32 protein-coding genes, 1 rRNA gene and 1 riboswitch (1 of these 34 running past the window's edge) are annotated in these 40800 nt (G+C 48.8%); of the genes, 8 read left to right on the top strand and 25 right to left on the bottom strand.

The window, feature by feature from the left end:
• A protein-coding gene (locus tag AC0YNZ_RS21195) for a cache domain-containing sensor histidine kinase (protein ID WP_475828487.1) crosses the window boundary here: on the bottom strand, window positions 1-974 show its 5' portion. It extends 814 nt beyond the left edge of the window; the window shows 974 of its 1788 coding nt (coding positions 1-974); its start codon is at window positions 972-974; its stop codon lies off the left edge, out of view.
• Window positions 975-1251: 277 nt separating this feature from the next.
• On the opposite strand from AC0YNZ_RS21195, the gene AC0YNZ_RS21200 reads away from it, so the two are divergent.
• Together AC0YNZ_RS21200 and AC0YNZ_RS21205 are read left to right on the top strand one after the other, a co-directional pair.
• The gene (locus AC0YNZ_RS21200; RefSeq protein WP_475828488.1) at window positions 1252-1806 is read left to right on the top strand and encodes a GerAB/ArcD/ProY family transporter; all 555 of its coding nucleotides are present in this window, start codon (window positions 1252-1254) and stop codon (window positions 1804-1806) included.
• Window positions 1781-2104 carry a Ger(x)C family spore germination C-terminal domain-containing protein gene (locus AC0YNZ_RS21205; protein WP_475828489.1) on the top strand — a complete coding sequence of 108 codons (324 nt, stop codon included), beginning with the start codon at window positions 1781-1783 and terminating at the stop codon, window positions 2102-2104. Before AC0YNZ_RS21200 ends, AC0YNZ_RS21205 begins: the two co-directional genes overlap by 26 nt.
• A gap of 512 nt (window positions 2105-2616) precedes the next feature.
• Here the strand turns inward: AC0YNZ_RS21205 and AC0YNZ_RS21210 are convergent.
• The 9 genes from AC0YNZ_RS21210 to AC0YNZ_RS21250 form a co-directional block, all read right to left on the bottom strand.
• Window positions 2617-3495 carry a glycerophosphodiester phosphodiesterase gene (locus AC0YNZ_RS21210; protein WP_475828490.1) on the bottom strand — a complete coding sequence of 293 codons (879 nt, stop codon included), beginning with the start codon at window positions 3493-3495 and terminating at the stop codon, window positions 2617-2619.
• A gap of 28 nt (window positions 3496-3523) precedes the next feature.
• Entirely contained in the window at window positions 3524-4264 is a 741-nt protein-coding gene (locus AC0YNZ_RS21215) for a glycerophosphodiester phosphodiesterase (protein ID WP_475828491.1), read from the bottom strand.
• Between the two features lie 23 nt (window positions 4265-4287).
• Window positions 4288-5118 carry a carbohydrate ABC transporter permease gene (locus tag AC0YNZ_RS21220; protein WP_475828525.1) on the bottom strand — a complete coding sequence of 277 codons (831 nt, stop codon included), beginning with the start codon at window positions 5116-5118 and terminating at the stop codon, window positions 4288-4290.
• A 105-nt stretch (window positions 5119-5223) separates the two neighbouring features.
• Complete coding sequence (locus AC0YNZ_RS21225) at window positions 5224-6096, bottom strand: carbohydrate ABC transporter permease (RefSeq protein WP_475828492.1); 873 nt, start codon at window positions 6094-6096, stop codon at window positions 5224-5226.
• Between the two features lies 1 nt (window position 6097).
• Entirely contained in the window at window positions 6098-7168 is a 1071-nt protein-coding gene (locus AC0YNZ_RS21230; RefSeq protein WP_475828493.1) for an ABC transporter ATP-binding protein, read from the bottom strand.
• The gene (locus tag AC0YNZ_RS21235; protein WP_475828494.1) at window positions 7122-8033 is read right to left on the bottom strand and encodes an HAD family hydrolase; all 912 of its coding nucleotides are present in this window, start codon (window positions 8031-8033) and stop codon (window positions 7122-7124) included. Before AC0YNZ_RS21235 ends, AC0YNZ_RS21230 begins: the two co-directional genes overlap by 47 nt.
• Window positions 8034-8127: 94 nt before the next feature.
• A complete protein-coding gene (locus AC0YNZ_RS21240) occupies window positions 8128-9456 on the bottom strand; it encodes an ABC transporter substrate-binding protein (protein ID WP_475828495.1) in 1329 nt (442 codons plus the stop codon).
• Between the two features lie 216 nt (window positions 9457-9672).
• Complete coding sequence (locus tag AC0YNZ_RS21245; protein WP_475828496.1) at window positions 9673-10302, bottom strand: glycerol-3-phosphate responsive antiterminator; 630 nt, start codon at window positions 10300-10302, stop codon at window positions 9673-9675.
• 18 nt (window positions 10303-10320) lie between these two features.
• Complete coding sequence (locus AC0YNZ_RS21250; RefSeq protein WP_475828497.1) at window positions 10321-11166, bottom strand: metallophosphoesterase family protein; 846 nt, start codon at window positions 11164-11166, stop codon at window positions 10321-10323.
• A 233-nt stretch (window positions 11167-11399) separates the two neighbouring features.
• On the opposite strand from AC0YNZ_RS21250, the gene AC0YNZ_RS21255 reads away from it, so the two are divergent.
• Window positions 11400-12785, top strand: a complete 1386-nt coding sequence (locus AC0YNZ_RS21255) for a PepSY-associated TM helix domain-containing protein (protein WP_475828498.1) — start codon at window positions 11400-11402, stop codon at window positions 12783-12785.
• Window positions 12786-12817: 32 nt separating this feature from the next.
• Window positions 12818-13285 carry a FixH family protein gene (locus AC0YNZ_RS21260; protein WP_475828499.1) on the top strand — a complete coding sequence of 156 codons (468 nt, stop codon included), beginning with the start codon at window positions 12818-12820 and terminating at the stop codon, window positions 13283-13285.
• 114 nt (window positions 13286-13399) lie between these two features.
• Here AC0YNZ_RS21260 and AC0YNZ_RS21265 read toward each other — a convergent pair whose 3' ends face one another.
• The 13 genes from AC0YNZ_RS21265 to AC0YNZ_RS21325 all read right to left on the bottom strand — a co-directional run bounded on the left by AC0YNZ_RS21265 (window position 13400) and on the right by AC0YNZ_RS21325 (window position 35894).
• Window positions 13400-16843, bottom strand: a complete 3444-nt coding sequence (locus AC0YNZ_RS21265) for a glycoside hydrolase family 2 TIM barrel-domain containing protein (RefSeq protein WP_475828526.1) — start codon at window positions 16841-16843, stop codon at window positions 13400-13402.
• A 132-nt stretch (window positions 16844-16975) separates the two neighbouring features.
• Window positions 16976-19048, bottom strand: coding sequence for an alpha-glucuronidase family glycosyl hydrolase (locus AC0YNZ_RS21270; protein WP_475828500.1), 2073 nt, complete (start codon window positions 19046-19048; stop codon window positions 16976-16978).
• 118 nt (window positions 19049-19166) lie between these two features.
• A complete protein-coding gene (locus tag AC0YNZ_RS21275) occupies window positions 19167-20837 on the bottom strand; it encodes an ABC transporter substrate-binding protein (protein WP_475828501.1) in 1671 nt (556 codons plus the stop codon).
• Window positions 20838-20921: 84 nt separating this feature from the next.
• Window positions 20922-21794 carry a carbohydrate ABC transporter permease gene (locus AC0YNZ_RS21280; RefSeq protein WP_475828502.1) on the bottom strand — a complete coding sequence of 291 codons (873 nt, stop codon included), beginning with the start codon at window positions 21792-21794 and terminating at the stop codon, window positions 20922-20924.
• Window positions 21795-21810: 16 nt separating this feature from the next.
• Window positions 21811-22749: an ABC transporter permease gene (locus tag AC0YNZ_RS21285; RefSeq protein ID WP_475828503.1), complete on the bottom strand. Its 939-nt coding sequence runs from the start codon at window positions 22747-22749 to the stop codon at window positions 21811-21813.
• Between the two features lie 224 nt (window positions 22750-22973).
• Window positions 22974-24596, bottom strand: coding sequence for an extracellular solute-binding protein (locus tag AC0YNZ_RS21290; protein ID WP_475828504.1), 1623 nt, complete (start codon window positions 24594-24596; stop codon window positions 22974-22976).
• 46 nt (window positions 24597-24642) lie between these two features.
• The gene (locus AC0YNZ_RS21295) at window positions 24643-26922 is read right to left on the bottom strand and encodes an AraC family transcriptional regulator (protein WP_475828505.1); all 2280 of its coding nucleotides are present in this window, start codon (window positions 26920-26922) and stop codon (window positions 24643-24645) included.
• A 210-nt stretch (window positions 26923-27132) separates the two neighbouring features.
• The gene (locus AC0YNZ_RS21300) at window positions 27133-27519 is read right to left on the bottom strand and encodes a DUF1259 domain-containing protein (RefSeq protein ID WP_475828506.1); all 387 of its coding nucleotides are present in this window, start codon (window positions 27517-27519) and stop codon (window positions 27133-27135) included.
• A 65-nt stretch (window positions 27520-27584) separates the two neighbouring features.
• Entirely contained in the window at window positions 27585-28514 is a 930-nt protein-coding gene (locus tag AC0YNZ_RS21305) for a patatin-like phospholipase family protein (protein WP_475828507.1), read from the bottom strand.
• Between the two features lie 494 nt (window positions 28515-29008).
• A complete protein-coding gene (locus AC0YNZ_RS21310) occupies window positions 29009-30487 on the bottom strand; it encodes a CoA-acylating methylmalonate-semialdehyde dehydrogenase (protein ID WP_475828508.1) in 1479 nt (492 codons plus the stop codon).
• A gap of 196 nt (window positions 30488-30683) precedes the next feature.
• Entirely contained in the window at window positions 30684-32363 is a 1680-nt protein-coding gene (locus AC0YNZ_RS21315; RefSeq protein WP_475828509.1) for a type 2 periplasmic-binding domain-containing protein, read from the bottom strand.
• 104 nt (window positions 32364-32467) lie between these two features.
• Window positions 32468-34078 (bottom strand): response regulator transcription factor, encoded by a 1611-nt coding sequence (locus tag AC0YNZ_RS21320; protein WP_475828510.1) that lies wholly within the window; start codon window positions 34076-34078, stop codon window positions 32468-32470.
• Window positions 34053-35894: a cache domain-containing sensor histidine kinase gene (locus AC0YNZ_RS21325; RefSeq protein WP_475828511.1), complete on the bottom strand. Its 1842-nt coding sequence runs from the start codon at window positions 35892-35894 to the stop codon at window positions 34053-34055. The genes AC0YNZ_RS21320 and AC0YNZ_RS21325 overlap by 26 nt, the downstream gene beginning before the upstream one ends.
• A gap of 145 nt (window positions 35895-36039) precedes the next feature.
• Between AC0YNZ_RS21325 and AC0YNZ_RS21330 the strand changes: the two genes are divergently transcribed.
• The 4 genes from AC0YNZ_RS21330 (at window position 36040) to AC0YNZ_RS21345 (ending at window position 39733) form a co-directional block, all read left to right on the top strand.
• Window positions 36040-36990, top strand: coding sequence for an ABC transporter permease (locus tag AC0YNZ_RS21330; RefSeq protein ID WP_475828512.1), 951 nt, complete (start codon window positions 36040-36042; stop codon window positions 36988-36990).
• 19 nt (window positions 36991-37009) lie between these two features.
• On the top strand, window positions 37010-37882 hold the full coding sequence (locus tag AC0YNZ_RS21335) for a carbohydrate ABC transporter permease (protein WP_475828513.1): 873 nt from the start codon (window positions 37010-37012) through the stop codon (window positions 37880-37882).
• A gap of 483 nt (window positions 37883-38365) precedes the next feature.
• Complete coding sequence (locus tag AC0YNZ_RS21340; protein WP_475828514.1) at window positions 38366-39163, top strand: VOC family protein; 798 nt, start codon at window positions 38366-38368, stop codon at window positions 39161-39163.
• A gap of 314 nt (window positions 39164-39477) precedes the next feature.
• Window positions 39478-39559: riboswitch (cyclic di-GMP riboswitch) on the top strand.
• Window positions 39560-39577: 18 nt separating this feature from the next.
• Window positions 39578-39733: an anti-repressor SinI family protein gene (locus AC0YNZ_RS21345; protein WP_475828515.1), complete on the top strand. Its 156-nt coding sequence runs from the start codon at window positions 39578-39580 to the stop codon at window positions 39731-39733.
• A gap of 14 nt (window positions 39734-39747) precedes the next feature.
• On the opposite strand, the gene AC0YNZ_RS21350 is transcribed toward AC0YNZ_RS21345, so the two are convergent.
• Both AC0YNZ_RS21350 and AC0YNZ_RS21355 read right to left on the bottom strand, forming a co-directional pair.
• Window positions 39748-40077 carry a helix-turn-helix domain-containing protein gene (locus AC0YNZ_RS21350; RefSeq protein ID WP_475828516.1) on the bottom strand — a complete coding sequence of 110 codons (330 nt, stop codon included), beginning with the start codon at window positions 40075-40077 and terminating at the stop codon, window positions 39748-39750.
• A gap of 623 nt (window positions 40078-40700) precedes the next feature.
• Window positions 40701-40800, bottom strand: a 23S ribosomal RNA gene (locus AC0YNZ_RS21355); the annotation flags it as partial.

Genomic DNA, 40800 nt, shown 5'->3' on the forward strand with positions numbered 1-40800 from the left:
TTATGGCTTAATAACTTAATAGGACGAGAGATCTTATTGGAAATAAAACTGATCATAATAAGGCCCAAGATGAGGACGCCAACACCGAAGAAGGCACTGATATACGCCGTTTGCCGGACATCGCGATATAAGTAATCGCTCGAAGTCACTTTGACCAAATGCCAATCTCCAAACTCATTGGGAAGTGGTTTTGACATCGTAATATCGCCCGATCTTCCATTGGCGGAAGACCTTTCCGAATATGTTTTCAAAGGTTTTCCTATCAGCGTTGGATCGGATGCATATACGACGATGCCATCCTCATTCGTAAACAAAACCAACTCGCCTTCCTTAAGAAAACGACTGCATATTGTGGAAATCCTGCTCAAATCGATATCCATCGTAACGACACCCAGAAATTCGTTCGACAGTATATTTTTAATTTTATAATGAATCGTCATTACCATTGTCCGATCAGACGATGGCATAACGGCGGAACCTTGATAATTTTTGATCAAATGCGGAGGCTCGATTAAATAATTAGAGTCGGATTGAATCAGGTTTTGAATCGGAAGAGTTCCCGCTAAATCAGGGCGCTGCTTACGGGCACTCACCTTGGCATCGTAAACGGTGAAAGTATCATTCCCTTTGGCGATAAAAAACCGGACTTGGCGAATTTCTTTGCGCATCAAATAAAAGGATTGAAATGATTTGTCAACTTCAAGCTGATTCAAGTAAATTTCTTTCTCAAAGCCTCTTTCGAATATTCTAATTAAATTGGAATTGAGGTATAAGATATACGGTAAGTTCGCCATATCCTGCAAATATTGTCCCAATTCATCACTGCCCTTTTTAAGCTGCACCTCGCTATTGCGATATTCGTGCCGCTCTACCTTCTCTTTGGTATATAAATAGATGGCCAATACAGAAAAGAAATAGGGAACAATAATACAAACGAGGAGCATAACCAATAAGCGGTTTCGGATACTTTTCATGACATGGATATTCCTTTCTTTGGTTTCCATCAGTGTCTATTTTATAACATGGATGCGATGACAGAGTCACTGGAAATTGTATATATATTAATGGGATAACGGAATCTGTGCCCGATGAACCCTCATTTTATCGCTCCGGCCCTTTAATAACCTATGTCCATGCTGCTCCCAACTCCCACGCAATGCATAACTTCACCTCCAACGGGAAAATATAGAAACCGTGTATGGACTATTTGATCGGCATTTTCATGTACACTTGCTTGGCAGGGAGACGACAATGAAACTGGAAAAAATAAGCGGTCTTCAGCTCTTTTATATCATGATTGGATTTGAAATCGGGAATACCGTCATTTTCGCGACGGGAGCAGGGGCAAAGCAGGATGCGTGGCTGGCTATTCTAGTCGCTATGTTCGGCGGTCTAATCTTAATGTGGGTTTACACGAAATTATTTGATTATTATCCGAATGATACTTTGGTACAGATGCTCCCGAAAATTATTGGCAGGTATCTATCCTATCCGCTAATTGTGATCTATATTTTGTACTTTACTTATCTTGCCAGTACAGCATGCAGAGATTTCGGCGAGCTTATCGTTTCGACCATTTTAACGGAAACGCCCATGGTTGTCGTAATCGGGTGCTTTATATTGTTTAAGTTAAAGAGCATCGAATCTGTTCTTCTAGCTCTTGGCGCAGTTATTACCCCTTTGTCGATTGTACATGCAACAAGTTTCATTCGGTTTCTAGAAATAGGAAGAACATTTATTGACCCCTATCTGCATACCGCATCTTCAAGGAAACCAACTAATGATGGAAGTGAATTCCCGCTGTGAAGTGACTGTATTGGAGAACGCCTCCAAGATCAATCTCAGTAACTCAAAAGAGCTAGAATTTCTGCAAATCAAACTGGAAGAGGATGTTAAACAGCGGATGCAGATCGCTTTGCATAAAGCGCAAAAGCAATTCCGGTCAGACATATTTGGATTTGGAAGAATAGTATACCAGGCATATCCGAAAGCATGGAATAAGACATATAAGAAGAAGTGGGATATCACGTTTCCGGATTTAAAAGTTACCATTAAGTCTAATGTTGTCGTTAAACGAATCGGTCTTACAAAAGAAACAAGATAACCGGGGGTAAATGATGGGCCAACTTATATTAACCTTTATTATATTCGGAGCAATGATCGCTTGGGAAATCCCAAGGATGCGGAAAAGAAACGATAAAAAAGAATGGACCGTTTTTTTGTTTCTTATGTTTATAGGATTAGCACTGAGTATTGTGTTCGCTTCTCATATATCCGCGTAGTCCAGCGAATGAACCAAATTAGTGCTTCAGCCAGGCTTGAAGGTGCTCATACCGATGAACAAGCTCAGCCGCTTCTCTTCTACATATTTAAATGAAGTACGGGGCACAATGGAATTTGAATTGAAAAAGAGGAGGATAAGATGATGTCTCGAAATAACAACACCCCAACAAAAACAAGCCCTGGAAATAACAAAGACTCCGAGGTCGCTGGTTCGAAAAAAACGAAAAAATAAAATTTCAAGAAAAAGTGAGCCGACAAAAAAAGACTGGCATTTATTTAAAATGCCGGTCTTTTTACTTACAAAGTTTTCTGCCCTTGTACCTTATTTATAATTTAGACACCCGGATAATCCGTTATTATCCCATCTACCCCAAGCCTCTTCACCCGCTCCATATCCCGCTCCTTCCGCAATGTCCATGCCATCACTTTGCGGTTCCGGTCATGGATCTTCTGGACGATCTCCTTATTAAGAAGATCATGGCTGTAGTTAATATATGCCGCGTAAGAAGCTAGTTCATCCAGCGTTTTATCAGTCAGCGGGTGCTGATTCGCATGGATAAGTACGGCGACAGGAATGCCCGGCAGCAAGGCGTGAATACGGCGCGCCGATGCGAAGTCGAAGGATTGAATGATGATGCCTGCGCTGTCTTCAGAAGCTCCGATAGCTTGATTATTTGCAATATTTAGGGTGCCGGCCCTATCTTGATGAATCCCATACCGGCGTACAACCTCAGCTACCTTCTCTTCAATACCCGGATAAGCGCGCGGATCCTTAATCTCGATGAGCATGCCGATTTTTCCGGCAAAACGGTTCATCACTTCGGAAAGCGTTGCGATAGGCTGCTCTGCATATAAGGGGTGGAAGTGACTAGCCGCATCCATGCCTTGGAGCTCCCGCAGCGTAAACTGGCGTACATTACCTGTAAAATTCGTGGTCCGGTCCACCGTTTCGTCGTGGATGATGACGAGCTCTCCGTCCTTGCTCATCCGCACATCGAATTCGATGAAGTCGGCGCCAAGCCGCTCGGCCAGCCCGAAGGCTGCCATCGTATTCTCGGGAGCGTACCCTGATGCCCCGCGATGCGCGATGATCAGAGGTTCTTCCGCCGCATAGCGGCTAAAGGCGGACACGGTTAACGCCGCGCCGCATAGGATCAACAAGAGCATTCCGGCACGAAGCCATACATAAGTTGCTTTTCGGTTTGCCATCATTCCACCCCTTCCTGACTGAATCGCCGACTTAAAAGATTACGCGATCTTGCCTCACAATTCGGAGCACGCGGTCCGGATAGTTCGTCGTAATGCGCATATCGGGATATTGCTCGATGATGCCGGCTAGAATGTCCGGGTCATCGACTGTCCACACGCCCATGTCGATCCCAATCTCAGCCATCTCATTCACCACTTCGCGCGTAACGAAAGCATAATGCATAGATACGCTCGCCGCGCCCGCATACCGCAGCTGTTCAGCGAGCAGCATCGGTTTACCCATGAAGATCAGTCCCGTCCGGATGGACGGATCAATCTCGTTCGCCCGCTTCATAGAATCATGGTCGAAGGAGGAGAGAACGACCTCGTCCTTCATGCCGTGGCGATGAATGATCGCAATTACTTTCTCCTCAATTCCTTCATACTCATCGCCCATCGTCTTCAGCTCCACATGCAGCATGCAGCGTCCCTTCGCGAGCTCCAGCACTTCCTCCAGCGTCGGAATCCTCTCTTCCGCGAATTGCGGAGCGAACCAGCTGCCTGCATCCAATCGCCGCAATTCCTGGAGCGTATGCGCTTTGACCGGTCCTGTACCGTTCGTCGTCCGGTCCAGCATATGATCATGGATGACGACAGGAACTCCGTCCTTCGATAGATGCACGTCGAGTTCGATAATGGCAATATCCGGTTCAGTCAAAGCCAGCTCGAAAGCTGCAATTGTATTCTCGGGCGCTTCTCCCGACCATCCGCGGTGAGCAACGATTGTAATCATAGTGTCTCAGTCCTTCCGTTCTTTTATTTAACGCCGTTATACACGAATGCTTTAATAATTTGACGCTGCGACATGAAAAATACGGCAAGAATCGGTGCCACCAGAATCAGGTTGCCGGCCATTAGAATATTCCATGTCGCGACACCTTCCACTTCTCTAATCTTCGCGATGCCAAGCGGCAGCGTTCGCGCCGTTTCATTCGTCGTCATGACGAGCGGCCAGAAGTAGTCATTCCAATGGGCAATGAAGCTGAACAAGGCGAAGGTGACGAGCACCGGCTTCACCATTGGCACCATGATCTGGACGATGATTTTCCACTCCGCCGCCTGATCGAGCCGCGCCGCTTCAAGCAATTCATCCGAGATTTGCATGAACGCCTGCCGCAGCAGGAAGATGCCGAAGGCGCTCGACGCAAAGGGCAGAATGAGGCCGAGATGCGTATTAAGCAGCTTGAAGGCGCTCAGCTCCAGGTAGACGGGAAGAAAGATTAACTGCGCCGGAATCATCAGCGTCACCATAACGATGCCGAACAGAAAACTTGAGCCTTTGAACTTGTATCTTGCAAAAGCATAGGAAGCCGGAATAATCGTCAGCATCTGCAGGATAAGTATGCCGACTGCGATCACGATACTGTTTATGAAATAGCTTAGAAACGGCCCCGTGTTCCAGGCGTCGGCGTAATTTTGCCAAACAGGATTTTTCGGAATCCATTCCGGCGGGAAAATCATCGTCTCCGGCAGCGTCTTGAGCGATGTGGAAATCATCCAGACGAACGGCATGGCGAAGATGATTACCAGCGTAAGCAGACCGGCTGCATTTAATGTGGCGAATGCAATCCTTAGCGCTTTGCGCAAAATCGCCGGTTTACTGCGCGAAATCGTCCACTTGTCTTCGGCAGCAGACCCGATTGGAGTTCCGCCGATCGTATTGTTTGCAGCTTTCAACAGCTTCACCTCTTTCTAACGGTAATGAACGCGATTCGACAGCAATTTGAAGTAAATCATCGTTAATATTCCTACAATGACCAGCAGGATGACACCCGCAGCGGAGGCATAGCCGATCTTGAAGAAACGGAATCCATACTCGTAGATGTAATACACCAGCGTGTTGGTCGAATTGACCGGGCCTCCCTGCGTCATGATCGCGATGGTCTCAAATACTTGGAACGATCCGATCATGTTGATGATCACGAGGAAGAAGATCGTCGGCGAAAGCATCGGCAGAATCAGCTTCATGAAGGTCGTCCAAGGCTTCGACCGGTCCAGCGAAGCCGCTTCGTAAATATCGGCCGGGATGCTCTGCAGGCCGGCGATAAACACAAGGGCGTTGTATCCGAGCCCTTTCCACACGGCGACAACGACCAGCGAAATCAGCGACGTGCTCGGATGGGACAGCCATTCCAGCTTGCCGAAGCCAAGCAGGCCGATCACCCAGTTCAGCAGCCCATACTCGGGATCCATCAGCCAGCTCCACAGCAGCGAGATGGACACGAGGGAAATAATGTGCGGACTGAAGATGGCGCCCTGCACGAAGCCGTGGAAGAAGCTCTTTCTGTTCAGCCACAGCGCAAGCAGTAAAGCAAGCCCCGTCGTTAACGTCACCGTCAATACGGTATAGATCGTCGTATTAGATAACACCTGCCGGAAATCCGGCTCCGTCAGAAGATCTTTAAAATTCTGAAGGCCGACGAACGTTTTGGTCGGGCTGACAAAGTTCCAGTCGAACATGCTTAAATAAATCATGTAAAAGATCGGATAAATAAAGAACAATGAGAAGATGATTATGGCCGGGGCTACCATCCCGTACGGACGCAGCTTCTCCCATCCTGACATATCAGTGCCCTCCGGCTGCGGCAAGGCGCTTCGTGCTTGCCCCGATGCCGCGCAGCCTTTCCCCGCTCAGCCCGAAATAATAGAGTTGGTCATACGGAATCGTAACCTTCACGCGATCGGCGGTCTCTAAAGGCGCAAGAAACGTTTTGACAAAAAACACGCCGGTCCGCGACTGAATCTGATAAATGCTTTCCGCCCCCAGGCTCTCGCGGGTTAGGATGCTGCCTTCTATGGCGTAACCTTCGATATCCGCGCTTGCGTTAATGATCGCTTGCTCCGGACGGAACCCTACGTGACCGATGCCGGCGGCCGTCTGAATATCCAGTCCTTGCACATCCCTCATATTCATCATGTTCATTGCCGGGGTCCCAATAAACTCAGCGGTAAACAAATTTGCCGGATCGTGATAGAGCTTCATCGGGGAATCCGCCTGCTGAATGACTCCCTTATTCATTACGACGATCTCATCCCCCATGGACATGGCTTCCACCTGATCATGCGTCACATAGACAAAGGTCGTTCCCAGCCGCTTGTGAAGCTGAATCAGCTCCGTTCTCATCTGATTCCGCAGTTTGGCGTCCAGATTGGACAAGGGCTCGTCGAGAATGAACACCTTCGGCTGCTTCACCATCGCACGCGCCAGGGCCACCCGTTGACGCTGTCCTCCGGACAGGTTCTGCGGCTTCTTATCCAGATGCGGCGTTAACCCGACAATCTCCGAAATGTCCTTCACCAGCTTCTCGCGCTCGTTTCTCGCAACGCCTCGGTTCTTCAGGCCGAACTCGATATTGCCGCGAACGGTCATCGTCGGATACAGGGCATAGTTCTGAAAAACCATCGCTACGTCCCGCAGCCCGGGCGGCGTATCGTTCACGCATTTGTCGTCGATCCATATTTCTCCGCCAGTCTGCTTCTCAAGCCCGGCTACCATGCGGAGCGTCGTCGATTTGCCGCAGCCCGAAGGTCCGACAAGAACGGTGAACGACCCGTCCTTGATCGTTAAATTCAAGTCTTCAATGACGGTTTCATCTTTGAATTTCTTGCTTATATGCTTCAGCTCGATCTTCGCCATCCGTTATGCTCCTCCTTGTAATGGATTCCTGAATCGCACGCACGAGCTGCTCCAGCTCATCCAGAGTCGTTAGCCGCAAATCCCAAACCTCCGGATCACTGCTTGAATAAGGGGAAATAAAGCAGGTTTTGCCGCCCAGCCGCTTGACCGGATGCAGATCATTCCACGGGTTATCGCCGATCGACAAAATTTCATGCGGCCGATACCCCTGCCCCAGCAGCTTCGTGAAATAATAACGCAAGCCAAGCGGTTTCTCCGCGCCGCAATACACTTCTGCGAACAAATGGCGAATCTGCATGTAATTCAGAAACTCGATTCCCGACTCCAAATACGTATTCGTCATGAGAATCTTCCGGTCAACGGCAGTAAGCTCCTCAATGGCCTGAAACAACTCGCTGCGGAATTCGAAATGATAAGGCGCAGCAACCATCTCTTTGCGGACCCTCTCGAACGCCGATTGCCTTTTCCCTTCAGGAAGCTTGTATTTGTGACTGACGACCGCCGCAATTCCCCACGGATCGCCGATATGAATCAGATGAGCAGCCTCGGACGATAACGGTCCATATGAGCGGACCCTTTCATCGATCGCGTTCCCGTCCCACGAGAAGCCTTGAACGAAGCTTTCCTCATGCCGCACCAGCGCCACATCATCCTGCGTATGATAGAAATGGCCGAATCGGAAGGAATGCTCCCCCGTTAGAATAGCTCTTCCAGTGCTAACGGCAGCCTCGGTCTCTCCCTCGTGCGCCGTTCCCTCCAGCAGGTAACGGATGTACCGCTCCATAAACGAATCTTCCTGGTACAGCGTACCGTCCATGTCGAAAATAATAACTTTAATCGCAGACAACCCATTCACGTTGAACATATGGTTTAACCTCTCAGCTCTTATGATTTAGATGGAGAGGACTCCCGGACCGGAAGCCTTCTCCCGACTGAACAGTTGCCGGTACGAAGCTTTATTACTTGCTAAGAAGCTTGTCGGCTTTCTCCGCCGCTGCATTTAACGCGTCCTGCGGGGTCGTTTTTGGATCGAGAATAGCCTTCTCGATCGCTTCCTTAACGATCTTGGTCACTTCCGGATAAGCGTTCTCCATTGGACGCGGTCTCGCATATTCCAACTGATCCACGGCAACCTTGAACTGCGGGTGCTCTGCAAAATGCGTCTTCAGCTCTTCGCTCTCCACGGCGGATAGACGGGTTGGCAAGTAGCCGACATGCTTGTGCTGGTAGATCGTATTTTCCTTGGAAGTCATCCATTTAATAAACTCCCATGCCGCATCTTTCTCTTCATCCGTGCTTTTGGACGTCATGACTAGCTGGCAGCCGCCGGTTGGAACGCCGTAGCTTACGTTAGCGGGCATGAACGCGGTTGCCAATTCAAAGCCGTTGCCCTTCGCGATTTCCAGACTTCCGGTTACGCCTGCGGTGGAGGCGAACTTAAAGGCCGACATTTGATTCGCCCAGTCTTTATCCGCGGTTGCTCCCGCTTCGTCGCCTACAGGTATTTTGATAAGACCCTCACTGACTAATTTCTTCCAGAACTCTACCGGGGCCACGCCTTCCGGCGTATTGAATGCAGCCGATTTGCCGTCATCGCTCAGCATTTGACCGCCGCTTTGGGCAACCAGCGCTTCATAGAACCAGATGTCGGCAGGCACCGTCATGCCGACCTTCCCTTTCTCCTTCAAAACGCGGGAATACTGTTCCAGCTCATCCCATGTCTTCGGACCTTCCGGATCGAGGCCGGCGTCTTTCAGCATCGTGACATTTTTATATAAAATCGGTGTGCTTCGCATGAAAGGAAGGCCAAACAGCTTATCGTCCACGTAGGCGTTCCCCATTAAGCCGGGATTGAAATCTTCAAGCTGAAGCTGATCCTTGTCCCGCTCCGCGTAAGCCGTCAGCTCTTGCAGCATGCCGGAACGGGCAAATACGCCGGTTGACGCGATTTCCAGGTCGCTTACCGCAGGAGCGTCTCCCGCTGCGAACGCCGCCTGCACTTTGGCATGAAGATCGTCGTAGCCGCCTTGGTGCTCTGCAATCACTTCGATTTTGTCCTGCGATTCGTTGAAGCCCTTGACCATATGCAGCTTCGCTTCCTCAATTTTGTCGCCGAACGCGTACCAGTACTTAATGACGATTTTCTCGGACGGTGCGGAATCCGTGCTCGCCGCATTCGCCCCGCTGTTTGCATTGCCTGTACTGCCATTCGTGCCGTTCGCTCCGCAAGCCGCCAATACCACCACCATGAAAATCGCCAGCGAGAGTGCAGTAAGCTTCTTAACCATTGTCCAATCCTCCACCTTTTCTTTGTTTGGAATAGGCCGGCAGCATAAAAAAGAAACCTTAATCCTGCCGCAGACATAAGCGTCCGCAGCGGATAAGGTTTCTCCAATGCTCCAACCGATTGCTATTTACTTTTCATAATGAATGATACGCCGCGACTATTAACGCTGTGTTATCGGGTTGCAAAGATTATATGAATTTGCCCGCATGCGTCAGACTTATATGATTTGCCGGACTTTCTTCTTGTCCGGGAGCGGCTCCGTGCTTCTCCACAGCTCAGGCCTAGACGATGAGATAGCCGTAGCGCCAAATTTCAAACATTCCTCCGCATGGCTTTGCTCATACAATAAGCCGCCGGTAATAATAGGGATCGAAGTGAATGCTTTCACCTTGCCGATCATGTCTGGAATGCGGGCAGGCATCACTTCGATGATGTCAGGCTCGATCTGGCAAAGGCTCTTGGCGATATTGTCCAGCCCTTCGGTGTCGACGAGGAAGAAGCGTTGTATGGTGATTAAATCCATTTTCTTCGCGGTTTTCACCACATTGGTTTTCGTCGAAATAATGCCGGTCGGCTTGATGACCTTCGCCAAATATTCGAGACCGTAGTTGTCCGTGCTGAGGCCGCCAATCTTATCGAGATGCAGGAAGACAGGCAGCTGATGCTCCTTGAACACGTCGACATAACCCTTTACGACTCCGATGTGGCCCGTTAACAGAAAGATGCCGCTTAGTTGGCTGCGAAGCGATAGAGCGACTTCGATATGTCTCGGATCCTTAATGGAAGCGATCCTTCTGTGCGTGGAGAGCCCTTTGAAAAAGGCGTCATGGTTCATTGGGTTCTTCATCTCTGCCGCCTCCTCCTATTATTTCGGCTGTGCAGCGGTTAGCAATGAGATAACTAGCTCGCGATCCGCGTCTGTCCCCCGGGCATCAGGGTTATGGCTGAAATGCACCATATGATGATGCAGCATAGGGGCGTTCTCCAGAACGTCCGCGTCCGTAAGATCTACGGCAGAAATTCGGATCTCATCTTGGGCGAATTCAACGACCCGGAAGCCGTGCTGATCCAAACAGGCGGATAACTGTACGAAGGTCCAGTTGTTCTGCGCAACGATCGAATCCACATGCGTGTGACCGTTGAAATAGACGCCTACCCCTTTTTTCCGGTTCAAAATGCGCCACATGTCGATGCTCGGATGGATCGAGCCTTTCTCCCGCTCCGATCTTGCCGTTGTGTTATAGACAGGATGGTGGCCGAAGACGAGCAGCGGCTTCGATCCGGATGCCTCGACCATCCCTTCCAGCCACTGCAGCTGTTCGCCGTCGAGCCAGCCGCCCCAGTCTTCGAAGTCCATCTCTTTGGCTGTGTCGAGAAACATAAGCATCGCGGTCTCGGTGTCAACTGCGTGATAACGCTGCTGGCCCGTAATCTCCAGCACTTCCCTTCTTGTCTGCCAATAGAGATCATGGTTGCCCAGCACATGGATAAATGTTCTATCCTCACGCTGCAGCAGCTCGTAAACCTCCTGCAGCTCGATCGACGATCCAAAATTCGTAAGGTCTCCGAGCGATATATGCAAATCGGCATCCATATCCAAAAAACGTCCCAGCAAGGTGTGATAGAAAGCAGTCCGCGCCTCCAGCAATCCCGGAACCGATTTATCGATTTCGTGATAATGCAAATCTCCCATCAGAACTAATCTCATCATTATTCTCCTCCCGGCCTATCCAAATTTGTTCTTCCCTCCTTCATGGTATAGGCCAAGTATTGTGTGTCCGTTAAACGGGGAAGTAGTTTTTGTAAAGGGGGACGAGTCCACGGCATGATAGCCCGAAAGAGTCATTACGTTGCAGGAAAGACGTTGTATAATGAACTGTATTTTTAAAACTATTACCGACTGTAATCAATCGCAGAGCAGGTCAGCAGACAGGAGTTAGCAGAATGATAAATAACAATAAGGACAATGATTTACAAGATAAATCATCGGATTTGAAAGAGAGAAAACCTTCATTTTATCAAGCGGTATGGAGATGGCATTTTTATGCCGGACTTATTTTCGCGCCCTTTATTTTGATTCTAGCTGTTACAGGATCGGTTTATTTATTTAAACCTCAGATTGAAAATTGGATGTATCATGATTATTACCATGTTGAAGCACAAACCGAAAAAATAACTGCTTCCAAACAAATTGAGAACGTATTGCATAAATACCCTGAGGCAAAAGTAACAAAATATCGTCCCGGGGAAGAAGCTTCGCGTTCAGCAGAAGTTAAAATTAATTGGGATGACGAGAGTATAACTATCTTTGTTAACCCTTATACAGGAAATATCATTGGTGAACTCAACGATAAAGACCGTTTGATGGATAAAATTGAAGAATTTCACGGTGAATTGACGTTAGGGAAAACAGGTGACAGAATTGTCGAATTAGCCGCCTGCTGGTCCATCATCTTAATCGTTACAGGCATTTATTTATGGTTTCCGAAAGAAAAAAGAAAGCTCTTTGGAGTCATTATTCCCAGATTGACAGGCGGGAAAAAAACGCTCATTAGAGACCTGCATGCAGTTCCGGCGTTTTGGGTATCGGCAGGCATGCTTTTTTTAGTAATAACAGGCTTGCTTTGGTCCGGGTTTTGGGGGAATAAGGTGCAGCATATCGCTACGAATGCAGGAGTGGGATATCCTCCTTCCATCTGGGTAGGCAGTGCGCCTTCCACCACGGTAAAGACAAAAGAAATTGCCGATGTCCCATGGGCAGCTCAAAATTTGGAAGTCCCTGCTTCGAAAATCCAAGGATACATACCAGTATCCATTGATGATGTTGTATCGATTGCGAACAATCTAAACATTTACCCGAGTTATACGGTAATTTTCCCTAAAAAAGCAGATGGAGTATTTACACTATCTGTGTTTCCGCCCAAAGCAAAAGACGAAGGAACTGTGCACATCGATCAATATACGGGAGCCGTATTAGCCGATTACCGGTATGATAATTATAAGACGATTGGGAAGATGATGGCTTGGGGGATCACCGTGCATAAAGGATTAGAGTACGGATTAGCCAACCAACTCATTAATCTTGTTGTTTGTATAGGAATTATAGGCGTCGTTGTCAGCGGTTTTATATTGTGGTGGAAACGTAAGCCAAGCGATCATTTAGGAGCGCGAAAGGCGCCAGACCTGAAGAAAATGAAGGGCTTGGTCATCATCCTGATCCTATTTGGCGCCTTGTTTCCTTTGGTAGGGATGTCTCTCATCGTCGTTTATTTGCTTGATTTTCTGATTATCCAAAGAGTTCCGGTTATCAAAAAATATTTGAACGCATGATTAAAGAAATGAAGGAAAGGCGGTAAAACCGAGTGAAAAATTATGTACAGCTTCTCTCTATCCTGCTCATCAGCATATGCTTAACCGCATGTTCGGTAGATAAAGAGGCAAGCAGCCTCTATAAGCACGAAAATGCTCTTGAAATCGAAGTGATATTGCCTGAAACCGTTCCATTAAATAAACCTCATTTATTTAAAGCGCGTATCAGCCAAGGCGGTAAAACGGTTGACGCTGCTGACTATGTTCACTTTATGTTTTGGAACAACAGCTCCAATCAAAACGAATCTATTTCCGCAGCTAGTGATGGGAACGGTGTGTACAGTGTAGAAAAAACGTTCGATCAACCAGGGCTTTATTATGTGAAAGTGCATGCCGGTGCCAATGGTTCCAATGTCATGCCAACGAAGCAATTCATCGCAGGCGAAATTTCAAAAGAACAGCTGGACTCCCTTCAAAAGGGTTCTCAAGATAAACAGCAAGATCACAGCCAGCATCATTAAAAGAAGATGCGACTTAAACTTCATAGATAGTTCAACGAGGCTGCCTGCAAATTGGCAGCCTCGTCCTAGTTGTATATGGAGTTATCAATAGTCATCTAAGCGTTCTCTTCCTGCTTATTCACGCATAAAGCGGAACCAGCCGAAATCGAATTTGCTCCCCGGCAGGAAGATGAATGTCACTTTTTGCATCCCCGTTACCTGTTCCAAATCAAATACCCGTTCTTCGTATCCATCGGATTTCTCAAATTCCATGAGTTGATTGTTTTCGCCGTTCTCGCCGGCAAATCGGATATGGATCGTATTCTTGTCGATCGGCGATCTCCCGTTTACGACCAGCTTCGAAGCACCTTCGCCGGTAAACTCCATATGCGCAAATTCCAGTGAGACGTTATTCCCGATGCCTTCCACACGATCATCTGCGAAGGTAAACGTATCCCCATAAATCCGATCGCAGGAAGCCGCCGAATTTCGTTCGAAAGCCCGGTTCTGACGTTCAAAGGAAAATCCTTTGATGTGCACCTTCTGACGAAGCACGAAGCACATCGACGTAATTCCGCGAAGTCTCTTGGTCAGGCGATACGTTTCTTCTTGATATACGTTCCACTTGGACGGCTTCTGATAAATAACGTCGGCAACTAAGGAGCTGGCTTCTTCGCCGGGCATCCCTTCCCAAATTTGGATCGTATATTTTTCGCTGGATAAAGCGAAGATCGGAATCGTGACGGTGTCGGAGCCATACGGACCGAAGTCGATATCGCGAAAGCCTACGTGCGTTTCGCCGTCTCTGCTCGTCGCTGCACCTCTTTCGTTGCCGTTCCCGACATCACCTTTACTGTAATCGTAAAGTCCCGCCGAGATGAATCCATAAGGATCCTTGTAGGCTGTTCCCAGACCTGTTGCCTTAAACTCCAACTGGGAGATAAGCTTCGTCTTATCCGTGCCGTTCTTAGTCGTACAACGCAGACGAAAAGCACCGTCGCCGATGGCGGAGATCTTCGCCTCAAGTCCGTTCGCTTCGACCCTGGCGATATTCGAGTCGATTCCTTCATCCGTTACGACGCGCCACTCGACGTCTCGATACGTTGCGTTTTCCGGCCATACTATGGCTCGAACGGTAATCTCCTTTGTGGATTCATCAAAGTCTTGTCCCGAGTCGCTGACGATTTCGATCTTACGAAGCGGAATTTCACCGCATCCCCCGGTCATGCACTGCAGCTCTTGATTTCTTGCGTTTGCTGAAATCCCTTCCGGAATTCCATCTTTAACGGCTTGCGACTCGAATTCCGCCGCCTCGGTTCGCATACCCTCGGAGGATACTTCGATTCGGATTTTTCCCGGCTCCAGCGTCGCGCCGATGATCGCCATCAACTTACCGCTGAACAATCTTCTGCTTTTTCCCTTATACGGATCAAAATCCGTGCTGTCGCCGTTATCAAGCCCAAGCAATCGGCCTGCCCCCGTCACCTCGACGCGCACGCGATTGTTTGCGTTGTCTACCGGATGACTCTCACCGTCCAACATACCGATTTCTACGAAAATCAAATCAGTACCGTTCGCCGTAAGTACCTTTTTATCCGCTTGGAGACGAATCCTCTTCGCATCCCCGAAGGATTTTCGAACATCGGTCGCTATGACTTTGCCCGTTTCGTCATAGGCGACCGCCTTAATTTCCCCTTCCGCATAAGGAACCTTCCACCAACCAACAAGCTGCGATCCATGCTCGTGATCGATTTCGCGAGTTCCAATTGTAGTCCCATTGAACTGCAGCTCGATCTTGGGGGCGTTCGAGCATACACGGACATCGATGATTTGCCCGTCATTGAAATCCCAGTACGGGAAGACGTGCACCATCGGATTCGTTCTATAATCGGTCCAAGCTGCTTGGTAGATATAATAAGAATCTTTCCTGAACGTAGCCGTATCGATCTGGCCGAAATAGGAATTCTTAGTATGATACGGCGTCGGTTCCCCGATATAGTCGAAGCCGGTCCACAGGAATTGACCAAGAGAAAACGGCGTATCCCTCTCCGCCAAGATACAGGCTTCCGCCGATTTGGCTCCCCAGCTTGTCGAACTGTTCCCGAGGGCGGAGCATTGCTCGTCATCGTCGGCAAGAATCGATTTCTCGAACGGGAAATGATAAATCCCTCTGCTCTGGACGACCGAAGCGGTCTCACTGCCGTAGATGATCCAATCCGGATGCTCTTCATGATGCTTACGGTAATATTTCTCCGCGTAATTGTAGCCGGCGACCTTCACGATATCGGCGCATTTCTGCGCATTCTCCCACGGCATATAATTCGATCCGATCGTAACCCGCGCATTCTGCTTCGGATCGAATTCCAGTACATATGCCATAAGCATTCTGGTGACTTCCTGCCCCCGCTCGTCTGCATGCGTGTCGTAAATCTCGTTCCCGATGCTCCACATCAGCAGGCTCGGATGATTCCGGTCTCGCAGCACCCAGCTTTTCACATCGCGATACGCCCAATCTTTGAAAAATCTTGCGTAATCGTAAGTCGTCTTGGATCGCTCCCACATGTCGAACGCCTCCGTGATGACGAACAGTCCCATCTCATCCGCCAAATCCATGAGCTCCGGAGCCGGCATATTATGCGCCGTGCGGATTGCGTTGACGCCCATTTCCTTCAGAATCACAAATCTTCTTCGCAATGCATAAATGTTAAATGCCGCTCCTAGAGCACCCAAGTCATGATGCTCGCAAACGCCGTTCAATTTCAGCTTCTTCCCGTTCACCTGAAGTCCTTGCTCCGGGTCGAGAACGATGCTCCGGAAGCCCAGAGGCAACGTGACCGTCTCCAGTTCTTCGCAGCGTTGCCCCCCGGGCGATTCGCCCGCTTCCCGATGCATTCGCGTGACGATCCGGTACAGAGTCGGCTCGTCCGTACTCCATAATAAGGGTTTATCCACGGTTAATGTCTGGCGGTTTGTCGTGACCGAGTCGCGTCCTGCTGTTACTCGCTCCGAAACGGCAGCGACCGTCTGATCCTGGTATAGGATATGGTGCGAAATATGAACGTCTTCTTCGATTTGTACGTCCGTGTCGATTTCCACCAGCCAGCTCTCACCCTGCCGCTTGGTTGCGACATACACGCCATCCGTGAGTATGTGATTACTGTCCCGTTCCTTCAACCAGACGTTCCGATAGATGCCTGCTCCCGAATACCAACGGCTGTTCGGACTTTGGTGCACGACTTTCACGATGATTTCATTTTCCCCGCAGGTGCAAGCGTCCGTAATCTCGTGTTCGAAGGAAGAGTATCCGTATTTCCATTCGCCAGCAAGCTGGCCGTTTACGTATACGGATGAATCCATATACACGCCGTCAAAGCATAAGAGCAGCTGCCCGTCGCGCCGTGTCCGGATAAATTTCTTGCGGTACCAGCCGATGCTGTTCTCGTAAAGCGCCAATGTATTATAAATCAACCAATCATGAGGGAGATCCACCGGTTCGAAGGGTAACCCGGCATGATCTGTAACGTCCAGGCCGCTTTTGGCAAATTCCCATCCATCGTTGAAAAGCACTTTCGTATTCATGGTTGAACAGCTCGCTTTCGTAAATATTGGGATAGAGCTCATCATAAGATTACGCCTGCACCCTAAAATTCCAAGATTGAAATGCGGAGCTTCGCACGACCGCGATGCCCCGCATTTCTTGTCCGTGATGCTTCAATAGATCAGGCGATCCTGCAAGTCCGCGATGCCTGACTTCCGATAGAAATACGTATTGATCATGTCTCGCCATTCTTTGGCGTGTTCGCTTTGCTCTGACAGCCTAGAGGCGACAAGCTCAAAATCCCCCTCGTTGACCTTGCCTCTGACCGATCGCCAATCGTCCAGCAAGGCCGCCGCCGCTTCCGCTCCTTCGAAATGCGTGTCGTAAATATGTTGGATCACCGTCTTGCCGCTATGCAAGATATGGGTGTACGGGACATGATGGAAAAACAACAACAATTCATCGGGACAACTTTCCAATGAATTATACATCTCCAGGCGAGGCGAATGGTACTGCGCGGCGTATCCGGTTCCCGTCTTCATCGTTCGATCAACCCCGATTCCGCGGTTATCCGCGAAATGATACGTCCCCCACTTCGAATACTCGTATCCGTCCACATTCGGGCCGTAATGATGATTCGGATTCACCATCCAACCGACGCCGAGCGGAGCGGTGTAGCTTTCGTATATGCCCCATGACCTCATTAAGATGCCCGAGACGGTGTCTTCGACGGCCCTATCGCAGCTGAGACTCAGCCGAATCCATTCCGACGTGATCCGTTCGGCGGATAACGAAGGATTCCAGGTCAGACGACCGTATCCGTATAAGTTGGCTTGAGCCAGCGGATGCCCGGTCCAGCAAGCGTCGTCCCCGATGTTCGACACGGCCGCAATTCCGCCATACGGACGGCCCCACATGGCGCCATTCGCGATCTTGGCGATGGTAGATCCCTCGCCGTCGGCATACGTATCGTTGTCGAGAATTTCCTTCCACTGCGGCACAAGATAGCAGACATGCCTCTGCTGCCCTGTATATTCCTGGGTGATTTGCAGCTCCAGCATTTGGTTCGTTTCGCGGAGTCCTCCGAACAACGGAGATACCGGCTCACGAACCTGAAAGTCCATCGGCCCGTTCTTGATTTGCAGAATGACGTTGTCGGCGAACCGTCCATCGAGCGGCATAAAATGGTCATAGGCCGCCTTGGCCCGGTCCGTCGAACGATCGCGCCAATCCTGAAGACAGTTGTAGACGAAGCAGCGCCAGATGACCAGCCCGCCGTGCGGCGCCAGCGCTTCGGCCAGCATGTTCGCTCCGTCCGCATGATTCCGTCCGTACGAAAAGGGGCCGGGGCGAAATTCGGAGTCGGCCTTCACTAGAAAACCGCCGAAGCCGGGGATCGCACGGTAAAGGGCGGACGCCCGCTCCGCCCACCAGTCTCTGACCGACTGATCCAAGGGATCCGCCGTAGGAAGACCGCCAACCTCGATCGGACTCGCGAAGTTAATACTAAGAAATATTTGAATGGCGTATTCTCCGAATACATCCGCCATCCTCGTTAACGTCTCTTCATACTCCTCCGTAATCAATTTCGTCTCTTCCCGGTGTACGTTGACATTATTGATCGAGATCGCGTTGATCCCGACGGAAGACAGCAGCCGGGCATAGTCCCGGATGCGGGTAAAGTCTTCCACGAAACCGCCGTTCCGGTAGAAGATCGACTTCCCCGCGTAGCCGCGTTCGATCGATCCGTCCATATTGTCCCACTGATTGATCATCCTCAGCACATTAGCTGGCGTCTCGACGATATGCAGCTCGTCGATCGCCTCCCTCATCTGCATCAATCGTATCAAATGAAAGGTTCCATACAGTGCGCCTCGCTCCGACTTCCCGACGATCGCGATTCGGCTCGGCTCATCCTCAAGGCCGTTCAGCGTCCGGATCACGTACCCTTCTTCGCCGATCATCGCTGCTTCGGCTCCGACTTCGCGGTCGATCCCGGCATCCTCGCTGCCTAAGACCCCGATGATCACGCTTGGAGCCTGACGATCCCGAGTCGTAACGATATCCGGCGAGTGCCCGGTCATGGCCTGTAAAGCTTCCGCCAGTTCTTTCTCTGCGGTGCGCAATACCTTGGTTCGCTCCGTGATTGCAATGGCCGAGCAGCGAAACCGGTACACCTCCCGCAGCATTTCGTCCTCGACCGCTTCATAACGAAGCCACGCTTCGTTCCCGATCGTTGTGTTCATCCCCATCACCCTCCATTTAAGTGTAAACGGCTGACGCCATGTAACTTCTTATATTTTCAGAAAAGGGCCAGGTGCATCCTCCTTGGGAAGACCTCACACCTAGCCCCGTTTTTAAGAATTAATAACCCAGCAAGCTCTTGGTCTTCCCGAAAATATCATTGGCCATGTCCGTATACCGTGTGCTGCCGTTCGCTTCAACCTGAGCCTTATAGTCGTCCCACTTCTCGAAGCTTTCTTGACCGGTAATAAATTTTAACGTCATCGTTTTCACGTAATCCATAAGCGGTGTCGAGATGAGATTCATCTGTTCGCTTTCTTCCGGTGAACCCATAATCGGCGGCGCCAGCTTGCGCGGCTCCCGTGTCGACTGGACGCGGTTCACGAAGTCCTTCTCGCCTTCGGTCATCTTGGACATTCTCAACTTGGCAGAGCCACCGTACGCGAATACCCCTCCGGCGAAGCCGAAATCGACGTTCAGCTGCTTAGCAGCACCTTCGTTCATCCCGTTATAATAGATGTCCGGCTTGAGCACGATGTTGCCTTCCGCACCCAGGTCATACGTTTCGCCTTCTACGCCCCACAAGCTGAGCGTTTGACCTTCATTGGAATACCAGAGCCAATCAACGAAACGAAGCATCTTGATAAAGCCTTCCTCGCCCAAATCGTCAAGCGCGTTCTGGCTGATCATGATCCCGTTCTCCAAACGGGAAGTCTCGACCTGAAGCTTTCCTTTTGGTCCGCCGGGTTGCGTGATCATATACAATTCGGCTTTCGGATCTTGCATTTTGCTCTTGAAATCGGCCAGTACCTGATAGATTCCGCTTATCACGTAAGTATCGCCTTTGAAGAACTTGGCTTGTGCCGCATCGTCTTCTTGCGTGAAGGATTCAGGATCCATAATGCCATCGGTAATTAACTTATTGAAATAACCAAGGTAGTTCTTGAAGTCATCCGACGCATCGGCAAATACGAACTGCTGCTTCTCATGGTCGAAGACCAGACCGTTCGCCAATCCCCATCCTCCGGTGACGCCATATTGAACGGCGGTAATGTTGAGCGCCGAATCACCCTTGAATTGATCGGAGAAAACATATTCCGCTCCGGTATGCTCTTTGACCTTCTTCATCGCTGCAGAGAATTCCTCGTACGTCCAGTTCCCTTGTTGGCCCTCGACATCTACTCCCGCCGCTTCGAACACATCCTTGCGGATGATATAGGAATAACCGCCGCCGGCGATCTCCCACATGCCTGGAAGGACGTAATATTTCCCGTCATTCTTCATCTTGGCCTTCAGATCCTCTTCCATTCCCCAATCCTTGACGGCCTTCATGTAGTTGGGCATGTACTGCACCCAATCGCTGACCGGCACGATTTGACCGGACGCAACGAAAGCGGATTCATCGTACGTTTTAGGAATGATATAAGGCGCGTCGCCGCTGTTCACCAGCAGAGATTTTTGATTCTCATATTCCGTTCTTGCTGTAATGGACAGGTCGAAGCTCACATTTGTTTTTTCTTTAATGGCGCTCCAGAGTCTCCAGTCCTCTTTCGTAGGATAATTCTCATGGTCGCTATACATCATGGAATAGGTTACCGGCTCGTTCGCATGAAAGGTCTGATCCTCCCCGAACGTATAATCCTCCGCTGCATCCGCGCCGCCCTTGCCTGCATTGCCCGATGCGGGCGTTTCGTTGTTGGCGCCTTCGTTATTAGACGAACTGCACGCTGCCGCCAATACGACCATCAATGCCAGCATCATCATGAATGCCGCTTTACTGAATTTCTTCATACCGCTGCCTCCCTTTATATGGTTCCTGCGATTTTTATATAACGGAAACGGCTGTAGCCCTTCCGGTTATATCGATTACATCGGTCACCCCTTGACTGCCCCGATCATCATCCCTTGCACAAAATACCTCTGCACGAAAGGATATAGGCAGATAATGGGCAGCGAGGTGAGTACCATAGCCGTCGATTTGATGCTTGCTGCGATTTGGCTGGTCTGATCGGACGCAGCCCCGATTTCGGTCGGACTGACCGCGTTGTCGATAATTTGTTTCAAATACAAGGCGACCGGCCACTTCTCCTTCGACTGCAAGAAGAGCGAAGGTCCGAACCAGTTGTTCCACATGCCGACCATAACGAACAACATAATCGTGACCAGAATCGGCTTCGATAGAGGAATGATAATTCTAGTGAAAATCCCGAACACGTCCAGACCGTCGACGCGTCCCGCTTCTTCCAATTCGTTCGGAATGCCGGCGAAGAACGTCTTCATCAGGATGACATTGAAGGCGCTGATCGCCCCCGGAATGACGATGGCCCAGATCGAATCTCTCATGCCGAGCGTCTTCGCGATCAGGATGTAGTTCGGAATGAGACCGCCGCCGAAATACATCGTAAACAGCACGAACGGAATAAAAAATTTATTGAGGCGCAGCCTCTCTTTTGAAAGCGGATAGGACATGACGGCCGTCGCGGTCACCGCGATGAGCGTGCCTACCACGGAATAAACAATCGTATTCCAGTAATAACGGAAGAAGTCAGGCTTGCTCAGGATGACTTCGTAGGTTTTGGTCGTAAATTCGACCGGAAAGATCGTCACTTTTCCGGCATAGATAGCGGCTTCCGAACTGAAAGACTGCGCTACGAGATAGACAAACGGGTATAACGTGAATAAGACAACCAGAATCATGAAAAAGCCGTTTACAACAGTGAAAGCATTAAAGGAAGAGGTTCGATTCACTTCGTTTGGCTCCTTTCTACCATAAGCTGGATTTCGTCGTTCGCTTCGAAACTTCGTTCGCGATCGTCACCAGAATCAGTCCGATGATGCCTTCGAACAAGCCTACCGCCGTCGCGTAACTAAAGTTGCTGCCGGTGATACCCATCCGGTAGACGTAGGTGGAGATGACGTCCGCCGTTTCATAAGTCAGAGGATTGTACAACAGCAGTATTTTCTCGAAATTCGAGCCCAAGATGCTGCCGATATCCAGGATCAGGAGCACCATGACCGTCGGCAAAATGCCGGGAATCGTAACATGCATCGCGAGCCGGAACCGGTTCGCGCCGTCGATCTTCGCCGCTTCATAGAGAGACGGGTCGATGGCGGTCATCGCAGCTAAATACAGAATCGTTCCCCAGCCAAGGCTTTGCCAGATGCCCGAGGTGACGTAAAGCGTCGGGAACCATTCCGGCAGCGAGATAAACGAAATCTTACCGAATCCAAGCCACACCAATATATTGTTGATCGGTCCCGTTAAGGAAACGATCTCCTTGATCATCCCCGCTACGATAACCATGGAAATGAAATGGGGAAGGTATGACACCGTTTGCACAAACTTCTTCCACTTGACTCGCCGCAATTCGTTCAGCAGCAGCGCGAACAGCAAAGTGATAGGAAATTTGACCACGAGATAGCTTACGCTTAAGGTCAGATCGTTGAAGAACGCTCTCCAGAACGTAGGGTCCTTCATAAACATCTCGAAGTAAGTAAACCCGACCCATTCCGACCCAAAAAAATTCGTTCCGCCCCTATACTTCCGGAAAGCGATAATGTTCCCGAGCATCGGCGCATACTTGAAGATGATGAAATAAATTACGGGCAGGACCAGGAACGAATACAGCTTCCATTCCTTTCTAACGTGTTTCCAAAGCGGACTTGTATCTACAGCCTTGTTGTCTTGCGCATGAGCTGCCATTCCGTCATCACTTCCTTATAAAAATTCACCCTGGCCGGACTTGGGTGGCCTGACGTTCCGTCGCTCCATCAATGTATCGGAAACACCCTCTGCCATCAATGTTCAATAACGAAAAATGATGTACGATAACAAGGAAATGCGATGGACAGCTTGAAACGAAGTGACTGTTTCACGAAATCGGGCGTAATGGCAAAAAAAAAAGACGACCTCCGAGCGTTCGGAGGTCACCTGTTCATATATCTTTCATACGCCGCTTGTTTAATTTCCAAGATCCGTTCGATCCCCATCAGCTTCAGCTGCTTCACCATATGATCGTAAGCTTCAATGGAATCCACTCCCATGATGATTCGAAGCTCCGCGTCCTTTACGTACTCGCCGATCCCGTCCATCAGCGCGGACAGCTCGCCTGCCTCTTCCGTCGTCGGCGTAATCGGCGGCAGCAAATAATCTTCGTGCTTCGTCTTTCGCCATACTTCAACGGCCTGATTCGTTTCTTCGAACTTCCACTCCAGCTGCGAGTCGCGTTGGATCATCGGGAAGTTCGTCTGATGCGCGTATTGAAGCATCACCAGATCGCCGGATAATCCGCCTTTATTCGCAACGACCAGATCCGTATACACCGGTTGGCCGTTCTCCATCATATACGTGACGCCTTCAATACCGTACGTGTTCAACAGGCTGCCTTCTTTCGAATATCCGTAATCCAGCCACCGGACCGCCGCTTCCAGGTTCTTCGTCGTAGCTTTGATCGCCGCCGAGCTCGTTCCCGCATACGCGTTGTCGAGCTGTCCGAATTTCGGGATCTCTCCTTCTCTCAGCGTCGGGTAGGGAGCGGCAACATAACGAGCGGCCATGTCACCCGATTGTGCCGCAAGATTATACTTCTCGATGTAGGAAAACCAGCCGACCGTCGCGCCGCTTGTCCCGGAAGTCATCTTCTTGTCCACGGATTCCAAATCCAGAACGGCAAAGTCTTCATCGAGCAGCCCTTCCCGATACCACTTGCTCATCGTCGTCAAATAGTCCCGGTACCCCGGCTCCAGGTAACCGTATTTTACTTTCCCTTCTTCCACGTAGAAATTCCCCATGACGCCGAACGCTCCCGCGAAGCCTGCTGTCCGATCGCCCATGAATAAGGTTCGGAGCGTTAAGGGCGCTGTCGCCCCTTTCTTCTCCTTGAATGCCTTCAAAGCCGTATACCACTCGTCGATCGTCGTTGGGACAGGGAGTCCCAGCTCGTCAAGCCAATCCTTGCGGATGATCGGTCCGCCGTATACCTTGCCCTCATCCGATCGAATGAACGGGAACGCATAATAGATGCCGCTGTCCGTCTTTACCATTTTATCGATCTCGGGGTTTTCTTCGAGCACCCGCTTGAAATTCGGCGCATACCGGTCGATGACATCGTTCAGAGGCAGAATATACCCCTGCTCGATCGCCTTCTCAGGCCCTCCCGGAAATTGAAGCCAGTTATTCATAAAGATGTCCGGCAGATTTCCGGAGGCAAGGAGATATTTGAATTTATTATCCTGCATCGGGACGCCGCCGAGATGCCGAATCGCGATGCCGGTTCGTTTCTCGTATTCTTCGTCAATCGGTCCCGCGTTCGGCGTCCCCATGTCAGGAAACTCCGTCATTAACGTCAGCTCCGGCGCACCCTTCATCGGATATTCGAACGGCTCTACGGACGCTGCGGGACTGCTGGGTTCAGAAATCGCCGTCTCCGTCTGACTATTCGTCGGCTTTTCTTCCGTGCTATTCCCTCCGAAGCATCCGGATGTGAATAGGGCAATGACGGTGATCGCCATCCAACTCTTCCTTAGAAATCCGAAATTTCGCGCTTTCATTGTAAGCCGTCTCCTTTTTCATTGCGACGTTCCGATTCTTGGGACTTCATTGGATCGTCTTGAATTTACCGGGCGTTATGCCTTCGTATTTCTTGAATACGCGAATAAAAGCATGACTGCTTGCGAATCCTACCCGGGCAGCTGTCTCTTCAATGCCGGCCCCTTCCAGCAGCAGCGCCTTGGCGGCTTCTATGCGGGTCTGGCTAATATAGTCGTGCAGCCCAACCTGCCCCGTCTGTTCGCGGAACAACCGGGACACGTACTGCGGCGTCAGCCGGAAGTGGTCGCCGATCAGCGACACGCTTAAATTTTTGTCGCTGTAGTTCTCCTGCACGAACGCCATCACTTTCTCGCCGATACCAGCGCTTGTCTGCACGTTCTGCTTGCTGCGGAGCACACCGCATACCCGATCGAAAATGTCGAGAAGCTCTTGTTGGAATTCCAGCTTCGTGGAGCATGACAGCAGCCTCTTGAGCGGGCGCCATTCATCCCAAGCGATGCCGGCTTGCTCTTGGCCCGGAATCGTCTTGATCAGTGTCGTCGCTACGTCAAGCAGGACGCACTTCGCGATTTCATGCGACATATCCCGTTGGAACGCTTGCTGGATGACATTGTCGATCATATCCTTCGCTTTCTCGAACTCGTCGGCCTTCAGGAAATTGATCAGAATCATCTGGTCGTTCACGGTGAAGAAATAACTACCCTCGTTCGGCTTGATGTCTCCGTACCAGATCAGCATGCTTTCTCCCAGCACCATCCTGTATTCCTGGGCTTCCAAAGCTTGAAGGAATGCTTGATGAATGCCGTCCAAACCGGTCTGCAGCTCACTTCCTACCGTCGTGAAGCGAAGCTTATACCGGGCCGTGATGAATTCGTAAGCTTGAGCTAACTTGTCTTCAATATCGTCCTTCCATTGCTCCGCGCGATCCGGATCGACGTTCACGACCGCCGCCAGCATACCATCCATATCCGTAAAATGAATCGTTAAGCGGTCGCCGACCGAATCCGCAACGATATTGGATACAATAAACTGCGACAAGGCCAGATCTTTTGTTCCCCCCTCGTCGCTGTCGATATAAAACAACAGCACGGCGAAACGATCGCTTGTCCAAGTCAAATTGTGCGTCTTCGCCAGCTCCGTTAACGGAACGTTCCGGTCCGCCTGGCCCTTCAACAGCCTTCCCAGATAATAATCCTGTAAAACCCGAAGCTGCTGAACGTGTTTATTGTTCATGTCGTCCCGTTCACGAATGGTCTCAAGCACACTTCTCCGGATGAATGTATATTCGTCCAAGTCCGTTCCGTTTCCCTGCAGCGGGCTACGGGAAAATACGCTGACCAATTGTTTGACCGGATCGTAGTTTTTACGCGCAAAATAATAAATAACCGCGCCGCCGATCACAAAGCAAAGCAGCAGCCCGAATAAGTTCATCGTCCGAATGGCCCCGGCCCGCTCCCAGAAGACGTCAGTCGGAAATACGCTGATGTACTTCCAGCCCGTCGTATCGGACGACTCGATCGTAATCATCGACTCGATGCCTTGGAACGTGGCGGTAAAAGTGCCCGTCCCGAGGCTGTTCCACTCCTGGAACGATTCAGGCGCAATCGTTGGGTCTTCAGCATTCTGAAACAGGATTTGGTCATTCGTATCCATAATAAAGACTTGGCCTTGTTCCACCCAATCGATATTTTCAAGCATAGTCGTAATCTTCTCGACATTGAGCGGCATGATAAGTGTTCCTTCCGGATCATCCGCCGATTGTATAGGTAACGAACGAATATAGGAGGGCGTATTCGCGATCCTCCCATGGTTCTCGACCGGAATCAGCACATACTCTCCCGACTGATGCTGGTTTACCAACGCAAGCCAGTCTTCATAAGTGAACGAGTGCGTCTGATGTTTTATCTCGTAAAAAACCCGTTCCTTTAGATAGGTCTCATTCGAGAGTACCGACTGCAGAGGCTTCGAATAAAGATAAATGTTTTGAATAAAATCGTTCGTGGATAACAATTTACTTAGTTCTTGTTTCATCTTATAAATATTGTAAGCGCTCTCTTCTGTGGACGAAGTCAGCAATCTCCGGACATCCGGATGAATAGCCAGCTGCGCGGCCAGACTCTCCGTCTGAAGCAGCTCCCCGTCCATGATATATCTCACTTGCTGCAGCATGGCGCTGCTCGCCCGTTCGATCTCGTATTTCACGATTCCCCTTGTTTGGCCATATATGATTACACTAAGAATGACAGGTATGCATAAGATCACGGCGTACGACACGATCCATCGAAACGCCACACTTCGCGTGAAGATTCCTTTTCCAAAGTTCAATTCGCTTCCCCCTAAACCGCTTCTCTTAATGTACATTTTCTATCATAGCATGAATCGGATAGGAGCTTCATATGTACAAAATGAAACTCAATGTACAGTTTGTGCACTCATTGGCGTTTTGCAGTTTACATAATCTCGTTATTTCGCTAATGGAATAAAAAAAGAGCCGCGTGCAAGCACACGGCTCCCAAAAACGAAATTCAACTTTAATTAAATAGCATCAAGCGCTTTCCTCACTTTTCTCGCGAAACAGAGCGGATGTTCAACGGCTTCGATGTTAATATAAATCAAACGCGGCTGCTCGAACAGCCATTCATTTCGTACAGACGTCACTTTTATTCCTTGTTTGCGAATGGCCGAAATAAATGTATTTACTTCTTTTTGTAAAAATACGGCTCTGCCTGCACAAAGCGCTTTGCCCGTTCTATTATTCAAGGATTCGAATGAAAACGAAGACGTTGCTCTAAATCTTTTCCCGAGGATAGTTGCTCTGATCTGATCCCGGCTTATTGTTGATACGCACTTTCCGCCAGCGAAGCCGGCTTGGCCCCCGATAATAGTTGAGAAACGATCACATAACGATCCGTTATTGGCCATACTTTCATTCCTCCCCTGTTCCATTAAGGTATGAGCATAAGAACAGGGTTGAAACGTATTATCGCCTACATGGGTTCGTGAGAGATCCGGAACTCCTTAACGTATTTCTCAAAGTCCCAGCCTGCCAGAAATTTACGGGCTGTGTGCTGCCCGGACTGAAACAGCATATCCCGGTCTTCTGCGTTTAGAGAAAACTGAGTGGTCGTGACCCTGCCCGTTGGGATAAAAACAGTCCTTTTTCTGGCGTGTTTGTCTACATGCCGTTGATCATGCGCTCTAAGCATAGTCTGGAACATGGCGCGAAACATCGAGAAGGGACCGTAAATATCATAAAACGGGGTTTCCGTATTTCCTCCTAATAACCGGAATCCAAAAGTAGGCCACTTCGGAATTCCCTCTACATCAAACAGCCAGATGGGATAATTACTGAGAAGCCCCCCATCGAGAATATAAAACGGTTTTCTTCTTGTTTTCGCTTGCAACCGGTACGGTTGAAAAAAGTAGGGAAGCGTTGTGCTCATCCTAACCGCGGCGGCAATCGAGAATTCGGATGGTGAAATATCATAGCGTACCAGGTCGTCCGGCAAAACCAGCATTTTTCCGCTGCTGATATCGGATGCGATAATTTTCAGCTTTCCGTCCGGCAAATCGCCGAAGGTAGATACGCCTTTTTGCTTCAGCCAGTACGTTAACTTGTCTTCGAGCGGTGTGTTTAAGTAAATGCCTGACCGGAAAAGAAGCGGAAGCGCTTTACCGACAAAGGGTAAATAATGAACCCATGTTTTGCCGAGTAACCGGGAGTAATCGAGCGTATTCATAATTTCTATTAATTCGCGGGCACTATACCCGCAGGCCAGAAGCGCAGCCACGACTGCACCGGCAGATGTTCCGGCTATACGTTCCCATTCGTATCCCTTTTCCTCCATCACTTGAATAGCGCCAATAAAGGCAATACCCCTTACGCCTCCGCCTTCGAACACGGCATCCGCTTTCATAGACGTCCTCCTTCCGGCCCTTCAGGAGCTAAACGAACGTTCAACGGGTTTATATATACATATAACTATTCAATAAAATCATGTATGGAGATTAATGTGTATGGAGATTAATGCTGGCCGAATCACCGTTCACCTCCCGCCAGTTTAATTCGATTTTATGAGACTAATTGCAGATCATTATCCCATAACGGCGATTTAGTTTGATCTTGCCTAATTAAACAGCGTTTTGAGAGAGCGGCTTCTAAAAAGGACCGATTACGTTTGTAAAATAGAGCTAATCCGCCGTATTCTCTCCCCGATCGCGATTTAGTTTTGAGAAATCGAACTAATACTGATAAACGAAATTTTATTTCCCAAAAAAATATTCGAAAATAGTATCGTTCATCGTTCGCTTGTCGTTTGCTATGAAAGCAAGTCAAAAAAAGGACCTCATCCGCAGCGGATGAGGCGCTTTAAAATTGTATCGTGCTTCTCGCATCAGCCGGCTTTAACATCTACCACCGGGCTGTTACCATCTTTTTTCGGGTATAAAATTCAACGCCGTCAGAGCCGTTCGCATGAAGATCCCCATAAAATGAGTTTTTCCAGCCCGAGAAGGGAAAGAATGCCATCGGTGCAGGGACACCCAGATTGACTCCGAGCATGCCGGACTCAATATTTTCCCGGAAATAACGGACATGGCTGCCGCTTTGGGTGTAAATACAAGCTCCGTTTGCAAACGCTGACTTGTTGGTCATTTCAACCGCTTCTTTAAGGGTGCCGACGCGGGCAATGGAGAGGACCGGAGCGAAAATTTCGTCTTTCCAAATGGTCATATCTGTTGTTACCCGGTCAAACAGTGTAGGACCTAGAAAATAGCCTTTCTCACCGCAAACGGCATCGTTGCGTCCATCCCGTACCAGCAGCGCCCCTTCGGCTTCTCCGGTTTCAATATAGTGGACCGTTCTCTGTTTATGAGACTCGCGAATGACCGGACCCAGGAAAACACCTGGCGTCAGACCATTGCCGATGCTCAGCCCGTCTGCCGCTTTCTTAAGCTCCTCAATCAAAGTATCGGCAACGTCACCTACTGCAACAACGACGGCGGCGGCCATACATCTTTCTCCTGCCGATCCGAATGCCGCGGTGATGATCTGTTGGACAGCCAGACTCAAATCCGCATCCGGCATGACGATGGAATGATTTTTGGCGCCGCCCAGCGCTTGTACGCGTTTGCCGTGAGAAGCGGCCGTTTTATACACATATTCCGCTACCGGCTGAGAACCGACAAACGATATCGCTTTCACATCCGGATGCTCCAGCAAGCCGTTTACCACCTCATGAGCGCCGTGGACGATGTTTAATACACCTGCCGGCAAGCCCGCTTCAGTGAACAGTTCCGCCAATTTGCACGCCAAAAGCGGAGCGCGCTCCGAAGGCTTCAAAACGAAGGTATTGCCGCATGCGATAGCCAACGGAAACATCCAGCAGGACACCATCATCGGAAAGTTGAACGGCGAGATGCCTCCCACAACGCCGATCGGATAACGGTACATGCCGGACTCAATATTCGAGGCAATATCCGGAAGCTGCTTACCCATCATCAGAGTGGGCGCGCCGGCGGCAAACTCGACGCATTCGATGCCCCGCTGTACTTCCCCGTAAGCCTCCTCATAGCTTTTTCCGTTCTCCGTCGTAATCAGCCGGGCTAGTTCCTCCCAATGCTCAACCAGCAGCTGCTGGTATTTAAAGAGCGTGCGGGCTCTTCTCGGCACCGGCGTTTTTCCCCATATTTGAAAAGCTTCCTGCGCCGCCGCTACCGCATGATCCAAATCGTCCCGGCCCGAAAGCGGCACATAAGCGAGTACTTCCTCCGTCGCCGGATTTATAGCGGCCTCTTGTTTTCCGGAGGATGAATCAATCCATTGACCGCCAATATAGTTTTGCAAAAGAATCGGTTCTTTCGTAATGGGTTCAACTTGCTCCTCCGTCATATGCGATCCCCGCCTCCGGCCATGTTTTTTGAAAGCTGCATATAGATAATCCAATGTTAGCTTGAATACCGTTTCATTTCATCATACATTATGGTGAATGTTGGCTCTATATGTAGTTACACTATGTAAAGTCAGATCTTATATGACAGCACGAAGCCCGCGGATGCATAGAGCTCCACGGGCTTCGCTGTTTTTATTATTCCGTTACGGACTTATACCACTCGTTAACTTCCTTCGTGATCTGTTCTCCGCCGTTAGATTTCCAGCTTGCTACAAATTCGTCAAAGGCATCAATCGGCAGCTTGCCGTAAATAATTTTGTTGAAGGTTTCCATCTCAGACTGGCGCAGAAGATTCCATTTCGAAATCATCGTCGGCGTTGCCGCACCGGTAAAATAGTTCTGCTTGCGAATGTCCATTTGCGACATGATAACTTTCGCAGCCTGCCAGTTTTCCGGTTTGCGGAATTCTGCGATCTGCTTCTCGTAAGGGGTTTCCGGCGCATGGCCGTCCGCCAGCTTAACCAGCGTTTTCATATAAAGATCAGGTATGCGCGCCGGGCCGGTCAAGAAAGGAAATTCATTAGAGAAGTCCGCAATTTTGTCTTTATCGCTCGTTGGTTTCCCCTCTATGATATCCCAGTCATAGCCTTTCGCAAAGCCGAATTCGAACTCGCCGCCGACAGGCGGATTAGCCAAATTTTCCAACAGGTAGTTGTAATACAGGATAATCGCTTCCGGATGCTTGGCATCCTTATTGACCATAATACTGCTGTTCACGCCGGAGTTTTGCCATTTGGTTCCGATCAGCCCGTCCGGGCCCGCCGGAACGGGATAGGCTTTAATTTTGGAGCCCGGCACGTTTTTCAATAAATCCGGAGCCGGCCAGTCCGGCACCCAGTTTGCCCCAGGCAAAATGCCGGCGGTCCCTTTGGTCCAGCTCTCTGCCGATTTGCCCTCATCCCACAAAGCGGAATCCGTATGGATATAGCCTTTGTCCATCCATTCCTTCAGCTTCGCGAGCGCCGCCTTCGCTCCCGGATTAACGGAGCCGTATTCCAGATTGCCGTCCGCATCCTTATTCCATTGCTCCTGAATCGTGCCGTATGCCCCGAACAGCCAATCGAGCGAGCCCATCCAGGTGTTCGTATTATTTTTGAGCGAAATCGCAAGCGGGAAAACATCCTTCGGCGCCAGGCCGTCCGGATTCTCGTTTTTGAACTTATCCATAATCATTTCTAACTCAGCAATCGTCTTGGGAGCCTGAAGATTCAGCTTCTCCATCCAATCTTCCCGGAACCAAAGCTCCGTATCGTCATTGTCTGTATATTCAAGGATCGGCAGGTTATACTTCTTGCCGTCCCTTGTGAACGGATACCAAAGCTCCGGGTGCGCGGCGGCATGGTCCTTCCAAATTTTGTTGGCATACTTCTCAAACAGCTCGTCGATTGCAATAAACTGGCCGGAATCGATGAGCTGGTTGGTCAATACGGCGTTGGTCGGTACCGGTACGAAGTCAGGCATTTTCTCGCCAGAAGAAATAGCAAGCTGAAGCTTTTGTCTGTATTGATCATCATTAGCCGGATACCAGGTATCCTTGTGCTTAATGCCAAGCGTCTCCAGCATCCAACGGTCGTGGACGTTATTTTCCTTCGTGTCGCCTTTCACATACTTCTTCGGCATTAATACCGTGCTAATTTCAATCGGCGGATCATATTTGCCGTTAGCAAATCCATCATTGACTGTACTAACGACGTTCGAGCCGGTTTCCTCGGTATTTCCGTTCTGTCCGCTCTCGCCGGTTTTTCCGCTGCAGGCCGTAACGACGACGAGAGCCATCACGACGAGCAGCAGCCATGCTTTTCTGAATTTATCCATTTTCATTTCCCCCTACGGTGTAAGATCCTTACATGTGTAACTTTACCAACTTGCCCGGGAGGGGATCTATATGACATTGTTAGTTTTCATAGGACTCTGTTAGGCTATTGATTGCCGTCTCTGTATTCCTGCGGCGTTACCCCATACTGGCGTTTAAACACTTTGATGAAATAAGCCGGGTCCAAATAGCCGATTTCCATGCTGATTTCATATACCTTTTTGCCCGTCGTTTTAAGCTTATGGCAGGCGCGCTCCATTCGCAGCCGTGACACATAATCGCTAATCCCTTCGCCGGTTTCAATCTTATAAATTTTGGACAAATGGGTCGGATGCAGGTTCACATGGTCGGCCAGCGCGCGCAGGGAAACATCCAGGTGCAAATTTTCCTCTACGAAATCTTGAAGCTTCTTCACATACGAAGAACGTATGTCTTTGATTTCATCCGAAGTGCCCTCTTTCAGCTTGGCAAGCACGCTAAGCGACCACCTGCGGAGCTTGTTAATGGACGTGAACGCCTCTCCGCTTTGCAGAAGCTCCATATCTGCTCCAAGCAGTTTGGCCAGCATATGGCCATTCCGGTGTGCAAGCTGCGTGAATGAAGAAGCGATTAAAAAACCGGCCTCCATGCAGTGCTCCCATGAATCGGACCATCTCTCATCCAGCTCCGCGCACACGGCCGCCAGCTTATCCTCCGCCGCGTCCCAGCGTCCGGCTTCCAGCAGGCTAATGAGCGAAGGCGGCATATAGAGCGCGTCCAAAGGCCCCTGCGAATGGCCCCGTTCGAGGTCGCCGACCCGCATGACGAACTCCCGCTCGTCCCCGACAATTTGCCGGAAACAGGCGTAGGATTTGCGGTAGTGCTCCGGCAGTTGCTCGGGAAACCGGAACCATTCCGACAGGACAATGGATAAGGACCCTTTCAAAAATTGTTTGACTTTATGCTGAAGCTGAATAGCCAGCTTCTCCAGTATTTTCTCTTTCCCGATATCTAAGCTGTTTGTCCCCAGCTGAAGCAGGAACGCCAGATAGCCGTGCTCCTCCTTGACCCCCCATACCTCGGTAAACTCACCGAATATTTCTTCGGCCATGTTCATAATCGCATACTCCATCAGCTGCTGTCCGTTCGTTGTATACTGTCCGAACTCTTCCTCCATCCGGACGAGCAGCAGAGCGCATTCCCCGCGGCTGAAGGGCAGCCCGTAGCTCTCCAGCTTCCGGGTCCATTCGTCTGCCGGCATCCGGCTGCCCTTTAGCGTATCCAGCAGCAGCTGGCCGCGGAGCAGCGGCAGGTTCTCCCGCAGCGTAAACTCCGTCCGCTCCAGTGAGCTGATCGTGGCCCACTCCGCATTCAATTGGCCGATCGCAGCCTTAACCGCTCCCAGCAGCTCGTTGTCCGCCGGCGGCTTAAGCAAATAATCGACCGTTTGATGCTGAACCGCTTTTTTGGCAAATTCAAAATCGGAATGTCCGGATAAAATAATGCATTTAATCCGCTTATCGCGCTTTCGTATTTTCTCTATGAGCTCAAGCCCCGTCATTTCGGGCATAACAATATCCGATATGACAATGTCGATAGGATTCGTTTCGATGATTTGAAGCGCCTCATTTGCGGAATAGGCTTTATGAACCTGCTCAATGCCCAGCGTATGCCAAGGCTTGTGCATGGATAGATTTTCTACCCAGTGCGCTTCATCGTCTACGATAATCATCTGCATGTTGTGTATCTCCTTGTAAAATAGAATGAGGCCGCTGCTCTTCTCCGGATGCAATCTCCCAAATGATTTCAGTCCGGAATCCTCCGAGCGGCGATTTCTTGAAGCATAGCGAGGATTTATCTCCAAATTGATGAATAATCCGCTGATTCGTATTCCAAAGACCGCAGCCCATCTCCTCCTGCAGCTGCTCCCGCATTTTAAGGTTTAACGCTTCATACTCGCCCTGCTCCAGCCCGGGGCCGTCGTCATCGATATAAATGCTGCAATACCCGTCTGATATCTCACCGCTGATCCGGATTTCACCCGATGTATAAGACTTCCCTACACCGTGAATAACGGCATTTTCCACGATCGGCTGGATCATCAAGGGCGGCACGCGCTGGGCCAGCATTTCTTCGGGAATTTCGATCGTATAATCGATTCTTCCGTTACGCAGCTTCTGAATGTCCAGATAGTTGACAAGCAGCCGGATTTCTTCGTCCAGCGCCGCCGTTTGCCGCTCCATCCGGGTTGTATACCGGTAGTAAGCGCTTAAATTATAGGCCATTGACACAACCGCTTCCTCTTCCTTCATCTGGGCCATATTAATAATATAGCCGAGGCAGTTATAGAGAAAGTGCGGATTGATCTGGGCTTGTAACTGCTTCAGAGTCGCTTCCCTTGATCTGAGCTTCTCATTCAGCACATTTTCGATCAGGTCTTGAATTTGGCGCGACATGTCATTAAACCGGTAGAACAGAAACGAAAACTCATTACGGACGTTAGAGCTTATTCGAACCGAATAATCTCCCCGCTGCACGCTCTGCAGCCCTTTGATCAACTGCCTGATCGGACGCTGCACGTTCCGGTAGAGTAGAATCGAGGCCGAAATGCCAACCGCAAAAAGCAGCACCATCGATAAATAAAACAGATTGCGGCTGAACGATATCGGTCCCAATATTTGTTCGAGCGGAACAACGTCAACCAAATGCCAATCCAAATACGACGATTTAACCGAGCTGACCAAATAATTTTCGCCATCCAGCCTAACCACCTGCTGAGTCGTATCTTCCAGCGGCTGCTTGTCCAAATATTGAATCAATGCGCTCGAAAGCGGCTTGGCCGCGGTGCGGTTCATTATTGGCGCTTCCCCTTTGTGGTAAAAAATCGGATCTCCCTGACCGCCAGCCTTATACGTGTCCAGCATGTTTTGAATATTTTCATAGCTAAAGCTGGCTTCGATTACTAGATTACTTCCGCTCAGCGTACCCTGCTGACCGAAGGAATCGGTATAAAACCAGTAAAAGGCTTTCGGCTCTTCCGGAGATGCTTCTTCGCCGTTGCCATAGGTCCATTTGCCGCTCATATTTCTCTTTAAATATTCCTCATCGTACTTGGCCGGATGATTGTAATTGGAGATCAGCTCTTTGTTCTGCTGCGAATATACGGTGTATCGGACGGGCCATATATTGATAACGCCGGACTGCAGCACCATCTTCTCCTGAACGACAAACCTGGTCTGCATCCGGTCATAACGGTCCTCCCAGATCGTTAAGCCGTTGAATTTCTGCACATTCGGATCTCTCGAAAAGGTAAGAGAGAAATCCATCATCTGATTAATCCGCGAATCGATTTGGCTGGACAAAAACGACAACTGCTTCGTGTTCGACGTCTGAAGCTCTTTGCTGACTACGTTAAAGGCAACGTCGTTTGAATACGCATACATCAAGATAATCGGTATAAACAAAATAATGATCAAACCGTTCATTTTGGCAAACAAACTAAACCGGGCGCCCATCCTTCTTTTGACAAATGCAAGGCCGCTGCTCATCTCCATCACTTATTCCTCCAGACGATATCCCCTAACAAAACCATATCTATCCTAACATTGTCATATAGTCCAGCCAGAGAAATGCTTGTTACTATATATAGCAGGGTTTCTCAATATACACAAACCAATTTTACAGAAACGGGGGAGAGCTATGGAAGCAAATACGGTAAAGCAAGCGGCTTTGGGGAGTTCGCAGCGAGTGAAGCGGAAAGACAGCTACAAACAGCCTTGGATGCTGCATTTCATGGTGCTGCCGGCGGTTATTTCGGTTTTCATTTTCTCTTATATTCCGATGTCGGGTATCCTTATGGCGTTTCAAGATTATAAGGCCGCGCTTGGCATAACAGGTTCTCCATGGGTCGGTTTGAAGCATTTTCGCTATATGTTTGAAAATGAATATTTTTTGCAAATTACATGGAATACCCTATTCTTCGCTTGCTCCAAAATCGTGATGAACCTGCTCGTTCCGTTCTTCTTCGCCTTGCTGCTGAATGAGGTAAGAAATATGGGGTTCAAAAGATCCATTCAAACGCTTGTCTATCTGCCGCACTTTCTTTCCTGGGTCACGCTTGCGGGGATCTTGATCGATATGCTTGCCCAGACCGGTCTCATCAATCAATTTATTAGTCATGTGCTCGGCATAAAGCCGATTTTCTTTCTGGGCGACGGCAGCTGGTTCCGGTTCACCATTGTGTTTAGCGATGTTTGGAAGGAATTCGGATTTAATACAATTATCTTTCTTGCAGCGCTTTCCGGTATTAATCCGGCGCTGTACGAAGCCGCCGAGGTGGACGGGGCGGGCCGCTTCAAGCAAACGACACATATTACGATCCCTTCTCTCATTCCGATTGCTATTGTCGTGGCAACCTTGGCGCTCGGCAACGTGCTGAACGCAAACTTCGATCAGGTGTTCAACCTTTATAGTCCTTTGATCTATCAACAGGGGGATATTATTGACACCTTTGTCTACCGGGAAGGTCTTCTTAGCGGCCAGTTCAGCTTCGCTACGGCTGTCAGCCTATTCAAATCGATGATCAGCTTAATCTTAATCGTAATCTCTTATCGGCTCGCCTATAAATTCGCCGGCTACCGGATCTTCTAGAAAGGGTGGGTGACAACCTATGCACCACAAAACGCTGCCTTACCGCATTTTCAGCATATTCAACAATGTGTTCTTAGCCGTTCTTTCCGTTCTCTGCCTGCTGCCTTTGTTCCATCTGCTAATGGTATCCTTGAGCTCCTCCGCTCCCGCCAACGCTGGACTCGTCACCTTCTGGCCGATCGGCTTTACCTTTGAAGCCTATGCCAAAACGTTCGACAACGTCAATTTTCTGTCATCCTTATGGGTATCGGTACAGCGGACCATCCTTGGCACCGCGCTCGCTATGCTCGTTAACACGATTGCCGCCTATGCGCTGTCCAAGGAGGCCCGTGTCTTCCGCGCGCGCAATATTTATCTTTGGTATTTTGTCGTTACGATGCTGTTCAGCGGCGGCCTGATTCCAAGCTATCTCCTCATCCTGAAGCTTGGTCTGATGAATACGTTAATGTCGCTCATCCTGCCGGGAATGGTGGCGGTCTATAACATTATTTTGCTGCTTAATTTTTTCCGTACCGTTCCAAAGGATCTCGAAGAAGCGGCCTTTATCGACGGAGCCGGCCAGCTTCGAACCTTCTTCATGATTTACTTGCCGATCTCCTTGCCCGCTATTGCGACGGTGTCTTTGTTTATCATGGTCGGACATTGGAATTCCTATTTCGACGGTATCATCTACATGAAGGATGCGGAGAAGCTTCCGCTCGCAAGCTTCATGCAGACGATCATCGTGCAAGCCGATATGACGAAGCTGGACCCGGCGGTTGTTGCCAATCTCTCGCAGCGTACGATTCGCGCCTCGCAAATTTTTATCGGCGCCTTGCCTATTCTAGCGGTCTACCCCTTCCTGCAGCGGTACTTTGTTAAAGGGATTGTGATCGGTGCCGTTAAGGAATGATATCGTACATGAGATACTGCACTGTAAGCAGTATAAAATATATAAAGTCGTTCCACATTAGGCATTGCATCATGAACATTGCCAGGCGTAACAATGGACGGAAAAATGGCTGTCGAGATTTCTCGACAGCCTGAGCTGGAACATGATTCTCTCATGTTCCAGCTTTTTTAGTGGATAAGCTTTTTTCACCAACCCATTTAAGCAATAATGATGTCAAGAACAGCTGAAGAGTCGGCTGAAATGAATTCTTCCTTTCCGATCGCGGTAATTTCTCCATTCGGTTTCCCTCGTCTTCTATCACACTTCTCTCACCAAGAATAGCTTTATAGATTTGGACATTGCTTCCGATTTTGACGTCCGGCATAATGATGCTTTCCCGGATTTCGGGATGAATCATCGATTTATGAGATTCATCAGTCGGGCAACCCATCGGATATCTCAGACATGGTAAAATGAACCATAAAAAGCAAAGGTGTGAAAAAAATGATTACTCATTTTGCTCGACTACAGTTAAATACGGTTTCCGTACAAGGTGTTAAGCAATTTTACCATGATCTGTTACGCTTCCCGATTATTTATGAATCAGATAACGAAATACGTTTTCTACCGACAAAATACTTTACCTTAGCATTCAAGGAAACGGCAGAGCCAATAGCTCCAGCGCATTTTGCCTTCGAGGTTCCTTATTCAGAATTTGGAAATGTAGTAAAGTGGATCGAAAAGGAAACCATTTCACTTCTAAAGTGGACAGATGGCAGAATTGTGGACGATTTTGAGACAGGAAAAAATGTATATTTTCGAGACGGAGACGGGAATTTACTGGAAATCATTACTCATAATTATGTAAAGGAAAGTATTTTACCTCCTAGCGGTCCGTTAAAAATTCTTTATCTTAGAGAAATTGGATTTCCAGTAGATAGTGTAATTCGTTTCAGAGAATTGTTAGTTAGGATCCTCAACCTCAAACTTGATAAGGTATCTGAAAACTTTACTTTCGCAATTGGGGGAACAGCACATACAGTTATTCCTTCGAAGGAAAGAAAATGGATTCCTATTTCAATGTCTGCTTTACCGCCAACGATGAACGTAAGTTTCGGAGTAACAAATTCCATTTTCATTGATGAAGTCAAAACTTGCTTACAGAAAGAAGAAATTATTTACGAAAGTAACGGCGACGGTGAACTTCATTTTAAAATAAATGAGTATAGTTTTGGTTTATGTATTACAAACTTCCCTGAAGAGGTGCCTAGTCTATTAAATTTACCATATTCGAGATTGTAAACTTAGGTAGTAACTTAATTAACGGAGAACTATAGTTAATAAAACAGCAGGAGTCTAGGACATTATTTTCTGGTCAAATTAAGGTAGAAAAAGTGATTTGATTAATTCGTTCATTTTCCTCATGTTTGTTCAAAGGGCAGGAAAGTTAAAGAAATATCCCAAGTCAAGCGAATTAGTGAGACAAGTAAATAAGCATTATGTGTCCTTTACAATCAATTCGACAAAAAATGAAATAATCTATCATTTTTGTGAGACATGAAGCGATAACATGCGTAAAAGAGCTGATTTATAATAGATATAGAAATCAAATGAAGAAGTAAAAGGGAGACGTTGAAATGCGTTTAGTATCTGGGCACCTTAAACGCAAGGAGTCAGTGGTGCAACCGTCCCAAAATGAATGGAGGACATAAGATTATGGGACTTGTAAAATCAGAGGATAATCAGGACTTGGATTTGGAATGGGTAGCCCTAATACAAAGCGCGCAATCAATGGGGTTTACGAAAGAAGACGTGCGTAAAGTTTTTCTGTGCCTAAGTGATAAGGATGACACTCAAGAAACGGCTGTTTAATAACAAATAAAATGTTATTCGCGCTTACTCTTCCACTTGTTAAATTCCAAAAATTCTTTAAACTGATCCTTGCTGACACCAGAGGCCACAGCCTCTCTCACCAATTCGGACCATTCATGTTCAAGATGCTCAACCTTTTGCTCAGACTGATCGATATTCAATAATTCTTCGACTGTAACTTTCAATACAGCGCTTATCTTTTTGAGAAACTGAATCGAAGGATTTTGTTGAAGCCCTCGTTCAATGGAGCTTAAATAAGATTTCGCGACACCGGCTCTTTGAGAGAGCTCGGTCAGTGATAAGCCATTTCTCTTGCGCAGCATCTTAATACGTTCTCCGATCATTGCAACCCCCTCCGTCCTCACATCATTGTTGGCTTCTCTCTAACATAATGATTTTTTTATTTGAAACGAACATCAAGAAACCGTTTACACAATATAAGTAGATGATTCGAATTGGCAGAGAATATTTCTATGCTATAGAATTCGGAGAGACCTGAGTGAATAAGGGTGTCACAGTGGTATTTTTCCAAAACAGTTCAAGATTAAGCTTAACAACACAAACACCATGATGATCAACAATATAATAATTGGTATAAAATATATGTCAAACCCAATTTAAGCACCGACTTTCTATCTTCCTTACTGTCTATAATTTTATATATTCGCTTTTATCTTCTAATTTTCCTCTTCTGCTGAACTATCCTGCGCAATCAGAGGCATTCTAGAACTTTCACGTCTGAGGCTGCTGTTTTTTTATTTTTAATAAGTAAGTCTAACACTTAATTTTCAAATGCTGCCGATTCTGGAATTCAACATGCTTTCTTTGAACAATGAACACAAAAAAAACCACCTATAGGTGGTCTGCAATTTATGTGAATTGCGCCCTGAAAACTGGATACGAAAGTTAGGTTTGCTGAACCTTTTAGCTGCTGTCTGCCGGATGTATGGGTCCGGGCAAACGTCTTTAGGATAAGCCCTCGACCGATTAGTATTCGTCAGCTCCACACATTGCTGTGCTTCCACCCCGAACCTATCAACCTCGTCGTCTTCAAGGGGTCTTACATA

It is taken from the genome of Paenibacillus sp. J2L1-98 (assembly GCF_056269405.1).

Excerpts from the sequence above, each read along its gene's own strand:
- AC0YNZ_RS21320 (WP_475828510.1), bottom strand. The coding sequence starts at position 34,078 with ATGCAGATGATTATCGTAGACGATGAAGCGCACTGGGTAGAAAATCTA.
- AC0YNZ_RS21255 (WP_475828498.1), top strand. The coding sequence starts at position 11,400 with ATGATAAATAACAATAAGGACAATGATTTACAAGATAAATCATCGGAT.
- AC0YNZ_RS21265 (WP_475828526.1), bottom strand. The coding sequence starts at position 16,843 with ATGAATACGAAAGTGCTTTTCAACGATGGATGGGAATTTGCCAAAAGC.
- AC0YNZ_RS21225 (WP_475828492.1), bottom strand. The coding sequence starts at position 6,096 with ATGTCAGGATGGGAGAAGCTGCGTCCGTACGGGATGGTAGCCCCGGCC.
- AC0YNZ_RS21235 (WP_475828494.1), bottom strand. The coding sequence starts at position 8,033 with ATGTTCAACGTGAATGGGTTGTCTGCGATTAAAGTTATTATTTTCGAC.
- AC0YNZ_RS21325 (WP_475828511.1), bottom strand. The coding sequence starts at position 35,894 with ATGGAGATGAGCAGCGGCCTTGCATTTGTCAAAAGAAGGATGGGCGCC.
- AC0YNZ_RS21300 (WP_475828506.1), bottom strand. The coding sequence starts at position 27,519 with ATGGCCAATAACGGATCGTTATGTGATCGTTTCTCAACTATTATCGGG.
- AC0YNZ_RS21350 (WP_475828516.1), bottom strand. The coding sequence starts at position 40,077 with ATGATCGGAGAACGTATTAAGATGCTGCGCAAGAGAAATGGCTTATCA.
- AC0YNZ_RS21245 (WP_475828496.1), bottom strand. The coding sequence starts at position 10,302 with ATGAAGAACCCAATGAACCATGACGCCTTTTTCAAAGGGCTCTCCACG.
- AC0YNZ_RS21315 (WP_475828509.1), bottom strand. The coding sequence starts at position 32,363 with ATGGATAAATTCAGAAAAGCATGGCTGCTGCTCGTCGTGATGGCTCTC.
- AC0YNZ_RS21290 (WP_475828504.1), bottom strand. The coding sequence starts at position 24,596 with ATGAAAGCGCGAAATTTCGGATTTCTAAGGAAGAGTTGGATGGCGATC.
- AC0YNZ_RS21340 (WP_475828514.1), top strand. The coding sequence starts at position 38,366 with ATGATTACTCATTTTGCTCGACTACAGTTAAATACGGTTTCCGTACAA.
- AC0YNZ_RS21345 (WP_475828515.1), top strand. The coding sequence starts at position 39,578 with ATGGGACTTGTAAAATCAGAGGATAATCAGGACTTGGATTTGGAATGG.
- AC0YNZ_RS21240 (WP_475828495.1), bottom strand. The coding sequence starts at position 9,456 with ATGGTTAAGAAGCTTACTGCACTCTCGCTGGCGATTTTCATGGTGGTG.
- AC0YNZ_RS21310 (WP_475828508.1), bottom strand. The coding sequence starts at position 30,487 with ATGACGGAGGAGCAAGTTGAACCCATTACGAAAGAACCGATTCTTTTG.
- AC0YNZ_RS21230 (WP_475828493.1), bottom strand. The coding sequence starts at position 7,168 with ATGGCGAAGATCGAGCTGAAGCATATAAGCAAGAAATTCAAAGATGAA.
- AC0YNZ_RS21285 (WP_475828503.1), bottom strand. The coding sequence starts at position 22,749 with ATGGCAGCTCATGCGCAAGACAACAAGGCTGTAGATACAAGTCCGCTT.
- AC0YNZ_RS21275 (WP_475828501.1), bottom strand. The coding sequence starts at position 20,837 with ATGAAGAAATTCAGTAAAGCGGCATTCATGATGATGCTGGCATTGATG.
- AC0YNZ_RS21330 (WP_475828512.1), top strand. The coding sequence starts at position 36,040 with ATGGAAGCAAATACGGTAAAGCAAGCGGCTTTGGGGAGTTCGCAGCGA.
- AC0YNZ_RS21210 (WP_475828490.1), bottom strand. The coding sequence starts at position 3,495 with ATGATGGCAAACCGAAAAGCAACTTATGTATGGCTTCGTGCCGGAATG.
- AC0YNZ_RS21205 (WP_475828489.1), top strand. The coding sequence starts at position 1,781 with ATGATGGAAGTGAATTCCCGCTGTGAAGTGACTGTATTGGAGAACGCC.
- AC0YNZ_RS21200 (WP_475828488.1), top strand. The coding sequence starts at position 1,252 with ATGAAACTGGAAAAAATAAGCGGTCTTCAGCTCTTTTATATCATGATT.
- AC0YNZ_RS21250 (WP_475828497.1), bottom strand. The coding sequence starts at position 11,166 with ATGATGAGATTAGTTCTGATGGGAGATTTGCATTATCACGAAATCGAT.
- AC0YNZ_RS21270 (WP_475828500.1), bottom strand. The coding sequence starts at position 19,048 with ATGAACACAACGATCGGGAACGAAGCGTGGCTTCGTTATGAAGCGGTC.
- AC0YNZ_RS21305 (WP_475828507.1), bottom strand. The coding sequence starts at position 28,514 with ATGAAAGCGGATGCCGTGTTCGAAGGCGGAGGCGTAAGGGGTATTGCC.
- AC0YNZ_RS21335 (WP_475828513.1), top strand. The coding sequence starts at position 37,010 with ATGCACCACAAAACGCTGCCTTACCGCATTTTCAGCATATTCAACAAT.
- AC0YNZ_RS21215 (WP_475828491.1), bottom strand. The coding sequence starts at position 4,264 with ATGATTACAATCGTTGCTCACCGCGGATGGTCGGGAGAAGCGCCCGAG.